The 57671-nt window shown below is 72.5% G+C and carries 48 protein-coding genes (2 of these 48 only partly in view); 10 read left to right on the top strand and 38 right to left on the bottom strand.

The window, feature by feature from the left end:
• Positions 1-609: the final stretch of a serine/threonine-protein kinase gene (locus J3P36_RS13375; protein ID WP_210508702.1), read on the top strand. It extends 1113 nt beyond the left edge of the window; the window shows 609 of its 1722 coding nt (coding positions 1114-1722); its start codon lies beyond the left edge, outside the window; the stop codon is at positions 607-609.
• Positions 610-636: 27 nt separating this feature from the next.
• Here J3P36_RS13375 and dxr read toward each other — a convergent pair whose 3' ends face one another.
• Positions 637-1725, bottom strand: coding sequence for a 1-deoxy-D-xylulose-5-phosphate reductoisomerase (dxr, locus tag J3P36_RS13370; protein ID WP_210508701.1), 1089 nt, complete (start codon positions 1723-1725; stop codon positions 637-639).
• A gap of 53 nt (positions 1726-1778) precedes the next feature.
• Here dxr and J3P36_RS13365 point away from each other — a divergent pair, with 53 nt between their 5' ends.
• Positions 1779-2675: a hypothetical protein gene (locus J3P36_RS13365; protein WP_307807100.1), complete on the top strand. Its 897-nt coding sequence runs from the start codon at positions 1779-1781 to the stop codon at positions 2673-2675.
• Here the strand turns inward: J3P36_RS13365 and J3P36_RS13360 are convergent.
• Positions 2648-3154 carry an OsmC family protein gene (locus J3P36_RS13360; protein ID WP_210508700.1) on the bottom strand — a complete coding sequence of 169 codons (507 nt, stop codon included), beginning with the start codon at positions 3152-3154 and terminating at the stop codon, positions 2648-2650. The two genes, J3P36_RS13365 and J3P36_RS13360, sit on opposite strands and share 28 nt — an antisense overlap.
• Positions 3155-3228: 74 nt before the next feature.
• Between J3P36_RS13360 and gabT the strand changes: the two genes are divergently transcribed.
• Both gabT and J3P36_RS13350 read left to right on the top strand, forming a co-directional pair.
• On the top strand, positions 3229-4599 hold the full coding sequence (gabT, locus tag J3P36_RS13355) for a 4-aminobutyrate--2-oxoglutarate transaminase (protein WP_210508699.1): 1371 nt from the start codon (positions 3229-3231) through the stop codon (positions 4597-4599).
• Positions 4600-4604: 5 nt separating this feature from the next.
• A complete protein-coding gene (locus tag J3P36_RS13350) occupies positions 4605-5633 on the top strand; it encodes an asparaginase (protein ID WP_307807099.1) in 1029 nt (342 codons plus the stop codon).
• 380 nt (positions 5634-6013) lie between these two features.
• Here J3P36_RS13350 and J3P36_RS13345 read toward each other — a convergent pair whose 3' ends face one another.
• From J3P36_RS13345 to J3P36_RS13330, 4 genes are read right to left on the bottom strand one after another with little or no spacing between them, the layout of a single operon-like run.
• The gene (locus J3P36_RS13345) at positions 6014-6853 is read right to left on the bottom strand and encodes an ABC transporter permease (RefSeq protein WP_307807111.1); all 840 of its coding nucleotides are present in this window, start codon (positions 6851-6853) and stop codon (positions 6014-6016) included.
• Positions 6854-6891: 38 nt separating this feature from the next.
• Positions 6892-7806 carry an ABC transporter permease gene (locus J3P36_RS16840; protein ID WP_210508698.1) on the bottom strand — a complete coding sequence of 305 codons (915 nt, stop codon included), beginning with the start codon at positions 7804-7806 and terminating at the stop codon, positions 6892-6894.
• Positions 7807-7810: 4 nt separating this feature from the next.
• Positions 7811-8974 carry an ABC transporter ATP-binding protein gene (locus J3P36_RS13335; protein WP_210508697.1) on the bottom strand — a complete coding sequence of 388 codons (1164 nt, stop codon included), beginning with the start codon at positions 8972-8974 and terminating at the stop codon, positions 7811-7813.
• Positions 8974-10200 (bottom strand): PotD/PotF family extracellular solute-binding protein, encoded by a 1227-nt coding sequence (locus tag J3P36_RS13330; protein WP_210508696.1) that lies wholly within the window; start codon positions 10198-10200, stop codon positions 8974-8976. Before J3P36_RS13330 ends, J3P36_RS13335 begins: the two co-directional genes overlap by 1 nt.
• Positions 10201-10518: 318 nt before the next feature.
• On the opposite strand from J3P36_RS13330, the gene ald reads away from it, so the two are divergent.
• Positions 10519-11637 carry an alanine dehydrogenase gene (ald, locus tag J3P36_RS13325; protein ID WP_210508695.1) on the top strand — a complete coding sequence of 373 codons (1119 nt, stop codon included), beginning with the start codon at positions 10519-10521 and terminating at the stop codon, positions 11635-11637.
• A gap of 39 nt (positions 11638-11676) precedes the next feature.
• On the opposite strand, the gene J3P36_RS13320 is transcribed toward ald, so the two are convergent.
• From J3P36_RS13320 to J3P36_RS13270, 11 genes are all read right to left on the bottom strand, one after another.
• On the bottom strand, positions 11677-12579 hold the full coding sequence (locus J3P36_RS13320) for a TerC family protein (RefSeq protein ID WP_210508694.1): 903 nt from the start codon (positions 12577-12579) through the stop codon (positions 11677-11679).
• A 39-nt stretch (positions 12580-12618) separates the two neighbouring features.
• A complete protein-coding gene (locus tag J3P36_RS13315) occupies positions 12619-15033 on the bottom strand; it encodes an FtsK/SpoIIIE domain-containing protein (protein ID WP_210508693.1) in 2415 nt (804 codons plus the stop codon).
• Between the two features lie 87 nt (positions 15034-15120).
• Positions 15121-15780 carry a zinc-ribbon domain-containing protein gene (locus tag J3P36_RS13310; RefSeq protein ID WP_210508692.1) on the bottom strand — a complete coding sequence of 220 codons (660 nt, stop codon included), beginning with the start codon at positions 15778-15780 and terminating at the stop codon, positions 15121-15123.
• Positions 15777-18110 carry a transglutaminase-like domain-containing protein gene (locus J3P36_RS13305; protein WP_210508691.1) on the bottom strand — a complete coding sequence of 778 codons (2334 nt, stop codon included), beginning with the start codon at positions 18108-18110 and terminating at the stop codon, positions 15777-15779. Before J3P36_RS13305 ends, J3P36_RS13310 begins: the two co-directional genes overlap by 4 nt.
• Positions 18107-19516 (bottom strand): DUF58 domain-containing protein, encoded by a 1410-nt coding sequence (locus J3P36_RS13300; RefSeq protein WP_307807098.1) that lies wholly within the window; start codon positions 19514-19516, stop codon positions 18107-18109. The genes J3P36_RS13305 and J3P36_RS13300 overlap by 4 nt, the downstream gene beginning before the upstream one ends.
• Positions 19513-20484: a MoxR family ATPase gene (locus J3P36_RS13295; protein WP_210508690.1), complete on the bottom strand. Its 972-nt coding sequence runs from the start codon at positions 20482-20484 to the stop codon at positions 19513-19515. Before J3P36_RS13295 ends, J3P36_RS13300 begins: the two co-directional genes overlap by 4 nt.
• A 46-nt stretch (positions 20485-20530) precedes the next feature.
• On the bottom strand, positions 20531-26524 hold the full coding sequence (locus J3P36_RS13290; RefSeq protein ID WP_307807097.1) for an Ig-like domain-containing protein: 5994 nt from the start codon (positions 26522-26524) through the stop codon (positions 20531-20533).
• Complete coding sequence (locus J3P36_RS13285; RefSeq protein ID WP_210508689.1) at positions 26525-27946, bottom strand: serine/threonine-protein kinase; 1422 nt, start codon at positions 27944-27946, stop codon at positions 26525-26527. It lies immediately after the preceding gene.
• Between the two features lie 323 nt (positions 27947-28269).
• A complete protein-coding gene (locus tag J3P36_RS13280; RefSeq protein WP_210508688.1) occupies positions 28270-29109 on the bottom strand; it encodes a PP2C family serine/threonine-protein phosphatase in 840 nt (279 codons plus the stop codon).
• A 64-nt stretch (positions 29110-29173) separates the two neighbouring features.
• Complete coding sequence (locus tag J3P36_RS16835) at positions 29174-30481, bottom strand: FHA domain-containing protein (RefSeq protein ID WP_307807096.1); 1308 nt, start codon at positions 30479-30481, stop codon at positions 29174-29176.
• Positions 30482-30570: 89 nt separating this feature from the next.
• On the bottom strand, positions 30571-31941 hold the full coding sequence (locus J3P36_RS13270; protein ID WP_210508687.1) for an NAD-dependent succinate-semialdehyde dehydrogenase: 1371 nt from the start codon (positions 31939-31941) through the stop codon (positions 30571-30573).
• A 154-nt stretch (positions 31942-32095) separates the two neighbouring features.
• Between J3P36_RS13270 and J3P36_RS13265 the strand changes: the two genes are divergently transcribed.
• From J3P36_RS13265 to J3P36_RS13245, 5 genes are all read left to right on the top strand, one after another.
• Complete coding sequence (locus J3P36_RS13265; RefSeq protein WP_374100726.1) at positions 32096-32578, top strand: Lrp/AsnC family transcriptional regulator; 483 nt, start codon at positions 32096-32098, stop codon at positions 32576-32578.
• Entirely contained in the window at positions 32575-34011 is a 1437-nt protein-coding gene (locus J3P36_RS13260) for an aspartate aminotransferase family protein (protein WP_210508686.1), read from the top strand. Before J3P36_RS13265 ends, J3P36_RS13260 begins: the two co-directional genes overlap by 4 nt.
• Before the next feature lie 103 nt (positions 34012-34114).
• A complete protein-coding gene (locus J3P36_RS13255; RefSeq protein WP_307807095.1) occupies positions 34115-35467 on the top strand; it encodes an FAD-binding oxidoreductase in 1353 nt (450 codons plus the stop codon).
• A 97-nt stretch (positions 35468-35564) separates the two neighbouring features.
• Positions 35565-36116, top strand: a complete 552-nt coding sequence (locus J3P36_RS13250) for a TspO/MBR family protein (protein ID WP_210508685.1) — start codon at positions 35565-35567, stop codon at positions 36114-36116.
• A 115-nt stretch (positions 36117-36231) separates the two neighbouring features.
• Positions 36232-36819 (top strand): DNA-3-methyladenine glycosylase I, encoded by a 588-nt coding sequence (locus J3P36_RS13245; RefSeq protein WP_210508684.1) that lies wholly within the window; start codon positions 36232-36234, stop codon positions 36817-36819.
• A gap of 1 nt (position 36820) precedes the next feature.
• On the opposite strand, the gene J3P36_RS13240 is transcribed toward J3P36_RS13245, so the two are convergent.
• The 21 genes from J3P36_RS13240 to lysA all read right to left on the bottom strand — a co-directional run.
• Complete coding sequence (locus J3P36_RS13240) at positions 36821-37774, bottom strand: aldo/keto reductase (RefSeq protein WP_210508683.1); 954 nt, start codon at positions 37772-37774, stop codon at positions 36821-36823.
• A 10-nt stretch (positions 37775-37784) separates the two neighbouring features.
• A complete protein-coding gene (locus J3P36_RS13235; protein ID WP_210508682.1) occupies positions 37785-38552 on the bottom strand; it encodes a YaaA family protein in 768 nt (255 codons plus the stop codon).
• A 108-nt stretch (positions 38553-38660) separates the two neighbouring features.
• On the bottom strand, positions 38661-38921 hold the full coding sequence (locus J3P36_RS13230; RefSeq protein WP_210508681.1) for a F0F1 ATP synthase subunit epsilon: 261 nt from the start codon (positions 38919-38921) through the stop codon (positions 38661-38663).
• 2 nt (positions 38922-38923) lie between these two features.
• Positions 38924-40387, bottom strand: a complete 1464-nt coding sequence (gene atpD, locus J3P36_RS13225; protein WP_210508680.1) for a F0F1 ATP synthase subunit beta — start codon at positions 40385-40387, stop codon at positions 38924-38926.
• Between the two features lie 21 nt (positions 40388-40408).
• Positions 40409-41308: a F0F1 ATP synthase subunit gamma gene (locus J3P36_RS13220; protein WP_210508679.1), complete on the bottom strand. Its 900-nt coding sequence runs from the start codon at positions 41306-41308 to the stop codon at positions 40409-40411.
• Positions 41308-42945, bottom strand: a complete 1638-nt coding sequence (gene atpA, locus J3P36_RS13215) for a F0F1 ATP synthase subunit alpha (RefSeq protein ID WP_210508678.1) — start codon at positions 42943-42945, stop codon at positions 41308-41310. Before atpA ends, J3P36_RS13220 begins: the two co-directional genes overlap by 1 nt.
• A 26-nt stretch (positions 42946-42971) precedes the next feature.
• Positions 42972-43760, bottom strand: a complete 789-nt coding sequence (locus J3P36_RS13210; protein ID WP_210508677.1) for a F0F1 ATP synthase subunit delta — start codon at positions 43758-43760, stop codon at positions 42972-42974.
• Complete coding sequence (locus J3P36_RS13205; RefSeq protein ID WP_210508676.1) at positions 43760-44308, bottom strand: F0F1 ATP synthase subunit B; 549 nt, start codon at positions 44306-44308, stop codon at positions 43760-43762. The genes J3P36_RS13210 and J3P36_RS13205 overlap by 1 nt, the downstream gene beginning before the upstream one ends.
• A 5-nt stretch (positions 44309-44313) precedes the next feature.
• Positions 44314-44547 carry an ATP synthase F0 subunit C gene (gene atpE / locus J3P36_RS13200; RefSeq protein ID WP_210508675.1) on the bottom strand — a complete coding sequence of 78 codons (234 nt, stop codon included), beginning with the start codon at positions 44545-44547 and terminating at the stop codon, positions 44314-44316.
• Positions 44548-44609: 62 nt separating this feature from the next.
• Positions 44610-45425 carry a F0F1 ATP synthase subunit A gene (atpB, locus tag J3P36_RS13195; protein WP_246854777.1) on the bottom strand — a complete coding sequence of 272 codons (816 nt, stop codon included), beginning with the start codon at positions 45423-45425 and terminating at the stop codon, positions 44610-44612.
• Positions 45426-45515: 90 nt separating this feature from the next.
• On the bottom strand, positions 45516-45971 hold the full coding sequence (locus J3P36_RS13190; RefSeq protein WP_210508674.1) for a hypothetical protein: 456 nt from the start codon (positions 45969-45971) through the stop codon (positions 45516-45518).
• Positions 45968-47209: an MraY family glycosyltransferase gene (locus J3P36_RS13185; protein ID WP_210508673.1), complete on the bottom strand. Its 1242-nt coding sequence runs from the start codon at positions 47207-47209 to the stop codon at positions 45968-45970. Before J3P36_RS13185 ends, J3P36_RS13190 begins: the two co-directional genes overlap by 4 nt.
• On the bottom strand, positions 47206-47871 hold the full coding sequence (locus J3P36_RS13180) for an L-threonylcarbamoyladenylate synthase (protein WP_210508672.1): 666 nt from the start codon (positions 47869-47871) through the stop codon (positions 47206-47208). Before J3P36_RS13180 ends, J3P36_RS13185 begins: the two co-directional genes overlap by 4 nt.
• Positions 47872-47988: 117 nt before the next feature.
• Positions 47989-49170 carry an MFS transporter gene (locus J3P36_RS13175; protein WP_210508671.1) on the bottom strand — a complete coding sequence of 394 codons (1182 nt, stop codon included), beginning with the start codon at positions 49168-49170 and terminating at the stop codon, positions 47989-47991.
• 135 nt (positions 49171-49305) lie between these two features.
• A complete protein-coding gene (gene prmC / locus J3P36_RS13170; protein ID WP_210508670.1) occupies positions 49306-50229 on the bottom strand; it encodes a peptide chain release factor N(5)-glutamine methyltransferase in 924 nt (307 codons plus the stop codon).
• Positions 50222-51304, bottom strand: a complete 1083-nt coding sequence (gene prfA, locus J3P36_RS13165) for a peptide chain release factor 1 (RefSeq protein WP_210508669.1) — start codon at positions 51302-51304, stop codon at positions 50222-50224. The genes prmC and prfA overlap by 8 nt, the downstream gene beginning before the upstream one ends.
• A 3-nt stretch (positions 51305-51307) precedes the next feature.
• On the bottom strand, positions 51308-53680 hold the full coding sequence (rho, locus tag J3P36_RS13160; protein WP_210508668.1) for a transcription termination factor Rho: 2373 nt from the start codon (positions 53678-53680) through the stop codon (positions 51308-51310).
• 126 nt (positions 53681-53806) lie between these two features.
• Positions 53807-54751 (bottom strand): homoserine kinase, encoded by a 945-nt coding sequence (gene thrB, locus J3P36_RS13155; protein ID WP_210508667.1) that lies wholly within the window; start codon positions 54749-54751, stop codon positions 53807-53809.
• Positions 54748-55833 (bottom strand): threonine synthase, encoded by a 1086-nt coding sequence (gene thrC, locus J3P36_RS13150; protein ID WP_210508666.1) that lies wholly within the window; start codon positions 55831-55833, stop codon positions 54748-54750. Before thrC ends, thrB begins: the two co-directional genes overlap by 4 nt.
• 2 nt (positions 55834-55835) lie before the next feature.
• The gene (locus J3P36_RS13145) at positions 55836-57143 is read right to left on the bottom strand and encodes a homoserine dehydrogenase (protein ID WP_210508665.1); all 1308 of its coding nucleotides are present in this window, start codon (positions 57141-57143) and stop codon (positions 55836-55838) included.
• Positions 57140-57671, bottom strand: partial view of a diaminopimelate decarboxylase gene (lysA, locus tag J3P36_RS13140; RefSeq protein WP_210508664.1) — the 3' portion only. It continues 890 nt past the right edge of the window; 532 of the gene's 1422 nt are visible here — the last part of the coding sequence; its start codon lies beyond the right edge, outside the window; its stop codon occupies positions 57140-57142. The genes J3P36_RS13145 and lysA overlap by 4 nt, the downstream gene beginning before the upstream one ends.

Genomic DNA, 57671 nt, shown 5'->3' with positions numbered 1-57671 from the left:
CCCGAGCCCGAGCGGGGCCACCGGCGGCGGCACGTCGCCTGGGGCATCCTGCTGGTGCTGCTGCTCGGGGGGAGCGCAGCGGGCGTAGTCGCGGCGTGGCCCGCCATCACCGCCTGGGTGCAGCCGGGACCGGCCGAACCGCCGCCCGCGTATCCGGCCGTCGAGGGGCAGCTCGGCACCGACCTCAAGGCGCTCGGCGCGAGCATCGAGGGCGAGGGCATGACCGACGAGCTCACCCTCCAGCTCCGCGAGGACGTGCTCGCCGTCTCGGCGGCCGCGGCCGTCACCGATTACTCCTCAGCGGTCACGTCGCTCGAGACGCTCGCGGCGCATGTCGACCAGGCGGCCGTCGCGGACGCGATCAGCTCCGCGCGCTACCGGCAGATCCTCGGCTCGGTCGAGGCGGTGCGCGCCGGTCTCGAGGAGGCGGTCGCGGCCGAGCAGGCGGAGCTGCAGCGCATCCAGGAGGAGCAGGAGCGCATCCAGGAGCAGGAGGCCGCAGAGAACGGCGGCCTGTTCGACGGCCTGCAGGATCGCCTCGACCAGCTGCGCGAAGACCTGCAGCGCCAGGTCGAGCGCTGGACCGGCGAGACCCAGCCCACGCCGTAGCGCGCCCCGACGGCGGGCGTCGCGACGCTAGGCGGACGTGGCGAGCAGGCGGTCCGCCTCCGCGCGAGCCCAGCGCTCCGTCTCGAGGAGGCCCTCGAGCGTGAGCTCCGCGGACTCCGGCGTGTGCCGGTCGACGACGGCGCGGACGGTGTCGAGGATGCCGAGGAACGGGATGCGGCCCGCGTGGAACGCCTCGACCGCCTGCTCGTTGGCGGCGTTGAAGACGGCGGGCGCGCTGCCGCCGGCGCGGCCGACCGCCTTCGCGAGCCGCACCGCGGGGAACGCGTCGTCGTCGAGCGGCTCGAACGTCCATGCGCTCGCCGTCGTCCAGTCGAGCGGCACTCCGACGCCGGGCACCCGGTGCGGCCAGTCGAGGCCGAGGGAGATGGGCAGCCGCATGTCGGGCGGCGACGCCTGAGCGATCGTCGAGCCGTCCGTGAACTCCACCATCGAGTGCACGATCGACTGCGGGTGCACCGTCACCTCGATGCGGTCGTAGGGCACGCCGAACAGCAGCGACGCCTCGATCACCTCGAGGCCCTTGTTGACGAGGGTGGCGGAGTTCGTGGTCACGACGAGGCCCATGTCCCAGGTGGGATGCGCGAGCGCCTGCTGCGGGGTCACCTCGGTCAGCTCCTCCCGCCGGCGACCGCGGAAGGGCCCGCCGGACGCGGTCAGCACGAGCCGGCGCACCTCCTCGGGGGCGCCGGCGCGCAGGGCCTGGGCGATCGCGGAGTGCTCCGAGTCCACCGGCACGATCTGGCCAGGCCGCGCGATCCGGGTGACGAGGTCGCCGCCGACGATGAGCGACTCCTTGTTGGCGAGCGCGAGGGTCCGCCCCGCCTCCAGCGCCGCGAGGGTCGGGCCGAGGCCGACGGACCCGGTGATGCCGTTGAGCACGACGTCGCACTCGACGTCCCGCACGAGCTGGGCCGCCTCCTCCGCCCCGAGAGCGGTCGCCGACACCTCGAACTCGGCGGCCTGCGCCGCGAGCTCGTCCCGGCTTCGGCCGGCCGCGAGGCCGACCACCTCGAACCGGTCGCGGTTCGCCCGCACCACGTCGAGGGCCTGGGTGCCGATGGAGCCGGTGGAGCCGAGCAGGATCAGGCGACGCATCCGCCCATCCTGGCACTGCACGAGTGCACCGCCGCTGTCCCTAGGCTGGAGGGGTGTTGCGCGCGATGGGGGCCGCCGTGCTCGCGCTGGCAGGGTCGCTCGTCCCCGCGCCGCCGGCGGCCGCGGTCCCGGTGTCAGCCGAGCGGACGAGCATCTCGTGGCGGATCGCGGACGCCGACGACTTCCGGCCCGGACTGCTGATCAGCGACGACACGTTCTACAGCGCGGATGCGATGGATGCGGCGGCGATCCAGCGCTTCCTCGAGCGCCGCGTGTGCGAGCCCGAGGACGGCGTTCCCTGCCTCGAGGACTACACCGAGACGACGCCGGACGTGCCCGACGCCGGAGCCCAGCACTGCGCCGCCTACCGAGGCGGAAGCCGGCAGAGCGCGGCCGAGATCATCGCCCGAGTCGCGACGGCGTGCGGGATCAACCCGCAGGTCCTGATCGTGCTCCTGCAGAAGGAGCAGTCGCTGCTCACCCGGCCGACCGCCGCCGGCTACGAGCGCGCCACCGGCTACGCCTGCCCGGACGACGCGGACTGCGACGCCGACTACTTCGGCTTCTTCAACCAGGTCTACAGCGCCGCCTGGCAGTTCCGGCAGTACACCCTCTTCCCGGACGGGCGGGCGCACGTCGTCGGCACCGTCGACGTCGCCTACTCCCCCGACCCGGCCTGCGGGTCGGCCCCGGTCGAGATCCGCAACCAGGCGACCGCGAACCTGTACAACTACACGCCATACCAGCCGAACGAGGCGGCGCTCGACTCGCTCTACGGCGACGGGGACGCCTGCTCCGCGTACGGCAACCGCAACTTCTGGCGGATCTTCACCGACTGGTTCGGCGACCCCACCGAGGTGCGGTTCCCCGAGTGGCTCGGGCCCTGCGTCGTGCACGAGGCGGGCCGCCCGTGCGTGGACGACTACTGGGTGGAGCCGCCCGAGCGCTGAGCGAGGACCGGCGCCACCGTGGTCGTGGGCTTGTGCTCCACCGGGAAGTTCACCGAGGCGGCGATGAAGCACTTCGCGCTCGCCTCCGCGTGCAGGGTCTGCGCGAGCTCGGCGTGCGCCGGATCGGCGACCTCGACGACCGGGTGCAGCGTGACGGACCGGAAATGCCCGCCGCCGTCCGGAGTCTGCACCATCACCCCGGTCGCCTCGTCCCGGTACCCGGTGACGACCACGCCGTGCAGCACCGCGACGTGCAGGTAGGAGAGCATGTGGCACTGGCTGAGAGCCGCGACGAGCAGGTCCTCGGGGTTCCACCGGTCCGCGTTCCCCCGGAACGGACGGTCGGCCGAGGCCTCGAGCGGCGGCTTGCCCTCGGCGGTGATCACGCTCTCCCGGCCGTACGCCCGGTACCCGGAGGTGCCCTCGCCGCGGTTCCCGGTCCATTCGACGCCGATGCGGTACTCGTGATCGATCCTCATCGGGCCGATGCTAGCCGGGCGAGCCCCGCGATACGCCCGGTCTTGTCAGGGGCCGGGCGTAAGCTCGGAGGATCATGACTGACACGCTGCTCGAGAACCTTTCCGCGTCCTCCTCCGAGCCGGTCACCCCGCGACGCGAGGTGGTCACGGCGATCCCCGGTCCGAAGTCCCAGGCCCTCCACGAGCGGCGCGCCAAGGTCGTCCCGCCGGGCGTGCACTCGACGCTGCCGGTCTACATCGAGCGCGCGAACGGCGCGATCCTGCGCGACGTCGACGGCAACCAGTTCATCGATCTCGGCGCCGGCATCGGCGTGACGACGATCGGCCACACGCGTGAGAACGTGGTGGAGGCCGCCAAGGCGCAGCTGGACTCGTTCCTGCACACGCTCTTCACGATCACGCCCTACGAGTCCTACGTGCGCGTGGCCGAGCTGCTCGCCGAGCACACCCCCGGCGACCACGAGAAGCGCACGGTGCTCGTCAACTCGGGTGCTGAGGCCGTCGAGAACGGCGTCAAGATCGCCCGCAAGTACACCGGCCGCCGGGCCGTCGCCGTGCTCGAGCACGCGTACCACGGCCGCACCAGCCTCACGATGGCCATGAACTTCAAGGCGATGCCGTACGCGACCGGCTTCGGCCCGTTCCCCGGCGACATCTACCACGCGCCGAGCTCCTACCCCTACCGCGACGGCCTGACCGGCGCGGAGGCGGCGGCCCGCACGATCTCCTACCTGGAGAAGCACGTCGGCGCCTCCGACCTGGCCGCGCTCGTCGTCGAGCCCATTCAGGGCGAGGGCGGCTTCCAGACCCCCGCCGAGGGCTACCTGCCCGCGCTGCAGGAGTGGGCCACCGCCAACGGCGTCGTCTTCATCGCCGACGAGATCCAGAGCGGCATGGCCCGCACCGGCAAGTACTTCGCGAGCGAGCACTTCGGCCTGGTGCCGGACCTCGTGCTCTCCGCCAAGGGCATCGCGGGCGGCCTGCCGCTCGCCGCGGTCACCGGCCGGGCCGAGATCATGGACGCCGCGCACCCGGGCGGCCTCGGGGGCACCTTCGGCGGCAACCCGGTCGCCGCCGCGGCCTCGGTCGCGGTCTTCGACCTGATCGAGCAGGACAACCTGCTCGCCGAGGCGGAGCGCATCGAGGGCACCCTCCGTCGCGGCCTCGGCGCTCTGCAGGAGAGGTTCGACATCATCGGCGACATCCGCGGCCGCGGTGCCATGATCGCGATCGAGCTCGTCCAGCCGGGCACCGCGCAGACCACGAAGACCCCGTACCCGGAGGCGGTGACGAAGCTGGCGGCGCACGCCGCGCAGAACGGCGTCCTCGTCCTCACCGCGGGCACCTACGGCAACGTGCTGCGCTTCCTGCCGAGCCTCGCGATCAGCGATGAGCTGCTCGAGGACGCGCTCAGCGTCCTCGCCGACGGCCTCGCGTCGCTCTGATCCGAGTGACCACGGGCTCCATCCCCACGGCCACGAACGCCCCGAAGGGGACCGCTGCGCTAGGCGCCTCGGCCGAGCTCGCCGTCGTCGAGCGCAGCGGTTTCGTCGAGTCGCGGCACGCCGGCTCCGCCGTCGTGCTCGCACCCGACGGCTCGGTGCTGCGCTCGATCGGCGACCCCTCGGCGCCCGTCTTCCCGCGGTCGGCGCTCAAGCCGTTCCAGGCGCTCGCGTCGCTCGCGAGCGGAGCCGAGCTCGACCCCGAGGAGCTCGTGCTCGCCACGGCGAGCCACACGGGCACCGAGGAGCAGGCGAAGATCGTCCGCCGCGTGCTCAAGAAGGGGCGGCTCGGCATCTCCGCGCTGCAGTGCCCCGCGGACTGGCCCGAGGACAGCGCCTCCCGCGACCAGCTGGTGGCGGGAGGCCACGGGCCGCTCTCGATCTTCCACAACTGCTCCGGCAAGCACGCGGCCATGCTCCTCGCCTCCGTGGCGAGCGGCTGGGACCCGCGCTCCTACCTCTCCCCGGAGCATCCCCTCCAGGAGCGGGTCCGCGAGGTGGTCTCACGCATGACCGGCGAGCAGATCCTGCGCACCGGCGTCGACGGCTGCGGCGCCCCGGTGCACGCGATCACCCTCACCGGCCTCGCCGCCGGCTACTCGCGCGTCCGGACGACCCGCTCCGACTCCCCCTTCCCGCTCTACCGCAACGCGGCCGCCCTCACCGCGGCCGTGCTCGCCCGCCCCGACCTCATCTCGGGCGTCGGTCACCCGGACGCGATCCTCATCGAGGAGCTCGGCGCGCTCGCGAAGCGCGGCGCGGAGGGCGTGCTCGCGGTCGCGCTCGAGGACGGCACCTCGGTCGCGGTGAAGGTGCTCGACGGCAGCCTCCGCCCCGCCGCGGCGGTCGCGGTGTCGCTGCTCGCGGCGGTCGGCGCGATCGACTCCCCCGCCCTCACCCGCGTCCGCGCCCGCCTCGACACCGCGGTGCAGGGCGGCGGCGTCCCGGTGGGTGAGCTGCGGGTCACCTGCGCCTAGCGGGCGATCCCACTCCGTGTTCAGCAGGCTCGCCGCGGTGTTCAGCAGGCACGGACGCGGTTCAGCAGGCAGAACTGGTTCCAATCTGCCTGCTGAGGCGCTTCGGCTCCTGCTGAACCCGGTGCTGTGCGACCTTCCCCGGCACGGAGGCGACTTCGCAGGCACGGCTCGTCCTCGGCAGGGACTGACTCGTGCTCAGCAGGCACAGACATGGCTCAGCAGGCATGACAGGACCGGATCTGCCTGTCGAGCCATGTCCGTTCCTGCTGAACCGGTCGGCGCTCCTGCTGAGCGGACCGGCGCGTTCCTGCTGAGGAAGGTGAGCCGGCGTCCCGGCGGAAACGGATTCGCAGGTCTTCGGACCCGAGCACGTCGTGCGCTCAGCGGATGGCCGCGCGCTTGCGGCGGGCGTTCGCGCTCAGCTGGCCGATCAGCACGACCGCGATCGCGAGCAGGAACACGGCCGACGCGATGACGTTCGCCTCCGCCGGGATCCCGCGCGTCGCCGCGGTGTAGATGAACGTCGGGAACGTGTTGACGGCTCCCGAGTTGAAGTACGTGATGATGAAGTCGTCGAAGCTCAGCGAGAACGACAGCAGCGCCGCGGCGAGGATGCCGGGGACGAGCAGCGGGAACGTGATCCGCCAGAACACCTGCGACGGCGAGCCGTAGAGGTCGCGCCCCGCGTCCTCGAGCGCAGGGTCGAGGCTCGCCACGCGCGCCTTCACCGTCACGACCACGAAGCTGAGGCAGAACATGGCGTGCGCGACGATGATCGTGCCGATGCCCTTCGGGACGCCCGCGGTGAGGAACTGGGCGGCGAGGCCGGCGCCCATCACGACCTCCGGGGTCGCCATCGGCAGGAACAGCAGCAGGTTCGTCGCCGCCCGGAACTTGAAGCGGTAGCGGACGAGCGCGATCGCGATCATCGTGCCGAGCACCGTCGCGATCACGGTCGCGCTGACCCCGATGAGGATGCTGTTGCCGAACGCCTCGCAGACGCCCGGCTCGTTGCAAACGCCCAGCCAGTTGTCGAGCGTGAATCCGCGCCACGAGATGTTGGTGCGCACCGAGTCGTTGAACGAGAACACGATCGTGTAGACGATCGGGATCAGCAGGAAGATCAGCGCGAGCGTGCAGTAGACGGGCAGCAGCCACTTGCCCACCCCGATGCCGACGCGGCCGGGACGGCGCGCGGGCGCCTGCTCCTCCGCGCCGATCTCCTGGCCGAGGACGAGCCCTGCCTGGTTCTGCCCGCTCACAGGAGGTCCTCCGTTCCGGACCGGCGCACGTAGAACCCGACGAGCACCAGGATCGTCGCCATCAGCAGGATCGAGAGCGCAGCGGCGGCCGGGTAGTTCAGCTGGACGAGGAAGTTGCTCTGGATGACGTTGCCGATCATCGTCGAGCTGGTGCCGCCGAGGAACTGGCTCGACGCGTTGACGTAGTCGCCCGCCGCGGGGATGAAGGTCAGCAGCGTGCCCGACACGATGCCCGGCATCGACAGCGGCAGGATCACCGTCCGGAACGTCGTGAACGGCGTCGCGTACAGGTCCCGGCTCGCCTCCACCACGCGCAGGTCGAGCCGCTCGAGGGTCGTGTAGAGCGGCAGGCACATGAACGGGATGAAGTTGTAGGTGAGGCCGAAGACGACCGCGATCCCGGTGCCGGTGATGTGGTCCTGCGGTCCGAGCAGCGACAGCGCCTTGAGCGTCGTCACCACGAAGCCCTCGTCGGAGAGGATCTGCTTCCAGGCGAGCGTGCGCAGCAGGAAGCTGATGAACAGCGGCGCGACGACGAGGATCAGCAGCAGGCTCTGCACGAGAGGCCAGCGGCGCATCGTGACGCCGATGAAGTAGGCGAGCGGATAGCTGAAGAGCAGCGCGAAGACCGTCGCCAGAACCGCGTAGAGGAACGAGCGGAGGATCTGCTCGCTGTACTGGCCGACCACCTGCAGGTAGTTCGCCCAGTTGAACGTGAAGTCGTACTGACCGAACACCGTCTCGGACGGCGACTGCAGCGACGTCATGACGAGCGAGATCAGGGGCGCGAGGAAGAACAGGAGCAGGTACGCGATGCCGGGGATGAGCAGCAGCAGGGCGATGCGGCCGCCCCGGCGGACACCCGACGAGCCGGTCGCCGCGGGCGAGCCCGCGAACGCGGTGAGCGCCACGCCCCTAGCCCTCCACGCCGCTGACGAGCGCCTCGTGCGCCTGCTCGAGGGCCGAAGCGGCCGGGGCGTCGGCGAGGCCGAAGCCGTGCTCGACCCGCCAGGTCACCCACACCTCCGCTCCCGGCTCGACGACGGGACCGAACACGAGGTTCTGCGCGAAGACGATCACGGTGCCGACGTGCGGGACGTCGATGAGGTACTGCGTGCTGACGCCGCTGAAGGAGACGTCGGTGACCCGTCCCGGCCCCAGCACGTTGACGCCGGCCATCGGCGCGGGCTCCTCGGTGACGAGCAGCAGCTTCTCGGGGCGGACGCCGACGGTCACCGCGCCCGTGGTCCGCTGAGCGCGGTCGATGGGCACGAGGATGCGGCGCCCCGCCACGTCGACCCCGAACGCGCCCGATCCGGACTCGGCGACCGTGCCGCCGAACAGGTTGGACTGGCCGAGGAAGTTCGCGACGAACGCGGTGCGCGGCAGCTCGTAGATCTCCTCGGGTGCGCCGATCTGCTCGATGCGGCCCCTGTTCATCACCGCGACCGTGTCGGCCATCGTCATGGCCTCCTCCTGGTCGTGGGTGACGTGCACGAAGGTGAGGCCGACCTCGCTCTGGATGTTCTTGAGCTCCAGCTGCATCTGCCGGCGCAGCTTCAGGTCGAGCGCGCCGAGCGGCTCGTCGAGCAGCAGGAGTGCCGGCCGGTTGACGACGGCACGCGCCAGCGCCACGCGCTGCTGCTGGCCGCCGGAGAGCTGGGCCGGCTTGCGGTCGGCGAGGTGGTCGAGCTCGACGAGGCGGAGTGCGGCGTGCGCCTTCTCGACCGGGTCGCCGATGCCGCGGCGGCGCAGGCCGAACGCGACGTTCTCGAGCACCGTCATGTGCGGGAAGAGCGCGTAGCTCTGGAACACGGTGTTGACCGGCCGCCGATAGGGCTTTGTGTCGGTCACATCGGTGCCGCCGATGAGGATCCTGCCGGCGGTCGGCTCCTCCAGCCCGGCGACGAGGCGGAGCGTCGTCGTCTTGCCGCAGCCGGACGGGCCGAGCAGCGCGAAGAAGGTGCCGGCCGGCACCGTGAGGTCGAGCTCCTCGACCGCCGTGTAGCCCGGGAACTGCTTGCGGACGCCGACGAGCTTGAGGTCGGCGCCCGACTCGGCGAAGAGGCCGCGCGCCATCAGGCTCCCAGACCCACCGACTCGAAGTCCGCCTGGTACCGCGTCTGCTCCGCGTTGGTGAGGGTGCGGAAGATGTGCGCCTTCGCGAGGGTCTCCTCGTTGGGGAAGATCAGCTGGTTCTCGACGAGCTCCGGGGCGATGTCGGCCATGGCCTCCTTGGCGCCCTCGACCGGCGTGATGTAGTTCACGTACGCCGCCACCTCGGCGGCGATCTCCGGCCGGTAGTAGAAGTCGATGAGCTTCTCGGCGTTCGTCTTGCGCGGCGACCCGATCGGCACCATGAAGTTGTCGCTCCACAGGGTGCCGCCGGTGTCCGGCAGCGCGAAGCCGAACTTCTCCTCGCCGAGCTCGCCGTTGATGGTCGTGATGTCACCCGACCACACGATCGCGGCGAGGGTGTCCTCGTTCTTCAGGTCGTCGGCGTAGGAGTTGCCCTTGATGTTGCGGATCTGACCGGACGACACCTGCTGCTGGAACACCTCGATCGCGGCCGCGAACTCCTCGTCGCCCCAGTCCGAGCTGGAGATGTCGATGCCCTGCGCGAGCATGAGGAGGCCCATGGTGTCGCGCATCTCGGAGAGCACGCCGACGCGGCCCTTGAGGGCCGGGTCCCACAGCTCCTCGACGGAGGTGAGGCCGTTCGGAAGCTTCTCCTTGTTCCAGGCGAGGCCGGCGAAGCCGCTCTGCCACGGCACCGAGTACTCGCGGCCCTCGTCGAAGTCCGGGTTCTGCAGGCTCGGGGTGAGGTTCGAGAGGTTCGGGATGTTCGCGTGGTCGAGCTTCTGCACGTAGCCCTGGCCGATGAGGCGGCTGATCATCCAGTCGGTGAGGCAGACGACGTCGGCGCCGATGTCCTGCCCGAGCGCGAGCTGGTCCTTGACCTTCGCGTAGTAGGTGTTGTTGTCGTCGACGGCCACGTCGTAGGTGACGGTGAGCCCGCTCTCCTCCTGGAAGGCCTGGAGCGTCGGGTAGTTCCCCTCGTCGTCCTCGTCGATGTAGAACGACCAGTTGGCCCAGGTGAGCGTCTTGTCGCTGTCGGACTTGTCCGCGGCGGCGGAGGGCTTGGCGGCGCCGCCGCCACCGCCCGTGGAGCAGGCCGCCAGCGCGAGGGCTGCGGCGGAGACGCCGGCGCCCTGCAGCACGGTGCGGCGGCCGACCCGCCAGGCGCCCGCCTGGGCGATCAGCGCTCGAATGCCAGCGTCGGTGGGCAGTTCGCGGGGGGACATCGCCGCTCCTTCCGATCCGTTCGGGCACCGCCATCGGTGCGTGGTCCGATCCTGGCACAGGGACGTGAGGATCGTTGCGCCGTCGGCGCATATCGACCACTTCGAAACACAATCTTCACGAATTCCGTGCCGGAAGCGCCGGTCCTCCTCCGTATTCGGAGGTTTTCGTCATTCCGGCGCGGCCGGGTGCCCGCACGGAGTCCGCTTCCGGCGCCGGTGTGCGGATCGCGTCTCCTTCTCCTGCTTGCGCTTCGGATTCCGTCGCGCAAGGTGCAGTCGGGCGGATGAAATCGGCGGTTTTCTCGCTATCGTGGGCTCATGCGCATCGGTGTCCCGCGGGAGATCAAGAACAACGAGTTCCGGGTGGCCGTCACGCCTGCGGGCGTGCACGACCTGACGGCCGGCGGCCACGACGTCGTTGTCGAGGCCGGGGCAGGTGAGGGGTCCGGCATCCGGGACGCGGACTACGCCGCGGCCGGCGCCCGGCTGGCCGGCACCGCCGACGAGGTGTGGTCGACGGCCGAGCTCCTCCTCAAGGTGAAGGAGCCGATCGCGAGCGAGTACCGGCACTTCCGCGACGACCTCGTGCTGTTCACCTACCTCCACCTCGCCGCGGAGCGCGAGCTCACGACCGCCCTCCTCGACTCCGGCACGACCGCGATCGCCTACGAGACCGTCCAGCTCCCGAACCGGTCGCTGCCGCTCCTCGCGCCGATGAGCGAGGTCGCGGGCCGACTCGCGCCGCTCGTCGGACAGTCGACGATGCTGAGCCCGAACGGCGGACCGGGTCTCCTGGTTCCGGGCGTCCCGGGCACGCGCCCCGCGAAGGTCGTGGTGCTCGGCGGCGGCGTGGCCGGCACCAACTCGGTGCAGATGGCGGTCGGCCTCGGCGCAGACGTGACCGTGCTCGACACCAACCTGTTCCGCCTCCGCGAGATCGACGCCCTCTATGCGGGCCGCGTGAAGACGACCGCCTCCAACGCCTACGAGATCGAGCGGGCCCTCCTCGACGCCGACCTGGTCGTCGGCTCCGTCCTCATCGCCGGCGCCCGCACGCCGAAGCTCGTGAGCAACGACCTCGTCTCCCGGATGAAGCCGGGGAGCGTGCTCGTCGACATCTCGGTGGACCAGGGCGGCTGCTTCGAGGACTCGCACCCGACCACCCATGCGGAGCCGACGTTCCCAGTGCACGGCTCGCTGTTCTACTGCGTCGCCAACATGCCGGGCGCCGTGCCCCACACCTCGACGTACGCGCTCACCAACGCGACCCTTCCCTACGTCCGGGCGATCGCCCGGCTCGGCTGGCGCGAGGCGCTCCGGGCGGATCCGGCGCTCGGGCTCGGCCTCAACGTGCATGCGGGAGCGCTGGCGAACCAGCCGGTCGCGGCCGCGCACGGCCTCGGTCACATCGCGCTCGAGACCGCGCTCGCGGCGTAGCGGCCGGACGCGTCAGCCCGGAGCGGGGATCACCCCGGCTCAGCCGAGGCCGGCGGGCTCCTGGTGGCCGTCGTCCGGTCGCACCGTTCCCTTCACCGGCTTGCGGGACAGGTTGACCGCGCCCGCCTCCGGACCCCGCGCGGTCGCCGCAGCGATCGCGTCGTGGTCGTCGGCCTTCGAGTAGGCGTGGCGGAGGTGCACCGGCTCGGGCGGCCGGCCGGCGGCCTTCGCCTGGCGCCGCTTGTAGATCAGGTTGAGGGTCTCGACAGCGACCGCGAACGCCATCGGGCCGTAGATGAGCGCCTTGTCGACATGCACGTCGAAGCCGTCCGCGATGAGGAACGCGCCGATGAGCACGAGGAACGCGAGGGCGAGCATCTTGACGGTCGGGTGCCGGTTCACGAACGCGAAGATGTACTTCGATGAGAACAGCATGAGCCCGAACGACAGCACGACGGCGGCGATGATCACGATCAGGTTGTCCACCATGCCGACCGCGGTGATGACCGAGTCGAACGAGAAGACGATGTCGAGCAGGAGGATCTGGACGAGCACGGCGCCGAAGGTGGCGCTCGCGACCCGGCCTGTGCCGTGCGACTCGGCGCCCTCGAGCTTCTCGTGGATCTCGGTGACCGCCTTGTAGACGAGGAACAGCCCGCCCAGGATCAGCACGAGGTCGCGCCCCGAGAAGCCCATCCCGAAGAGCTCGAAGAGGTCCGCCGTGAGGCCGATGATCCAGGACGCCGCGAAGAGCAGGGCGATGCGGATGAGCATCGCGAGCGACAGGCCGAGATTTCGCGCCTTCGCCTGCTGCTCGACCGGCAGCTTGCTCGCGAGGATCGAGATGAAGATCACGTTGTCGACGCCGAGCACCACCTCGAGGACGAAGAGCGTGAGGAACGCGATGACGAGGTCAGGGGTCAGCTCGAGGGAGAAATCCACACTCGGACCATATTGGGCATTTCCTGAGAGATTCTCGCGCTAGCTCGGCGGGGCGGAAGACGCGTCGCTCGGAAGCACCGACACCCGGCTCGTCGGGTGCCCCGGCGCCACCAGCCAGGCCCGCCCGTCGATCGGGGCGAGCGCGGGCGGCAGCTCCCGTCGACGCGTGACCGCCCGGTGCTCCGCCGCCGAGCAGCCGATGAGCAGCATCGGAGTCGTCGCCACCGACGGCCACAGCGCGGGCGACGACTGCCACTCCTCCGGCGTCACCGCGACCACGCCCTCCCCGGCCGCGTCCTGCCGACGGGCGGGAGTCCGAGTGACGACGATCGCCGGGGATGCGACCGGCACCGCCTGCACCGAGGACGCCGCGAGACGGGGCGGTCGACTGCCGACCGCGACCTGCACCCGTTCCCCACGCCACCAGCCGGCCCCCGGCGGCAGGCTCGCCGCGCCGCGCCTGCCGATGCCGGCGAGCTCGTCGCGGGCGTCGCCGAGCGCGAGCACCCGCCCCGCGGCGGCGGCGAGCGGGCGGATCGCCGGCGCGAGAGGCACGTGCGCCGTCGCGGCGAGGGAAGCACGGCCGCCGCGGACCAGGCGGGCGAGCCGCTCCCCCAGCTCGGCCGCATGCTCGTCGCTGAGATCGGCGAGGGCGAGGTCGAGGTCGTCCACGAGGATGAGCTCCGGCCCGGCGGCGGCGACCGCGTCCCACAGCGTCTCCCCGCCCGCAGGCGCCCCGCCGGCGATGACCGGAGCGCCGCTCTGCTCGGCGAGCGTCGCCAGCAGCGTGCTGCGACCGGACCGGCGGCCGCCGACCCCGAGCAGCGCTCCCTCGACGCCGGGCCGCCATTCCGCGACGTCTCGCCGCTGCTCGGCGGGCAGGTCGAGGACCCCGACGACGAGCGCGTCCGCCCCGCGCGGGGACAGCTCGGCGAGCCCCACGAGCGGCGGCAGCGGCGGCAGCCAGACCGGCGCCACGGCCCTCCCGCGATGCGCGGCCGGGGCAGCGGAGGACGATGCGATCCGCGCCCGCACGGGAGGCTCACCGGACCGGGACACCAGGCACGCTCCGGGCTCGCCCGCCGGCAGGAGGGCCGCCCCGGGATCGCCGAGCAGCGCGCGGCTGTCCTCCGCGGCGAGCATCCGGAGAGCGATCCGGAGGCCGCAGTTCGCCAGCAGCGCCTCGCGCATCACGCCGGTGGGCCGCTGGGTGCCGAGGACGAGGTGGACGCCGAGTGCGCGCCCGCGTGCAGCCAGGTCGGTGACGACGTCGGACAGCGCCGGCTCTGCCGCGAGCAGGGCCGCGAACTCGTCGATGACCACCACCAGCCGGCCGAGCGCGGGCACCGCCTCGACACTGCGGGCGGCGTGGTCGCGCAGGACCCGCTCGCGGCGCAGCAGCTCCGCGCGGAGTCCGGTGGCCAGCCGGGCGAGGGAGTCCGGGTCGAGGTCGGTGACGAGGCCCGCGACGTGCGGGAGCCCGGCGAGCGGGTCGAAGGCGGTGCCGCCCTTGAAGTCGACGAGGAGCACCGCGAGCCGCTCGGGCGGATGCGCCGCCGCGAGCGCGAGCACCCAGGAGACCAGCAGCTCGCTCTTGCCCGACCCGGTCGTGCCGCCGACGATCGCGTGCGTGCCGTCGCGCACCAGATCGAGCTCGAGCGGGCCGTCCGACGTGACGGCGAAGCGCGCGGCGAGCCCGGCAGCGGCACCGGGCGGGCCGAGATCGACCAGGGTGACCGCGGCCGGCCGCTCGTCCCGCCTCCCGGCGCTCGCCGCCGAGACCAGCTCCGGACGAAGCCGGCCGAGCGAGGCGGCGTCGGGGTGGCGCATCACCTCGCCGAGGCGGACCCCGGAGAGGAGGACCACCACCGGGCAGGAGGCCGCCAGCTCCTCCACCCGGCGTGCGCGGGTCGCGACGCAGCCCTGCACGGCCAGGGATCGGGCGACCGCCGCGGTGAGCACGGGCGGGCCCGCGAGACCGACGAGGTCCCCGCGCTCGGCGGTGACGGGTGCCGCCGGGAGGACCGCCGCCTCGCGGACGAGGTCCTCGTCCTCCGGCTCCTGGGGCGCGAGCGCGATGCCGCTCGGCACCCCTCCCGCGCCCAGCACGACGCGACTCCCGGGGCGGGAGTGGCCCGCCACCACGTCGGCGGCGAACGGGGCAGCCGCACGGAGGGCCGCGATGCGGCGGGCGTGCTCCGCCGCGACCTCGACGCGCAGCCGGTCGAGCGCGACCGCCCGCCGGGCTCTCGCCCGCCGGCGCGCGCGGCGGCGCTGGCGGCGCGCATCGAGCAGAGCGGCGAGCGCGAGCACGGGGGCGAGACCGGCCAGGGCGAGGGAGAGCGGCGAGCGGGTGATCGCGAACAGCACCGCGCCCGCGAGCACGGGCGCCACCGTCGCGGCGAGCGGGAACGGGACCGGCTCCGGATCCGGCAGAGGCGGCGGGAGGTGCACTCCAGCAGGGTGCCGCCTCGGCCACCTCCCGGTCGGCGGCAGCCGGAGGACGGTGGGCGGAGGCCCGCCGCGGGAGGATGGGGAGGGTCAGCTCACGACGAAGAACTGCTCGCCGATCTCGACTCTGGAGCCGCGCGGGACGCGGCTGCGCATGCCGGGCGCGCTGAGCCGCGCGGGCCGCTCCGGCTCCCGCACCACGGTGCCGTTCGCCGAGAACCTGTCGCTGACCCAGAAGACGCCGCCCTCCTGGCCGAACTCGAGGTGCGTCTTCGACACCGAGCGGCCGGGGTCGTCGATGGCGACGAGCGAGTCGAACGCCTCCCCCGGCTGCGGCTCAGGACGGCGCCCGACGAGCCCCGTGCCGGTGACGGTGACCGACTCTCCTGTGCTGAATTGCAGCACGAACCGCGCGGCGGGCGCGGCGGCCCTGAACGTCGGCAGGCGGGTGTGCTCGTCGGGGACGGGAACGAAGATCGCGCCGGAGTTCACCTTGTCGGTGGCGTCGGCGGACGGCATCGGCGGGAGCGGCACGGGTGCGGACTGCGGGGTCCGAGCGGGCGCGGCCGGCGGGACCGGGGCAGCCGAGGACGGGGCGGACGCGGGATCGGCGCCGACCGGCTCCTCGAGCGCCGGCCCACCGACCGGGACGACGGAGATCGCGCCGGTGGCGGATCGGGTGGCCGTGCCGCACTCGCCGCAGAACATCGCGCCCTCGGGCAGCGTCGCACCGCAGGTCGGGCAGGTCATCGGGTCTCCTTCTCCGAGGTGGGCAGGCCGCGAGGGCGCGGCGCCCGGGCGCCGCGCCGCAACGAGCGGAGCGACACGAGCGCCTTCAGCCGCTCCCACCGGGTGCGGTCCCGGCCGAGATCGGCGCGGAGGTCGGCGACCGAGGTCCAGACCCGGTCCGCGTCGACCTCCTGCGGGTCGGTGGGCGCGAATGTCGCCCGGTCCACGGCGGAGGCAAGGACGAGCGGCTTGCGGCCGCCCACCGCGATCGCGAGCTCGTTGCGGGTGGCCGTCGGCGGCGCATCCACACCGTAGTCCACCGCGGCGTCCGCGAACTCGTCCCAGCCGCCGACGATCCGCTCGAGGGGCGCCGCCGCATGCCGGCGGCGGCGCCGGCGCCGCCACTTGAGGCCGAGGATCGCGAGGAACGGGGACAGCAGGATCGCCGCTCCGAGCAGCACCCAGCCGAGGACGCGGAGCACCGCGAGCAGCACGCCGAGCCACAGCGGAGCCTCCGGCTCCTGGTCCTGCTCGGCGACGTCGGGCGGCACCACATCGTCCGGGTCGACGGCGTCGTCGGGCGGCGGCTGCACGACCGACTGGGGCCGGGACACGCTCGCGGTGTCGTCGGGCTCCTGCTCGGGCACGTCGCGGACGGCGGGGTTCGGGTCGATCGGCACCCAGCCGACGCCGGCCGCGTTGACCTCGATCCAGGCGCTCTGGTCGGCGCCGCGCAGGTTCCCGGGATCGTCCTCGGGGGCGACGAAGCCCACGACGACCCGCGCGGGGAAGCCGAGCCGGCGAGCCAGGAGAGCCGCGGTGACCGCGTACTGCTCGCCGTCGCCGAGCATCGGCTGCGCGGTGAGCAGCTCGGTGATGCGGTCCGCCGAGTGACCGGAGCGGCTGAACGGCTCGCCTTCCCGGCCGTGGCTGACGTAGCCGTCCTGCCGAAGGCCGTCGAGCGCGGCGACGAGGCGCTCCCCCGGGGCGTCCGCTCCGGCCGCCCAGCGCTCCAGGGCCGCGTCGAGCTCGTCCGGCACGAGCGGCAGCTCGGGGACCGGCGCGGTGCCGGGCTGCAGGGTCGCCAGTGCGTTCGCCCCCACGGTGTCGGGCAGCACCGCGTCGATGGCGTAGCTGTCACCCGCCTCGAGCCCCGTGATGACCGCGCCCGTCCCGCTCGTGCGGTTGTAGTAGAAGGAGTCCTGCAGCCGCGAGGCGCGGTCGCCGCCGAAGCGGACGGTCTCGAGGGCGCCGATGTCGGGCAGCCAGATGCCGCGGTAGCCCTCCACCGTCACCTCGATGCGCACGCGCCGGCCGTTCACGTCGGAGGTGTCGACGGACGAGGGCACGCGCGTGAAGGAGGCGGACGCGCTGCTCACCTGGTCGCTGCCGACCGTGTAGACGACGCCGTCGTAGGTGTCGAGCGTGGCGATGCGGATGCGGTCCCCCGGCTCGAGGCCCTCGACCGCGAGCATGGTCGCGTCGGCGCGGTCGTCCTGGAAGTAGCGCCGGAACGCCGCGAGCGGGCTGGGGTGGTCGCGCGGGTCGAAGGGCACCTCGATGGCGGCCCGCAGCACCTGCCGCGGTCCGGCGGCGGGCGCGATCGCGGCCGCACCGACTCCCCCGGCGACCGCGACGGCGAGGATGACGGCCGCGCCGACGGTGCGGCGGAATTCGGCGCGCCGGCGGTCGACCCGGGACTCGCCGACCGCGCGCGCGGAGCGGCGGCGCGACCGGCGCCACAGCAGGAACGCGAGCGCGGCGACGAGGAGGGCCAGGCCGACCGGGAGGGAGGACGCCCGGGTGGGGCCGAGGAGGACGCCGGCCACGAACAGCACGACGGGCGCGAGGATGCCGAGCACGCCCCACCGGGCGCGGAGGGCGGTGGACAGCCCGGCGACCGTGAGCACGAGCACGAGGAGGAAGACGGGGACGAGCAGGGTCTGGTAGCCGCCGACCGGGAGCGAGATGGTCAGCAGCTCCTTCCAGCTGAGGGCGGCGCCGGCGACGAGCTCGGTGAGGCCCGGCACGGTCGGCACGACCCCCGCGTAGGCGAGGGACGGGACTGCGGCCGGGACGCCGAGGAGGAGGTAGGCGGCGATCGTCGCCGCACCGACGGCCCACCCGGGCCAGCGCCGGGCGGCGCCGAGGACGGCGATCGCGACGCCCGCGACGAGCGCGACGGCGACCGCGACGACGAGCGACTCGCTCTGGTGGATCGGCCAGAAGGACGCGCTCGCGATCGCCATCGCGAGCGCGAGGAACGCGGTGTTGCCGAGCACGAAGCCGCCGCGCCGCGACAGGCGCGAGAGGCGCGAGGACGGCCGCGCCGGCGGGACGGGCGCGCTCATGCCGCCCTGCTCCGGGCGAGGGCCTTCTGGAGGTCCTCGAGGTAGCCGATGGTCAGCACGGTGAGGCCGCCGACGCGGCGGAGGGCGGGCACGTAGCCGGGATCGCACACGACGGCGACCACCTCGACCCCGGCGGGGAAGGAGGCGGACGCCGCCCGCAGCTGAGCGGGCGTCGGCTTCGAGCCGAGGACGAGGAACGCGACGCTCGTGCCGGCGCCCTGCTCGGAGGCGACGCGGGCGAGGTCGACGACACCGAGCGCCGAGTCGGCCCGCTCGACGCGGGCGAGGTCGTCGAGCAGGCGCACCGGCGTGAGCGTGCTGAGCGACCGGACGGTGAACACCTTGCGCTTCGCGAACTCGGGCGTCGTGCCGCTCACGACGACGGAGACGGTGCGGGCGTCGCGGATGGCACGCACGCCGAGGGAGCCGGCGACGCTGACGGCCAGCTCGAACTGCTCCGCGTTCGCATAATCGGCGCCCGCGAGGCTCAGCGCGACGAGCAGGTGGCTGCGCCGGGTCTGCTCGAACTCGCGGACCATGTGCACGCCCTGCTTCGCGGTGGACTTCCAGTGGATGTAGCGGCGGTCGTCGCCCGGCTGGTACTCGCGGAGGGCGTGGAAGGCGACGTCGCTCGCCGTGAGGTCGCGCGTCGCCTGGCCCTCGAGGTCGCGGACGAAGCCCGTGCTCGTCGCCGGGATGGCGACCGTCCTCGGGTGCACGAAGAGCTCGACGGAGGTGTCCCAGACGTGCTCGCGGCGCACGAGGCCGAGCGGGTCGGCCCGCACGGAGCGGACGGGCCCGATGGGGAGCACGCCCCGGCGGCGCGTCGGCACGGTGAACGGCACGTCCTCGGTCGCACCGGCGGGCAGGGACGGGATCGGCAGGTCCTGCAGCCCGTCGCCGATCGGAAGCTCGACCGCGGTGGCGAGCAGGCGGTGCCCGGTCGGGTTCCGGGCGACGAGCGCGCCCGACGCCTCGGAGCCGACGACCACGCGGTTGTGGGGCATGGCGAGCCTCAGGTCCTGCCCGTGCCCGCCCAGCAGGAACAGGCCGGCGACGAGGATGATCACGGTGCCCGCCCAGGCGACCGGCACGAGCTCGGCCCAGCCGGCCGCATAGCCGACGGCGAAAGCGGTGGCGGTGACGCCGACCATGGTCCAGCCGAGCGCCGTGACCACCGAGGCGACGGTGCGGGCTGCCGTCCGCACGTGCCCCGTCGCGATGCGCCAGGCGCGCACGACCAGGACGACGACGTCGGCGACGAACCCGGTGCGCTCGCCGACGATCCTCGTCCGGGCGTTGGTCAGCGGCGTGGCGGCGGCCGTCTCGCCGCGCACCGTCGTGGAGTGCGGGACGCCCGTCAGGCTGCCGCGCGTCCCGCTGCGATGGCGGGAGGTGGTGTTCACACGGCCTGCCGCTCGCTCGGCGGCGGGACCTCGAGCAGGAGCTGCGCCATCACGTTCGACGCCGTGACGCCGTCGAACTCGGCCTCCGGGTCGAGCACGAGGCGGTGCGCGAGCACCGGCTCCCCCAGCGCCTTGACGTCGTCCGGGATCACGTAGTGGCGGCCGTTGGAGGCGGCGAGGGTCTTCGCGGTGCGCAGGAGCGCGATGGCGGCGCGCACGCTGGCGCCGAGGCGGACCTCGTCCGCGTTCCGGGTCGCCTCGATGATCCGCGAGACGTAGTCGCTCACCGACGGGTCGACGTGCACCGTCCGCGCGAGCTGGGTCATGTCGACGATGACGTCGGCGGGGACGATCGCCGGGATGACCACTTCGTGCGAGCGCACCGTCGAGCCCTCGAGGATGCGCAGGGTCGCCGCGTGGTCGGGGTAGCCGATCGAGGTCTTGAGGATGAAGCGGTCGAGCTGGGCCTCGGGCAGGCGGTAGGTGCCCGCCTGCTCGATCGGGTTCTGCGTCGCGATCACCATGAAGGGCGCGCCCACCGGGTGCCGGATGCCGTCGACCGTGACGGCGCCCTCCTCCATCACCTCGAGCAGAGCCGACTGCGTCTTCGGGCTGGCGCGGTTGATCTCGTCGGCGAGCACGATGTTCGCGAAGACGGGACCGTTGTGGAACTCGAACTCGCCCGTGCGCTGGTCGTAGATGCTGACCCCGGTGATGTCGCCCGGCAGCAGGTCCGGCGTGAACTGGACCCGGCTGGCGCTGCCGGCGACGCTCTGCGCGATGGCGCGGGCGAGCGAGGTCTTGCCGGTGCCGGGGAAGTCCTCGAGCAGCAGGTGCCCCTCGCTCAGCATCGCCGTCAGCGACAGCCGGATCACGTGGCTCTTGCCGAGCAGCACCTGCTCGACGTTCGCCGCGAGCCGTCCGAAGATGTCGCTGAACCAGGCCGCCTGCTCCGGGGTCATCGTCATGCTCCTGGTGTCTCCTGTCGTGTGGGTCGAGGTCCGCGCAGCGGGCTCAGTCGAAGTCCGCGGAGCGGTAGACCGGGCTCGAGTACGTGCCGGATCCCGTGATCACCCGCACCTGGAAGGTCGAGTCCGCTCCCGCGGCGCAGCTGCCGCTCTGCGGCATGCTCGGCGACCAGACGTTCCCCCCGTCGCACGAGTACTGCACGGCAGAGTAGCCCGAACCGGAGGGCGCACCCGTCCACGACCACGCCCCCACGCCGTTTCCGGGGGCGTAGCGGAGGCCGGTCGGCCGGGTGTCGGCGGGCGTGAAGGTCTGCGACGGCGCCGACCAGTCGGAGCAGAGCGTCTTCTCCGGGTAGGCCTCGCAGACCTGCACCTGAATCTGCACCGCCTGCCCGTACAGGCTGCCGTCGGCCACCAGCGTGCCGCCGAGGCGGGTGGTCCACGTCGCCGAGCCGCCCGCGAGACGGTAGACGTAGGACACCTCGGGGCTCCCGCCGCCGCTCGCGTACGCGACCGAGTCGAGGCGGTAGTCGTACCGGCCGTCGCCGCTGTCCGCCGGGCCGCCGACGCCGACCGAGGTGGGCGTTCCCGGCGCCTTGCGGGTGACGGCCCGCACCTCGCCGCTCGCCGTGCAGCCCTGACCGTTGTAGGCGAAGACCATGAAGCTGTAGGACGTGTTCGCGGGCACCTCGAACACCGTCGAGGTGGCCGACCCCATGTGCCGGAACTCATTGGTGGCGGGCGGCACCGAGAGGTCGGTGCCGCGGCCGCCGTCGTCGCTGGCGGAGCAGCCGGGCGGCGTGCCCTGGTACATCGCGGCGTAGTACTGGCCGACCCCGGAGCCGTTGCCGTCGAAGACGCCCGCCCAGTCGAGCGTCACGGTGCCGCGGCCGCCGGACCCGGCGTCGCCGACGCCCGCGGACGGGGTGCCGGTGACGACGGGCGCGCCCGCCGGCGTGCCGGACCCGCTCACCGAGTTCCAGTTGGTGAGGCGGCCGTACGCCTCGTTCCGGGCGGACACCGAGACGGCGACGGGGGCCCCGTTCGCGATGGAGCCGCTGGTGACGTCGAGGGAGTACTCGGTGCCCACGGGGTCGTCCGCGGGAACCGAGAGGGTGTCCGTGCGGCCCGCGACGCTCACCACGTAGTAATTGATCGGGCTGCCGCCCGTCTCGTTCGGCTTGCGCCAGAACACGCGGAGGCCGTGGTCGAGCGCGCGGGTCTCGAGCGACGCCGGGGCGGCGGGGACGATGTCGGACCAGACGGGCTCGCCGAGCGACGTCGGCGCCGACTCGCCGATCGCGTTCACCGCGATGACCGCGATGCGGACCGAGTTCGCGGGGCCGTTGCCGGGCGTGCGCACCGTGCACGTCGTCGAGGCGCAGTCGGTCGTCGCGATCGGGTCCCCGGCCGCGCTCGTCGTCGCCACCCGGAAGCCGGTGATCTCCGCGTTGTTGAAGGCGCCCGGATCGAAGGCGATGGTGACGGCGCGGTCGCCGAACGCGGTGGCCCGGACGTTCGTCACCGGCTGCGGCTTGTCCTGCACCGACACCGTGACCGTGCCCCACGCTGCCCGGTCCTCGTCGCCCGTGGCGTCGAGCACCTGGTACTGCAGGGTGACGTCCTCGGGCAGGGCGTCGTTCGCGACGTCGATCGACAGCCGCGACTTGTCGGCGCTCGGCGTGATGCGGACGCCCGCCGGGAGGGAGGCGGAGTCGAGGCCCCGCACGGCGACGACCTGGAGCGGGGTCGCCGGGAACGGGTTCGCCGCCTGGTCGTTCGCGAGCACGTCGACGCTCGTGGTGCGGCCGCGCGGGGCGACCGCGGTGTCGGCGGCGGGGCTCGCGAGCGGCCGCGTGGACGCGACCACCCGCAGCTCGAGGCGGCCGGACTCGCCGTCGGTGGTGCCGTCCCGCACGCCGATGCGGAGGGAGGATGCAGCGCCGGTGCGCACCGACTCCGCCGCGCGGATGGTGAGCGCCTGCCCGTCGAGGGAGACGGAGTAGCCGGACGGAACGCTGCCGAGCACCGAGTAGTCGAGCCCCGCGAGGTCGTCCGCGTAGGGGTAGGTGGTGAGGCGGGGCAGCTGGACGGTGCGCTCGGCGCCCGGTTCGAACTCGAGCACTCCCCCGTCGAACACCGGCGGCTGGTTCTCGCGCGGCGTCACCGAGATGGGCAGCACCAGTGTCGCGATGCGGCCGTCCGGGTCGTCGGCCGACTCGCCGTCGGTCACCTGGAAGGCGATGGAGGCGGGGCCGAAGTAGCCCTCCGCGCTTCGGAAGCGCAGGGTGTTCGCGTCGACCACCGCATCCGCGCCGTCGGAGTGGGTGGCCCGCACGGTGCTCGAGTCGGTGAGCCGGACGGCGCCGTCGCCGACCGCGACGACGTAGTCCCGCAGCTCGATCGTGATCGCCTCGCCGCTTCTCACCGTCAGCCGCGGCGCGCCCTTGCGCAGCTGCGGCAGGGCGTCGTCGAAGCCGGGTACGCGGATGAACGCGATGGCGGAGACGGCCGGGTCATCCGGGTGCCGCACGCTGAACGGGATGATCTGGCTGCTCGCGCCGAGCTCCACCCGGATGCGCTTGTCGTCGACGACGCGGGCGGTGCCGCCGTAGCCGGGGAGGACGCTGACGTCGAGGTCCTGGGGGTCGCCCTCGGCGAAGAAGACGCCGGAGAGCACGTTCACGTCGACGCTCTCGCGCCCGAGGATGTCGCTCAGGCCGAGCACGGTGTCCTCGGCGATCGGACGGGCGAGCGGCGCGTCGGGGTCGACGATCACGGTCAGGAAGTTCGAGCTCGTGCCGCCCCGCTCGTTCTCGATCGAGTAGACGAAGCCGTAGCGGCCGGCCCGCTCGGGCGCGACGACACGCAGGACACTGCCGTCGACCCGGGCGGTCCCGCCGCCGGTCGTCGCCTCGACGTCGGTGATGGAGAGCGTCTCGCCGTCGGGGTCGGAGTCGTTCGCGAGGACCTGCACCGCGATCGTCCGGCCCGGCCGCACCGTCACCTCGTCCTCGACGGCCACCGGGTTGCGGGCGCCCTCCAGGCGCGGGCTGATGCCGACGCGGACGGTGCCGGTCGCCTGCGCGCCGAGCCCGTCGACGACGCGGTAGGTGAACGTGTCGGTGCCCGCCGAGTAGTCGCCCGCCTCGAACTCGATCCAGTCGCTGCCCACCTCGGTGACGGCGCCCTTCTCGGGGTTCGACTCCTGGCCGAGGAGCTGCACGGAGTCGCCGTCCGGATCGATGCCGGTCAGCGGGACGGGGATGCGCACGCTCTCGCCGGCGAGCACGCGCGCCTCGACGGTGCGCGGCACGGGCGGATTGTTCGACGCCGGATCCGCCTCGCGCACGGAGATGCTGACCTCGGCGGTCGCCCACTGGCCGTCGGGGCCGTTCACCCGGTAGACGGCGGTGAAGTTGCCCGTGGTGTCCGGCGCGAGGTAGCGCAGCCGGCTCTGTGCCGGGAACAGCAGGCCCGAGCCGCCCGGCAGCGGCGTCACGAGCTCGGGGTCGAGCGTCAGCTGCTCGCCGTCCGGGTGCTCGTCGTTCGCGAGGACGGGGATGTCGATGGCGTCCCCGACCCGCACCGAGACCTGGTCGGCGCGCGCGAGCGGCGGCTGGCTGCGGGCCGGCTCGGGGATCTCGACGACCGCGACGGTGCCCTGGGCGTCGGCGAGGCCGTTGCTCACCGTGTAGGTGAAGTCGACGGGCCCGTCGAGGGGCGCGGTGAGCGTGATCCGCAGAAGGCGCTGCTCGAGGATCTCGACGCGGACGCCGGAGTCGACCGGCACCTCGCCGACGCCGGTCACGAGGAGGACGCCGCCGGCGGGATCGATGTCGGTCGCGAGCACGTCGAGGTTCTGGCTGCCGCCCTGCCGGACGAAGGCGGTGTGCGGCACCGTGATGGGCGTGCTGTTGGCGTCGGGCGGCGTCTCGACGTCGACGCGCACCGTGCCGGTCGCCGTGCCGGCGCCGTCGCTCACGGTGTAGTCGAGGTACCGGGTGCCCGCCTCCTCGGCGACGAGGCGGAAGGTGCCGCCCTCGTAGTCGGCCTGCACGGTCACCCCCGACTTCGGCGGGACGTTCGTGAGGCGGAGCATGCCGCTGCCGCCGCGCACGTGCGCAAGCGGCGCGACGGTCAGCTCCTCGCCGACGTAGGCGCGCACCGCGAAGGGCTCGGCGACGATCGGCACCTCGCCCGCCGGGCGGACCGTCACGGCGAGGGTCCCCGCGCCGTCGGCGCGGCCGTCGGAGACTGCGAGCGCCACATCCTTCCGGTCGCCGCCCTGGCCCGAGTCGATGAACACGATCTCGCCGCCCGGCTTCCAGGTGCTCGTGTCCGGCGCGCCCACCGACGCGCTCGTCAGGTAGAAGGCGTCGCCGTCCGGGTCGACCCAGTCGCCGAGGGTGTCGACCGCCACGCGGCCGCCGGCGGCGACGGTCGCCTTGGTCGTGCGCAGCTGCTGCGGAGGCGAGTTCTCGTCCGGCGAGCGGACGTCCACGGTCACCGTCGCGCTCGCGGTCCCGCCGCGGCCGTCGGAGATGGTGTACCCGAACGAGACCGCGCCGGTCGCGGTGTCGGGCAGGGTGAGCAGCACCTGCTGCCCGCCGCTCACGAGCTCGAGGCTCCCCACGTCGGCCGCGAGGGTCGTCAGCTCGTCGATCACGAGGACGTCGCCGTTCGGGTCGTAGTCGTTCAGGAGGACCGGCAGCACGGTGGCGCGGCCGGGCCGTGCGCCCAGGTCGTCGTCCTGGGCGATCGGCGGCGCCTGCAGCGTCTCGTACTCGGGCGGGGTGTCCTCGTCGTTCTCGGGCGCCGCGTCGCTGTCCTCGTTGCGGGCGAGCAGCTCGTCCCAGTTGTCGATCGCGGCGTTGCCGTCCTGCACCGCCCACGTGCCGCCGCCGAGGGAGTCGTTGAGGACGACCCGGCTGCCGCTGGTGCGGAACGCGAGCTGGGCGGACGACGGCATCCCGTCGATGGACTCGAGCTCGGGGTCCTCGCCGTCGATGCCGGTACCGCCGCTGCCCGCAGCGCAGTCGCGCCACACGTCGCCGCTCGACCAGGCCGCGTACGCGCAGCCGGCGCGCACCACGGGGGCGGCGGGGGTGCCGGAGCGGCCCTCGGCGGTGAGCCCCGCCACCTCCTCGGGCTCGCCGCCGCCGAGCGGCACCCGGACGAGCCCGCCCGCGTGCGCGACGTAGAGCCGGTCGCCGCCGTCCCGGCCGGCGGCCTCCGCGGTCACCGCCTGCTGGAGCACGGGCGAGGCGCCCGCCGCGATGAGGTCCGTCAGGTCGACGGTCGCGCCGTCGAGGGTGAGGGTGCGCGTCGTCGCGTCGAGCACCGCCCAGCGGCCGCCGACGGAGGTGATCGAGAACTCGTCGTCGGTCGTGCCGGCGTCGACGGCGGAGGTGCGGGCGACGACGTCGCTCCTCCCCGCGTCGACGCGGTACACCTCCCCCGCCTCCGGGGAGTGGACGAAGAGGGTGCCGTCCGACTCCATCGACGAGACGGAGCCGGCGCCGAGGCTGAGGTCGGGCGGGATCGACGAGTCGAACGAGCCGAGCGCCGGAAGCGGCACGATCCAGATGCGGCCGGTGGCGGTCGAGTGCAGGACCGCACGGCCGTCGGCCACCTCGGTGCCGGTCGTGTGCAGCACCGTGTCGTCCGGGGGCACCGGCACCGACTCCTGCACGCTGGAGGTGGCGGGGTCGACGACGTCGAGGGTCGAGTTCCCGCGGTCGTAGAGATAGACGTCCTGGCCGCGCTGGTGCACCTCGACCGTGCTGGTGGTGCTCGCGACGACCGTGTCGAGCTGCAGCACCTGGGTGTTGGCGCGGCCGATCACCTGCTTGGAGCCGTTGGCGACCCAGACGGACCCGTCGTCGAGGTCCATCCGCTGCGCCGTGTACCCGTTCGAGACGACGGCGACCGTCGCGACCACGGCGACCACCGCGCCGCCGCCCACGAGGGAGACGAGCTTCGAGCGGTGCCGCGCGAGAGCTGCTGCGGCGCGCCGCAGCGGGGAGGGCGCCACCACCTAGGCGCCCACGCACTTCTCGTTGCTCGGCTCGCCCACCTTGCCGCTGCGGTTCACGGTGACGCTGATGCACACGCGGCTGCCGGTCGGGGCGTCGGCGAGGAACGTGGTGCCCTTCTGCAGGCTGGTGCGCCCGTCGTGGGTGGTGATCTCGTAGCTGTCGCCGTCGTCGAGGCCCGGGTCCGCCCAGGAGAAGCGCACCGTGCCGTCGTCGACCTCCGCCGCGATGTCGCTCACCCGGGGGATGTCGCTCGAGGAGCCGCGGATGAGCACCACCATGGCGGTGGCGCCGAGGGCGATGACGAGGGCCGAGACGGCGACGAGCACCCAGGAGAGCCACTGGACGCCCTTCGGCTGGGGTCCGCGCAGCCCGGAGCCCGCGTCCACCGACCCGCTGCCCGCTTCGACCAGGACGCCGACCCCGCCGCGGGACGCGCTCGAGTCCATGGTCCGCGAGCGCCGCCGGCGCCGCTCGCTCGACTGCTTGAGTGCCGGGACGCCGCGGATGCGCGTCCGGTCCTCCAGGTCGGCGACCGTCGCGAGCGCCCAGTCGTCCATCGCCACCTCGAGCGGCGTCTGCGGCAGGCCCAGCTCTGTCTCGACCGCCTGCAGCTCGCGGATCAGCTCGAGGACGCTGCCCGGCCGCTGCTCCGGCTTCTTCGACATGGCCCGCTGCAGCACGAGCTCGAGCCGCGCGGGCACGTCGGAGCGGTCGATCGGCTCCGGCTTCGCCCGGTTGATGCGATTGATGAGCTCCGTCGACTTGTTGTCGGTGCCCGGCACCTCGAACGGCGACCGGCCGGCGAGGAGGCTGTAGACCGTGGCCGCCGTCGACCACACCTCGCTCGCGATGGTGCCGGACGTCTCGTCCATCAGCACCTCGGGCGCCGACCAGGGGATGGAGAGGCCGACCGACTCGGTGCGCTCGGACTCGGCGAGCGTGGCGGCGATGCCGAAGTCCGACAGCACGGGGTGGCCGTACGCGGTCATCAGGATGTTGGTCGGCTTGATGTCGCGGTGCAGCACGCCGGCGCGGTGGGCGGTCTCGATGGCGCTCGCGACCTTGATCGCGATCCGCAGCACCTCGGGAACCGGGATCTTCTCGCGCCGGTACCGCTCGCCGAGCGCCGCGGAGCAGAGCTCCATCACCAGATAGGGCCGGCCGTCGGACGACACGCTCGCCTGGTACACGGTGAGGATCGACGGATGGGTGCTCAGCTGGGCCATGAGGTTGGCCTCGGCCTGGAACATCTGCCGCACCTGGTCGTTGACGACGTCGGCGAGCATCACCTTGACGGCCACCTGACGGCGCGGCATGTTCTGCTCGTAGAGGAAGACGTCCGCGAAGCCGCCGGACCCGAGCGCCCGCACGTAGGTGAAGCCGGGAAGGGTCGGCGGGGTGGACGGCAGACGTCGCGTCATGTCATCCCCTAGACCGTTGGCGGACGAGCACCGGCGTCGGCCGCGCCCGGCGGAACCGCCACGTGTGCCCGGAAGGCATTGTAGACAGGGCTTTTCCCCGATCGGGCGCCGCGCACGTGGCGGTTCCGATCCCGGCCCGCCCCCAGTGCGAGGGCAGACCGCCCGTTCGAGCCCTGTACCCCGTCCGTCGGGGAAGCCCCGGTGGTTGAGGAGCCGCCGCAGGCGGCGTCTCGGAACCGCCAGCCCGACGATCCCCGTGGTGGTGGTTTCGAGGCTCGCTGCGCTCGCACCTCGACCACCGGAGACTGCGTGAGACGTGCCCCTCAGGAGTGGCGGCCGGTGCCGCGGCGCGGGACCGTCTGGTGGATGTCGAAGTCCCCGGTGGTCGCGAGCACGTCGATGATGACGACGGTGATGTTGTCGCGTCCGCCCCGGACGAGCGCCGCCTCCACCAGGTCGTGCGCGGTGTCGCGGGCCGTGCGGCCGGCCACGAGGTGGGAGCGGAGGTCCTCGTCCGTCAGCTCCTTGGTGAGGCCGTCGGAGCAGAGCAGCAGGCGCAGACCCTCGGTGACCGGGATCATCCAGTAGTCGGGGGCCGGCATCTCGTTGAAGCCGATGGCCCGCGTGATGACGTTGCTGTCCGGGTGGTTCTCCGCCTGCTCCTTGCTGATCACCCCCGAGTCGACGAGCTCCTGCACCACGGAGTGGTCGACCGTGACCTGCTCGAAGAGGCGGCCGCGCAGCTGGTAGACCCGCGAGTCGCCGATGTTGAACACGGCCCAGTACGGATCCGTGCCGACGAGCGTGAGGGCCGCGCCGGTCACCGTGGTGCCGGTGCCGAGCGCGTGGGTGCCGGAGACGCGGGCGATGTCCTGGGCGGCCGTGCCGAGCGCGTGCTCGACGACGTCGGGGTCGATGAAGTCGGTCTCGATGACCTCGGCGAGCCGGGTCACGACCGCCGCGCTCGCGACGTCGCCGGCGGAGTGCCCGCCCATGCCGTCGGCCACCGCGAAGACGGGGCTCTGCGCGAGGAAGCTGTCCTCGTTCACGGAGCGCTTGCGACCCACGTTGGTGACGGCGGCCCAGCTGAGGGTCACCTGGAGGTCGGGGCGACGGGGCACCGTCACGGTGTGACCCGAGTTGCTGCGGCCGATCTGCGTCACGGGTCCTGCCTGAGAAGAATGGAGGAGCCCGGCGGGATGCCGGACTGCGGAGGTGGCCGTTCCCCTACCGGATCGGCAGGATCTCGATGACGTTGCCGTCGCCGATGTCCACAAGGGTGCCCGGCGTCACCACCATCGATTCACCCTGGCGCAATTTTATGGGAGTCGATCCCGGCTGCGAAACGAAGGTGCCGTTCGTCGACCTCATGTCGGTGACGACGACCGAGCTCCCCTCCTGCCGGAGCTCGACGTGGGTGCTCGACACCTCCATGGACGGGGAGGCGATGCGCAGCAGCCGCGGCAGGGTGCCCGTCACGATGCGCGGGCTGCTCGGCTTGCGGCCGATGTAGACGGGCGTGTCCAGGCGGTACACCTGCCCGTTGCCGATGCGGAAGCAGTAGTAGCCCGTCGTGCGCTCCTGCCCCGGCGCGAACCGCGGGTCGAACTCCATGCGGGCGGGCGACCACGTGGTGAGCGGCGGGCTGTCGGCGCGGTGCCGGCGGCGGGAGGTGACGATCGTGTCGCCGATGTCACCCGCCTCCTCGCCGGCGCGGGCGACCTCGGCGACGCGATCGCTGCCGCGGAAGCGGCCGGTGCCGAGCCCGCGGATGGTGTCGTCGAGGTCCATCGTGTCGCCCGTGTTGCCGAGCGCGGTGCGCGACGGCGGCATCGCGGGCACCTCGGCGGCGGGCGCGGAGGGCGCGGCGGGGATGACCGGGATGGGTGTCGTGATCGGCGCGCGGTACGGGCCGGGCGCTGCCGCGAGGTTCTGCACGGGGATCGACCCGGAGACGGGCGCCGAGGCGTGCGAGGGCGCGATGGTCGCGGCGGCACGACGCGGACGCTGCCGCCGCTCCGGCGGAGCGACCGGGGCCGGCACGACGCCGGGCTCGCCGGGCGTCCAGGCGAGCCAGGGCGCGCGGATGATCCCGCTCATCAGGGGCAGGTCTGTGGCGGCCGGCCCCGTCTCGACCCCGACGGGCCGCTCGACGGAGCCGAGCGCGAGCGCCTGCACCCCGTCGAACTCGGCGAGGTACCAGGGCTGCATGTTGCGCGAGTCGATGCGGCGCTGGCCCGCGACCGTCTGCACGTCGACGCTCCCCCGGCCGCGCAGCACGATCGTGGTGCGGACGCCGGTGACGACGACCGCGAAGGATCCGACCGCGGACGGGCCGCGCGTGGGCACGGCGGCGACCACCGACTCGATGGAGGCGTCCGGCGCGGTTGCGGTGCGCCACAGCGCCATGACCACCTCCGGGGAGGCGGAGGGCTCGAAGCCCGCGAGCACGTGTCCTGCCGCGAAGAACGTCCAGTTCAGCGTCCCGCCGACGCCGGCGGCGAGGGGCGAGTAGAAGGCGTGGCCGGAGGTCACGACTGGGCGACCTCCCCCTGGCCTCCGGTCACTGGCCGATGTAGCTCATGACGTGCTTGACGCGAGTGTAGTCCCCGAAGCCGCGCTTATCAGGCGCCGATGCGAATCAGCTTCTTGTTGACGAACTCGTCGGCACCGAAGCGGCCGAGCTCGCGGCCCGAGCCGGAGCGCTTGACGCCGCCGAACGGCAGCTCCGCGGCGTCGCCCAGCACGACGTTGATCCACACCATGCCGGCGTCGATCCGGTCGGCGAGGCGCAGTGCCTGCTCGCGGTCGGTCGTGAAGACGTAGGACCCGAGACCGAACGGCGTGTCGTTCGCGATCCGGACCGCCTCGTCCTCGTCGGCGACCCGGTAGAGCTGCCCGACCGGTCCGAAGAACTCCTCGCGGTAGGCGTCCATCTCGGGCTTGACATCGGCGAGCACGGCCGGCGGGAAGTAGGTCCCGCGGCGCTCGCCCTTCAGCAGCACCTTCGCCCCCTGCGCCTCGGCGCGGGAGAGCTGCTCCTCGAGTCGCTCGGCGGCGGCAGCCGAGGAGAGGGGGCCGAGGACGGTGCCCTCCGCGTTCGGGTCGGCGGGCTGCACGGCGGCGAGCGCGGCGACGAACTTCTCCGCGAAGGCCTCGTAGAGGTCGTCCTTCACGATGAAGCGCTTCGCGGCGTTGCAGGACTGCCCGTTGTTGTCGAGCCGCGCGTTCACCGCGGCCTCGACGGCGGAGTCGAGGTCGTCGGTCGACAGCAGGATGAACGGGTCCGATCCGCCGAGCTCGAGCACGACCTTCTTCAGGTGCCGGCCCGCGACCTCCGCCACGGCCGAGCCCGCGCGCTCGGATCCGGTCAGGGACACGCCCTGCACGCGGGGGTCCGCGATCACGGTCGCGCACTGCTCATTGGTGGCGTAGATGTTGATGTATGCGCCCTTCGGCGCTCCCGCGTCGTGGTAGATCCGCTCGATCGCGGCGGCGGACTCGGGGCACTGCGGGGCGTGCTTCAGCAGGACCGTGTTGCCGATGATGAGGTTCGGGCCGGCGAACCGGGCGACCTGGTAGTAGGGGAAGTTCCAGGGCATGATGCCGAGGATCACGCCGAGCGACGAGCGGCGCACGAGCGCCTCGCCGCCGCCGTCGCGGAGCTCGATGACCTCGTCCTCGAGGAAGGCCGGGCCGTTGTCGGCGTAGTACCGGTAGATGTCGGCGGCGAAGTCGACCTCGGCGAGAGCTTGGTCGAGCGGCTTCCCCATCTCGCGGACGATGATCGCGGCGAGCTCGTCACGCCGCTCGACGTGCAGGTCGGCCACCCGGCGGATGATCTCGGCGCGCTCGCGGCGATCCGTCGTGCGCGACCATTCCTCGTGTGTGGCGTGGGCCGAGGCGATCGCCTCGGAAAGCGCCTCGTCGGTGATGGTGTCGTACTCCTTGACGGTCTCGCCCGTCGCCGCGTCGACCACCGCGTAGTAGCTCATTGCTCGTCCCCTTCGTCGTCCGCTTGGAAGAATAGGCCAACCGGCCCGCGTCGCGCACGAGCGGAACGGGAATTCCCCACGGATTCCGTCGCCGAACCGCCCCTGGGCGACTGATCCGCTTGCCTGCGCTCCTTCCCGCTGACAGAATCGAGGGGTGATCGACCAGCGCCGGGGCGCCCCGGCCAAGCCCCTCCAGCTCGACTCCGTGTCGAAGGCCATCATCGAGCAGCTGCAGCTCGACGGCCGGCGCTCGTACGCGGAGATCGGCAAGGCGGTCGGGCTCAGCGAGGCGGCCGTCCGCCAGCGCGTGCAGAAGCTGACCGACTCCGGCGTGATGCAGATCGTCGCCGTGACCGATCCGATGCAGCTGGGCTTCTACCGCCAGGCGATGATCGGCGTCCGCGTGTCGGGCGACACCCGGGTGATCGCCGACAAGCTCGCCGCGATGCCCTCCGTCGACTACGTGGTGCTCACCGCGGGCAACTTCGACATCCTCGCCGAGGTGGTCTGCGAGAACGACGACGAGCTGATCGACCTGCTCAATTCCGAGATCCGAACACTGGAGGGCGTCTCCTCGACCGAGACGTTCGTCTACCTCCGGCTGCACAAGCAGCTCTACGACTGGGGAACACGATGACCATCACCGAACAGGCAGTGCCCGCCGAAGCCGGGGCGAACTCCGGCGAGCAGGACCTCCAGGGCAAGGCCCGCGACCACCTGTGGATGCACTTCTCGCGCCAGTCGGTGCTCGAGGAGCACGGCGTCCCCGTCATCGTGCGCGGCGAGGGCCACACCATCTGGGACTCGAAGGGCAGGAGCTACCTCGACGGCCTCTCCGGCCTGTTCGTCGTGAACGCCGGCCACGGCCGCCGCCGCCTCGCCGAGACGGCCGCGCGCCAGGCCGAGCAGCTCGCCTTCTTCCCCATCTGGTCCTACGCGCACCCGTCCGCGATCGAGCTCGCCGACCGGCTCGCCGACATGGCGCCCGGCGACCTCAACCGCGTCTTCTTCTCCACCGGCGGCGGCGAGGCGGTCGAGACCGCGTTCAAGCTCGCCAAGTACTACTGGAAGCTGCAGGGCCGGCCCACCAAGCACAAGGTCATCTCGCGTGCCGTCGCCTACCACGGCACGCCGCAGGGCGCCCTCGCCATCACCGGCATCCCGGCCATGAAGGAGATGTTCGAGCCGGTCACCCCCGGCGGCTTCCGCGTGCCGAACACGAACTACTACCGGTCCGCCGAGATGGGCTTCGTGTCGAACACGCCGGAGGGGCCCGAGCGCGAGGCCGAGTTCGGGCTGTGGGCCGCGAACCGCATCGAGGAGATGATCCTCTTCGAGGGGCCGGAGACGGTCGCCGCGGTGTTCCTCGAGCCGGTGCAGAACTCCGGCGGCTGCTTCCCGCCGCCCACGGGCTACTTCCAGCGGGTCCGGGAGATCTGCGACAAGTACGACGTGCTGCTCGTCTCCGACGAGGTGATCTGCGCGTTCGGCCGGATCGGCAACTGGTTCGCCTGCGACACCTACGGCTACGTGCCCGACATGATCACCTGCGCGAAGGCGATGACGAGCGGCTACTCTCCGATCGGCGCCACCATCGTCAGCGACCGGATCTACGAGCCGTTCCGCCACGGGTCGACGTCGTTCTACCACGGCTACACGTTCGGCGGTCACCCGGTGTCCGCCGCGGTCGCGCTCGAGAACCTCCGCATCTTCGAGGAGGAGGGCCTCAACGAGCGCGTGCGCGAGAAGAGCCCGCTGTTCCGCGCCTCCCTCGAGAAGCTGAAGGATCTGCCGATCGTCGGCGACGTGCGCGGGGACGGCTACTTCTTCGGCATCGAGCTCGTGAAGGACAAGGCGACGAAGGAGACCTTCGACGACGCCGAGTCCGAGCGCCTGCTGCGCGGCTTCCTGTCCAAGGCGCTGTTCGACGCCGGCCTCTACTGCCGGGCCGACGACCGGGGCGACCCGGTCATCCAGCTGGCCCCGCCGCTCACGATCGGCGAGCCCGAGTTCGACCAAATCGAGCAGATCCTCCGCGGCGTGCTCAGCGAGGCGTGGACGCACCTGTGAGGCGGGCGCCCGGAAGGGACGCTGCTGTGCCCGGGAGGGCCGCTGTGCCCGGAAGGGACCCTGTGCTGTGAGGGACGCAGTGCCCCGCAAGGACTATGGCGGGGTGAGCTTCTGGATGGACTCCCTCGCGGCGTCGGGCGAGGATCCCCTCGTCCCCCGCCCCGCTCTGGAGGGCGACCTCGCCGCCGACGTCTGCATCGTGGGCGGCGGACTCACCGGGCTCTGGACGGCGCACTACCTCCTGACCGCGCGGCCCGACCTGCGGATCGCGATCGTCGAGAAGGAGATCGCCGGCTTCGGCGCGTCCGGCCGCAACGGCGGATGGTGCTCCGCGCTCTTCCCGCGGAGCACCGCGTCCCTCGAGCGCCTTCACGGCCGCACCGCGGCGCTCGCGATGCGCCGGGCCATGATCGACACGGTCGACGAGGTGGGCCGCGTGGCCGCCCAGCTCGGCATCGACTGCTCGTACCGGAAGGGCGGGACGCTCGCCTACATCCGCTCCCCCGCCCAGCGGGAGTCGGCCGAGGCCGAGGTCGCCGAGGTGCGCCGCTTCGGCGTCGACCCGCTCGAGCTGCTCGGCCCCGAGGCCGTCGGCGCCGCGGGGGCGGACGGAGCCGTGTTCGACCCGAACTGCGCGCGCATCCAGCCGGCCCGGCTCGTCCGCGGCCTGGCCGCATCCCTCGTCGCCCGGGGTGTCCGGCTGTTCGAGCGCACCCCCGCGCTGCAGGTGCTCCCCTCCCAGGTGGTCACCCCGGGGGGCACGGTGCGGGCCGACACCGTCGTGCTCGCGCTCGAGGGCTACACGCCGACGCTCGCGCCCTACCGGCGCCGCCTGCTGCCGCTCTACTCGCTGATGATCGCGACGGAACCGCTGCCCGACGAGGTGTGGGACGCGATCGGACTCTCGCACGGGCAGACGTTCACCGACTACCGGCACCTGCTCGTCTACGGGCAGCGCACCGCCGACAACCGGTTCGCCTTCGGCGGCCGCGGCGCCCGCTACCACTGGGGCAGCCGGATCCGCGACGAGTACGACCGGGTGCCCCGGGTGTTCGAGCACCTGCGCCGCACGCTCGCCGACCTCTTCCCGGTCACCGCGGACGTCGCGGTCACACACCGCTGGGGCGGACCGCTCGCGGTGCCCCGGGACTGGCACGCCTCGGTCTGGCACGACCCGCGCACCGGCATCGCCTCAGCGGGCGGATACGTCGGCGACGGCCTCTCCACCACGAACCTCGCGGGGCGCACCCTCGCCGAGCTCATCACCGGCGATCGCACCGAGCTCTCGGCACTCCCCTGGGTGGGTCACGTCTCGCCGCGCTGGGAGCCCGAGCCCCTCCGCTTCGCCGGGGCGAACGCGGGCCTCCTCGCGATGGGCGCCGCCGACGTGGAGGAGCGGCTGACCCGGCGCTCGTCGATCGCGGCGCGGCTGATGGCTCCCCTGGTCGGAGGCTGATCCCGGCCGCTGTAACGGCCTCGGGCCCCGGGCGCAACGGCCATCGGAAAGTCAGCCGTGCCGCCTATGATCTTCCGCGAGAGCGAGCGGAGCCCCGATGTCCTACAGCACGACTGCGCCCACCCCGGGCCTCGTCGCGCCGCCGCGCCGTCGGCTCGACAGGCGGTCCATCGTCGCGCTCGTCCTGTTCCTCGCCCTCTCCGCCGCGGTGGCCGCGTTCGGCAGCCTGACCACCATCTCGGCCGTCGACGGCTGGTACGCCGCCGCCGAGAAGGTGCCCTGGACGCCGCCGAACTGGCTGTTCGGGCCGGTGTGGACGGTGCTCTACGCGGCGATGGCGGTCGCCGCCTGGCTGGTGTGGCTCCGGCGCTTCTTCGACTACGTGACGCCCGCGCTGACCCTCTACGTGGCGCAGCTGTTCCTCAACTCGGTCTGGACGCCGATCTTCTTCGCCGGCTACACGGTGATCGGCGGCCCCGCCCTCTGGATCGCCCTCGCCGTCATCCTGCTGCTCGACATCTGCGTGATCGGCACGATCCTCGTGTTCTGGCCGACGAGCCGCGCCGCGGCGCTGCTGATGGTCCCGTACCTGGCCTGGATCCTCTACGCCACGACGCTCAACTGGGGGATCGCGGGCCTCAACGCCTGACCCTCCCCAGGCGGACCCGACCCCGCGACTCCCCGGAAGCGGCCCGGCAGTCGGGCCGCGGCCCCGCTCGTCCTAGCGTCCCGGCATGATCCTTCCTGCCCCTACGCTGGCCGAGATGACCACGACGATCGGCGCCGACGGGCGTCCCCGCTGCGGCTGGGCGACCAGCGACCCCGAGTACGTCCGCTACCACGACGAGGAGTGGGGCACGCCGCTGCACGGCGACCGGCCCCTGTTCGAGAAGCTCTGCCTCGAGGGCTTCCAGGCGGGCCTGTCCTGGATCACGATCCTCCGCCGGCGGCCCGGCTTCCGAGAGGCGTTCGCCGGCTTCGATCCCGCGGTGCTCGCCGACTGGGGCGACGCCGAGGCGGAGGCGCTGCTGCAGGACAGCCGCATCATCCGCAACCGGGCGAAGATCGAGGCGACCCTCGGCAACGCGCGGACGCTGCAGGCGCTCGTGGCCGAGGAGGGCGACGGCGCGCTCGACCGGCTCATCTGGAGCTACGCGCCGCCGCCCAGGGAGACACGGCCCGAGTCCCTCGCCGACCTGCCCGCGGTGACGCCGGAGTCGACCGCCCTCAGCAAGGAGCTGCGCCGACGCGGGTTCCGCTTCGTGGGCCCGACGACGCTCTACGCCCTGATGCAGTCGGCCGGCCTCGTCGACGACCACGTCGCCGGCTGCTGGCGCGCGGCCTCGACCTGATTCAGCGGAAGATGCCGGCGACCTCGGCCATCTCGTCGGGGGTCGGCCGCCAGACGTCCGCGGCCGCCGCGTTCTGGCGCACCTGTTCCGCTGTCGTGGCACCCGCGATCACGCTCGTGAGCCCGCGCACCGCGAGCAGCCAGCCGATCGTCGCCTCGAGCATGGTCAGGCCGCGGGCGCTCGCGAACTCCGCGAAGCGGTCGACCGCGTCCCACGGCACTGTCTCGAGCAGCCCGCGCTTCTGGCGCATGATCCGGCTGTCCTTCGGTCCGCCCGCGCTCGTGTACTTGCCCGTGAAGATGCCGTTGTAGAGGGGGAAGTAGGGCAGGAAGCCGATGCCGTAGCGGCGGGCGACCGGGAGGAGCTCCTTCTCCGCGTCCCGCGCCAGCAGGCTGTACTCGTTCTGCGCTGACACGAAGCGGGAGCCGCCCGCCTCCCGGGCGAGGAACTCCGCCTCGACGACCTGCCAGGCGGCGAGGTTCGACGAGCCGAGGTAGCGCACCTTCCCCTCGCGCACGAGCTCGTCGAGGGCGGCGAGCGTCTCCTCGATGGGCGTGTGCGGGTCGGGGGTGTGCAGCTGGTAGAGGTCGATGTGGTCCGTCCGGAGGCGTCGCAGCGAGTCCTCGACGGCCAGCCGGATGTAGCGGCGGGAGCCCTTGTCCTGCCAGGAGGGGCGGTCGCCCGCGACGCCGGTGTGGCCGAACTTCGTGGCGATGATCGCCTCGTCGCGCCGGCCCTGCAGGGCCGAGCCGAGCAGCTCCTCGCTGAGGCCGAAGCGGGCGCCGTAGATGTCGGCGGTGTCGAACAGGGTGACACCCGAGTCCAGCGCGGCGCCGACGAGCGCGGCCGCACCCTCGGCGCTCTCGCTCGCGGTGCCCGGCCTGCCGAGGTTGTTGCAGCCCAGGCCGACGGCGGAGACTCGGAGGCCGGACCGGCCGAGGTTGCGGTACTCCATGACCCCCAACCTAGCGCGGGGCCGCGGCGGGCTCCCCGACGGTGAGGGCGAGCTCGCCGGGTGCGCCCGGGGCGAGCCGGAACCCGGCGGACGGCGCCCAGTCGAGCAGGTCCTCGACGGACGCGGGCAGCTCCGGGGCGGTGAGGAGCGCCCGCGTCAGCTCACCCTTGGCGCGCTTGTTGAAGTGGTTGAGGGCCCGGACGGCGCCGCCCGGCCCCTCCCCCAGCACGCGGAGGTAGACGGAGCCGGGGCGCCGCGGCGCGGGTCCGAGCGCCGCGTAGCTCTCGGAGCGCAGGTCGAGGACGAGTCCCGGGACCGCCGCCAGCTCCCTGCCGACGCGGTCGGACCAGTGCGCCCGCAGCGCGACTCCCGGCAGGCGCGAGTCGGCCGAGAGCCGGTAGGCCGGGATGCGGTCCAGGCCGCCGACGAGGCCGAACAGAGCAGACGCGACGACGACCGACTCCCCCGCCCGCTCGCGCGCCGCGGGCGGCAGGCTGGGCGCGTCGAGGGTGTCGTAGAGGACGCCGGTGAAGCGGTCGAGCGCCGGGAGCGTGGGCGACGCCGTGAGCGTGCGGTTGCGCTCGACCTCGCCACGCTGCTTGGGCCCGAGCTTGAGGGCCGCCGCCATGGCGTCCGCGTCCTTCGCCAGCGTGCGCACGGCCCGGATCAGCTCGCGGCGACGCGGGCTCAGCCGCGGGAAGGCCAGGGATGCGAGGTCGAGGGCTGCGCCGTCGCCCCCGTCCCGCTTGGTCTCGGACGGAGGAAGGAGCAGAAGCACCGCAACAGCCTAGGCGGCCCGGTCCACTCCGCCGGACGGGCGGCACGCCCCGGGGAACGCGGAAGGGCCCGGACCTTCGCGGTCCGGGCCCTTCCTGCGGGACTGGAGTCAGCTCACGAGCTCTGCGGCGCGAGCGACGACGGTCACCGTGTCGTTCTGGACGGAGATGAAGCCCTCCTCCGCGTTGGCGGTGAAGCGGCGCCCACCCGTCTGGGTGATGCGCACCTCACCGCCGGCGAGGATCGCGAGCAGCGGCTCGTGGCCCGGCAGGATGCCGATCTCGCCCTCGGTCGTCCGGGCGATCACCGTGGTGGCCTCGCCGGACCAGACCTGCTGGTCCGCCGAGACGACGTTGACGGTGAGTGCCATGGTCAGCCGTTCTCCTTCTGGATCTTGGCCCACTTCTCCTCGACGTCGGTGATCGGGCCGACGTTGAAGAACGCCTGCTCGGCCACGTGGTCGAAGTCGCCGCGGACGATCGCGTCGAACGACTCGATCGTCTCCTTGAGCGGCACCGTGGAGCCCTCGACACCGGTGAACTTCTTCGCCATGTAGGTGTTCTGCGAGAGGAACTGCTGGATGCGGCGGGCGCGCGCGACGGTGACCTTGTCCTCCTCGGACAGCTCGTCGACACCGAGGATCGCGATGATCTCCTGCAGCTCCTTGTTCTTCTGCAGGATCGCCTTGACGCTCGTCGCGACGCGGTAGTGGTCCTCGCCCAGGTAGCGGGGGTCCATGATGCGGCTCGTCGAGGCCAGCGGGTCCACGGCCGGGTAGAGGCCGCGCGACGCGATCTCGCGCGAGAGCTCCGTCGTCGCGTCGAGGTGCGCGAACGTGGTGGCCGGGGCCGGGTCGGTGTAGTCGTCGGCCGGGACGTAGATCGCCTGCAGCGAGGTGATCGAGTGGCCGCGCGTCGAGGTGATGCGCTCCTGGAGGACGCCCATCTCATCGGCGAGGTTCGGCTGGTAGCCCACCGCGGACGGCATGCGGCCGAGCAGCGTCGACACCTCGGAGCCCGCCTGCGTGAAGCGGAAGATGTTGTCGATGAACAGCAGCACGTCCTGCTTCTGGACGTCGCGGAAGTACTCCGCCATCGTCAGCGCGGACAGCGCGACGCGGAGACGGGTTCCCGGCGGCTCGTCCATCTGGCCGAACACGAGGGCGGTCTTGTCGAAGACGCCGGCCTCGTCCATCTCGTGGATGAGGTCGTTGCCCTCACGCGTGCGCTCGCCGACACCGGCGAACACCGACACACCACCGTGGTCCTGCGCGACGCGCTGGATCATCTCCTGGATGAGGACGGTCTTGCCGACGCCCGCACCGCCGAACAGGCCGATCTTGCCGCCCTGCACGTACGGGGTGAGGAGGTCGATGACCTTGATGCCGGTCTCGAACAGCTGCGTCTTGCTCTCCAGCTGGTCGAAGGCGGGGGCGGCGCGGTGGATGGACCAGCGCTCGTTGACCTCGATGGCCTCGCCATCGGGGAGGTTGAGGACGTCGCCCGTGACGTTGAAGACCTTGCCCTTGGTGACGTCGCCGACGGGGACCGTGATGGGGCCGCCGGTGTCGCGCACCTCCTGGCCGCGGACGAGGCCGTCGGTCGGCTTGAGGGCGATGGCGCGGACGAGGTCGTCGCCGAGGTGCTGCGCGACCTCGAGCGTGATCTCCTGGCTGTTCTCGCCGATGGTGATCGTCGTCTTGAGGGCGTTGTAGATCTCGGGGATCGCGTCGTTCGGGAACTCGATGTCGACGACGGGGCCCGTGACGCGGGCGACGCGGCCGACGGCGGGACCGGCGGCGGCAGCCCCGGCCCGCTCGGGAGCGGTGATGGTCATGGCTTTGCTTCCTTCTGGGTGCTACTTCGCCAAGGCGAGGGCGTCGGCGCCGCCCACGATCTCGGAGATCTGCTGGGTGATCTCGGACTGGCGCGCGTTGTTCGCCAGCCGGGTGTAGTCGCGGATGAGGGTGTCGGCGTTGTCGCTGGCCGACTTCATCGCCTTCTGCCGGGCCGCGTGCTCGGACGCGGCGGACTGCAGCATGGCGTTGTAGATGCGGCTCTCGATGTACACCGGGAGGAGCGCGTCGAGCACGGCGTCGGGGTCGGGCTCGAACTCGTACAGCGGCAGCACCTCGTGCTCACCGGGCGGCTCGACGCCCTCGACGACCTCGAGGGGCAGCAGGCGCACGACCTCGGGGGTCTGCGTGACCATGCTCACGAAGCGGTTGTAGACGATGTGGATCTCGTCGACGCCGCCCTCGGCCGCCTCCCGCTCGAAGGCGGAGACGAGCTCGTCGCCGATCTCCTTCGCGGTCGCGAAGACGGGCTGGTCGGTGCTGCCGGTCCAGCTGCGGGCGTAGTCGCGCTTGCGGAACGAGAAGTAGCCGACGGCCTTGCGCCCGACGAGGTAGTGCACGACCTGCTTGCCCTGGCCGCGCAGCAGGGTCGTGAGCTCCTCGGCCTCCTTGATCGCGCTGGCGCTGAAGGCGCCGGCGAGACCGCGGTCGGAGGCGAAGATCACGACGGCCGCGCGCTCGACCTTGGCCTTCTCGGTCGTGAGCGGGTGCTCGACGTTCGAGTAGGCGGCCACGGCGGAGACGGCCTGGGTCACCGCGCGGGCGTACGGCGTCGACGCCGCGACCCGCTGCTGCGCCTTCTGGATCCGCGAGGCGGAGATGAGCTCCATCGCGCGGGTGATCTTCTTCGTCGTCTGGGCCGAGCGGATCTTCTGCCGGTAGACGCGGAGCTGAGCTCCCACTAGCGACGGCTCCGCACGATCTTCTCCTGGTTCACGTCCTCGGCCGGGATGGCCGCGAACTCCTCGTGCCCAGCCGACGCGAGCGGCTTGCCCTCGCCGGTCTGGAACTCGAGCTTGAACCGGTCGACGGCGCTCTCGAGCTCGGCGACGGTCTGGTCGTCGAGGACGTTCGTCTCGCGGAGGCGGTTCAGCACCTGGGTGTTGCGGCCCAGGTAGTCGAGCAGCTCGCGCTCGAAGCGGAGCACGTCCTGCACGGCGACCTCGTCGAACTTGCCGTTGGTGCCGGCCCAGATCGAGACGACCTGCTCCTCCACCGGGTACGGCGAGTACTGCGGCTGCTTGAGCAGCTCGGTGAGGCGGGCGCCACGGGCGAGCTGACGGCGGCTGGCCGCGTCGAGGTCGGACGCGAACATCGCGAAGGCCTCGAGCGAACGGTACTGGGCGAGCTCGAGCTTCAGCGTGCCGGAGACCTTCTTGATGCTCTTCACCTGGGCGTCACCGCCGACGCGGGACACCGAGATGCCGACGTCGACCGCGGGGCGCTGGTTCGAGTTGAAGAGGTCCGACTGCAGGAAGATCTGGCCGTCGGTGATCGAGATCACGTTGGTCGGGATGTACGCGGAGACGTCGTTCGCCTTCGTCTCGATGATCGGCAGGCCGGTCATCGAGCCGGCGCCCAGCTCGTCCGAGAGCTTGGCGCAGCGCTCCAGCAGGCGGGAGTGCAGGTAGAACACGTCACCGGGGTACGCCTCGCGTCCCGGCGGGCGGCGCAGGAGCAGCGACACGGCGCGGTAGGCCTCGGCCTGCTTCGACAGGTCGTCGAAGATGATCAGGACGTGCTTGCCGGCGTACATCCAGTGCTGGCCGATGGCCGAGCCGGTGTACGGGGCGAGGTACTTGAAGCCGGCGGCGTCGGACGCGGGGGCGGCCACGATGGTCGTGTACTGCATCGCGCCGGCCTCCTCGAGGGCGCCGCGGACACCCGCGATGGTGGAGCCCTTCTGGCCGATGGCGACGTAGATGCAGCGCACCTGCTTCGTCGGGTCGCCCGACTCCCAGTTCGCGCGCTGGTTGATGATCGTGTCGATCGCGATCGCGGTCTTGCCGGTCTGGCGGTCGCCGATGATGAGCTGACGCTGGCCGCGGCCGATCGGGATCATCGCGTCGATCGCCTTGATGCCGGTCTGCATGGGCTCGTGCACGCTCTTGCGGGCCATCACGCCCGGGGCCTGAAGCTCGAGGGCGCGGCGGCCGTCGGTCGCGATCTCGCCGAGACCGTCGAGGGGCTCACCGAGCGGGTTGACCACGCGGCCGAGGTAGCCGTCGCCGACCGGCACGGAGAGGACCTCGCCGGTGCGGTGGACCTCCATGCCCTCCTCGATGCCCTGGAAGTCGCCGAGGACGATGACGCCGATCTCGGTCTCGTCCAGGTTCTGAGCGAGGCCGAGGGTTCCGTCCGCGAAGCGGAGGAGCTCGTTCGCCATGACGCCGGGCAGGCCCTCGACGTGGGCGATGCCGTCGCCGGCATCGAGCACGTAGCCGACCTCGGTGGTCTGGGCGCCGTTCGCCTCGTACGACGAGACGAAGTCCTTCAGGGCACTGCGGATCTCGTCCGGACTGATCGTCAGGTCTGCCATTGTTTTCCTCTTTCGAAAGCGCCGGTCTAGCCGACGAGTTGAAGTCTGAGATCGGAGAGTCGAGTGGCGACGCTGCCGTCGATCACGTCGTCGCCGATCGAGATGCGCACCCCACCGATAAGGGTCCCATCGATCACCTGGTTGATGCTGAGCTTTCGCCCGTAGCGAGCGCTCAGCGTCGCCTCCAGGCGCGTCAGCTGGGCCGTGGTCAACGGGGTCGCCGTGCGCACCGTCGCGATGCCGAGTCCGGCCTGGTCCGCGGCGATGGCCGCCGCGTTCCGGAGGGCCTCGCCGATGCGACGGCCGCGGGGCTGGCGCACCAGGTGGGCGACGAGGATGCGGGTCGGAGCCGACGCCCCGACGAGGAGGCGCTCGACGAGCGCCGCCTTCGCGTCCGGGCTGCCGAGCTTGCTGCTGACGGCCAGCTCGAGCTGCGAGTCCGACCGAAGAGCCGTCTGGAACGCGAAGATCTCGCGGTCGATGCTCGTGCCGGCCGGGGCCGCGACGACGAGGGCGCGGACGCCGATCTCCTCGACGCCCGCCACGAACTCGTCGGGCGTCGACCAGCGCTCCGCCGACATCGCGGCGAGGAGCGACACGGCCGACGCGTCGAGGCGCGCGAAGACGCGTCCGACGAGACGTCCCTTGTCCTCGGGCGAGATGCCCGGGTCGGCGAGGAGCGAGCGCAGCTGCGCCGACCCCTGGATGCTGCGCGAAGCCGCGAGCACCTCGTCGCCGACCCGCTCGCTGCGGATCGGGAGCGTCGCGAGGACCGTCTTCGCGGCCTCGAGCGCGGTACGACTGGCGGATCCCATCAGACTCTCGTCTTCTGCTTGTCGCCCTCGGACTCGAGCTCCGCGAGGAACCGGTCGACCAGGGCCTGCGCCTTGCGGTCGTCGCTGAGGCTCTCACCGACGACGCCCGAGGCGAGGTCGATCGCGAGCGTGCCGACCTCGGCGCGCAGCGACGTGACCGCCGCCTGGCGCTCCGCCTCGATCTGCGCCTGGGCCTGCGCGGTCACCCGCGCGGCCTCGGCCTGCGCCTGCTCGCGCATCTCGGCGATGATCTTCCGCCCGTCCTCGCGAGCCTGCTCGCGGATCCGGCCGGCCTCGGCGCGCGCCTCGGCCAGCTGGGCGTTGTACTTGTCGAGCGCCGCAGCGGCCTCCCGCTGCGCCTGCTCGGCCCGCTCGATGCCGCCCTCGATCTTCGCGGCGCGCTCGTCCAGCAGCTTCTTGACCGCCGGGAGCACCTTCCACCAGAAGAGCGCCAGGATGATGACGAAGCAGATGAACCCCCAGAGGAGGTCCGCCGGAGCGGGGATGAGCGGGTTGTGCGCCGCCTCTTCCGCGTGTGCTCGAAGCATGAGGACTAGCCCTGGAAGATGTAGTACGTGGCGATGCCGATGAGGGCGAGCGCCTCGGTGAAGGCGATGCCGATGTACATCAGGGTCTGCAGCCGGCCGCCGAGCTCGGGCTGGCGCGCCGTGCCCTCGATGGTCTTGCCGACCACGATGCCCACGCCGATGGCGGGGCCGATGGCGGCGAGGCCATAGCCGACGGTCGCGATGTTGCCGGTGAGCTCGGCGACAACGGAAGTGTCCACGTTGGGTTTTTCCTTTCGTTGTGGCCCGGACCGTGCGCCCGGGCCATGAGGGGTCTTGAGGCTCAGTGCTCTTCGGCGAGCGAGAGCTGGATGTAGACCGTGGTCAGCAGGGCGAAGACATACGCCTGCAGGAATGCGACCAGGATCTCGAACAGCGTGAACGCGAAGCCGAAGGCGAAGGTGCCGACGCTGAGCAGCCGGAACAGGCCCGCTTCCTGCCACTCGTAGAGGAAGAAGCTGGTGGCGGAGAAGAAGAGGACCAGCAGGAGGTGGCCGACGATCATGTTCATCGTCAGTCGGAGGGTCAGCGTGACGGGCCGCAGGATGAAGGTCGAGACGAACTCGATCGGCGTCACGATGATGTAGAAGTACCACGGCACGCCGGGCGGGAAGAGCGAGTTGCGCAGGAACTTGCCCGGGCTCTTCCGGAGGCCCGCGTAGATGAACGTGAACCACACGATCACCGCGAGCAGCAGCGGGATGCCGATGAGCGAGGTGCCCGCGACGTTGAACGGCGGGACGACGCCCGTGATGTTCATGCCGAGCACGAGGAAGAAGATCGTCGTGATCAGCGGCAGGAAGCGGGTGCCGTCCTTCTTGCCGAGCAGATCCTCGGCGATGTTGACGCGGACGAAGTCCAGGCCCATCTCGACGATGCTCTGGAAGCGGCCCGGCACGAGCGTCATGCGGCGGGTGCCGAAGTAGAAGAACAGCACGATCGCGAGAGTCACGATCAGCCGGATGATCATGATCCGGTTCAGCTCGAACGGGGTGCCCTCGAACAGCACGACCGGCGGGAAGAACTCCTCGATCGACGGCGCGTGGAACTCAGCTCCGCCGGCAGCGAGGGGGGCAGTGGGAAAGAGGGCTTTTAGCAGGTCATGCTCCAAGTTCGGGGCGCGCAGAGGCGCGCGGCGACTGGGTCTTCCTCACCCTATCAGAGGGGGAGTTCGACCCGGGACGGGGGGTCAGTCGATGCGGCGGTCCGGGGGCAGGTCGCTCACGATGGGGACCCGGGTGCGGGACACGACGAGCACGTCGACGACGAGCGAGCCGATGATCCCGATGACGAGGGTGAGGAAGAGCACGCGCGCGTCGAGCCAGGTCTGGTCGCGGAGCACCACGGCGAGCACGAGGAAGACGACGAGCTTCAGCACGAAGCTGCCCATCACGACGCCGAAAAAGATCGCGGGATAGGCGTCGGAGCCGGCGAAGCGGTTGGCGAGCAGGATGCTGCCCGCGGTCGCGCCGAGGAAGACGAAGGCCATGGCGGCGCCGAGGAGCGCTCCGACGAGGCCGGGGCCGCCGGAGACGGCGTAGCCGATCGGTGCGCCGACCACGGCGACGGCCACCGCGAGGATGCCGCCGCCCACGAGGGCGCGCCGCATCACGGCGTTGGAGCTCGGGCGGGAGGGCGCGGTCATGAGCCGCCTCTCTTCTTCGGCGGAGCGAAGCGCTCCGGCGCGGGGATGATGTCGATGGGCGCGGTCGACGCCTTGTCGAGCGGGTCGAGCTGCGCGGGCGCCTCGCCCGGCGGGGCCGACTGCACGGCCGCCTCCACCGCCTTGCGGCGGGACAGCGGCGCGAGCGTGAGGGCGGTGCACAGCACGAGCCCCACCACGAGGAACGCGACCGCCCAGCCCCAGGGCCGGACCACCCAGAAGAGCAGCAGTCCGACGGCCACGACGGCGGTCCAGGAGTAGAAGATCAGCACGGCGTGCACGACGCTGTGCCCCATGTCGAGGAGCCGGTGGTGCAGATGCTGCCGGTCCGCGCTGAACGGCGACTTCCCGGCCCGCAGCCGGCGGGTGACGGCGAGCGCGAAGTCGAGGAACGGCACGACGAGGATCGCGATCGGCAGCAGGATCGGCAGGAACGCGGGCAGCAGCGACGCGCGGCCGAACCCCGAGAAGGTGGCCGGGTCGATCTGGCCGGTGACCGCGATCGCGGAGGTCGCCATCAGGAGGCCGACGAGGTACGCGCCCGCGTCGCCCATGAAGAGCTTCGCCGGGTGCCAGTTGAGCGGCAGGAAGCCGACGCAGGCGCCGATCACGACGGCCGAGATCAGCGATGCGAGGTTGAAGTAGTTGGTGGGGCTCGTGATGACGACGAGCAGGTAGCTGTAGAGGTAGAAGACGCCGTTCGCGATGATCGCGACGCCGGCGACGAGCCCGTCGAGGCCGTCGATGAAGTTCACCGCGTTCATCACGAACACGACCGTGAAGACGGTCAGGATGAGCGACATCCAGGACGAGCCGACCGTGAGCTGACCGAGCGGGAGCGTCGTGATGGCGACGCCCTGCCACGCGAGAACCCCGCCCGCGAGGATCTGGCCCGCGAGCTTGATCATCCAGTCGAGGTCGAAGAGGTCGTCGATCACGCCGATCGCGACGATGATCGCCGCCGCGCCGATGATGGCCCAGATCTTGCCGGGCTCCGCGAACACGAGGCGGAAGAACGGGATCTGCGAGGCGACCGCGAGGGCGATCGCGACGCCGCCGAACATGGCGACGCCGCCGAGCCGCGGGGTGGGGCGGGTGTGCACGTCGCGGTCGCGGATCTGCGGGTGCAGGCGGTACCTGAGGCCCACGCGGAGGACCACGTGCGAGAGGACGAACGTGACGACCGCGGCGAGCAGGCCCATCAGGGCGTAGGTGGTCACTCGGGGCCGCCGAGGGCGTCGCCGGCGACGGCGCGGAGCTGGTCCTCGCTCAGGGCGCCGGAGCGCACGATGCGGAGCGGTCCGGTGCCCGCGGCGAGGGCCGTCGCATCGACGATCGTCGAGGGCACGCTGCCGGGGGTCGCTCCCCCGTCGAGGTAGACGGCGATGGAGTCGCCCAGCTGCTCGACGGCCTCGGCCGCGGTCGTCGCCGCGGGCTCGCCGGTGCGGTTGGCACTCGACACCGCGAGCGGACCGGTCTCGCTGAGCAGCTCGAGGGCGATCCGGTTGTCGGGCATCCGGAGCGCGACCGTGCCGCGGGTCTCCCCCAGATCCCAGACGAGAGACGAGCGCGCGGGCAGGATCACGGTGAGCGGTCCCGGCCAGAAGGCCGTCACGAGCTCGCGGACGACGGGCGGCACGGTCTCGGCGAGGGCGTCGAGGGTCGGCACGCCGGGCACGAGCACGGGCGGCGGGGACTGGCGGCCGCGGCCCTTCGCATCGAGCAGACGCTGCACGGCGTCGGGTGAGAACGCGTCCGCCGCGACACCGTAGACGGTGTCGGTGGGGAGGACGACGAGTTCGCCGCGACCGATGGCGCCCCGCGCGAGACGCATGCCGGGCAGGAGTTCGGACTCGGCGGAGCAGTCGAAGATGCGCGCCATGACGCATCGATTCTAGGGCGTGGGATGTCGGCCCCTCCGCGGCCCGCGCGGCGTCTCCGCTCCCGGCGGCAGAAACGTCCTCCCCGCGGGGAGAACGACACCCGCGGCGAGGACGTCTCACCCGCGGTGAGAAGCGGGCCCGGGCGCGCGGAACGCCGGAAGGGCGAAGGCCGCGAGGGCCAGCACAGCGAAGGCCCCGGCGCAGGCGGCGATCGCGATCGGGGCACTGGACGCGGCGATCGCGGCGCCGATCGCGACCGGCGCGAGGGGGGCCGGAGCGCCCACCACGAGGCTCAGCGTCGACTGTGCCCGGCCCACGAGGTGGTCCGGGCAGCGCTCGGAGAGGGCGCCGAACAGGCTCGCACTCACGGCGGGCGCGAGAAGGAAGGCGACCGCCCCGGCAACGCCGATCGCGTAGGGCGACACCAGGGGCAGCAGGGCGAGCGTCGCCGCCGTGTCGAGGACCGCGGCCGCGCGGAAGACGGTGCCGGGCCGCCACCGGCGCTGGATCGCCGGGGTCAGCAGGGCTCCGACGAGGCCGCCGAGCGTGCTGATCGCGAACAGCACGCCGAGCTCCGCCGGTGTCGCTCCGCGCTCGCGGGCGAGGACGAGGATCGCGAGCCCGACCGCGCCGAACACGGCGGTGAGGCCCGCGACCCAGAGCCCGGCGGGCAGGAGAAGGGGATCCGAGCGCAGCCAGCGCCAGCCGCCGGCGAGCCGCTCCCCCGCAGCCGGCGCGGTCCGAAGGGGCGGCTGCACGCCGAGGACCAGCGCGAGCGAGACGAGGTAGCTGAGGGCGTCCGCCGCGAACGGGAGGGCCGGCGAGAGGCCGTAGAGGGCGCCGCCGACGACCGGGCCGAGCAGCCCGGCCAGCTGAGTTCGGGACTGCATCCGGCCGACGGCGAGGGCCCGCTCCCCCGCCGGGACCACGGAGCGGACCAGCGAGAACTCCGCGGGCCCGAATACCGTGCCGAACGCGACCTCGAGCGCGACCGCGGCGAGGATCAGCGGCAGGGTGGCCGCGCCGGTCAGCACCAGCACCGCCAGCGCGCCGACGACGGCGGCGCGGACGGCATCCGCGGCGATCATCAGGGCGCGGGGCGGCCGCCGATCGGCGAGGATCCCGCCCGGCACCTTCAGCAGCAGCGCTGCGGCGGCCTGCACTCCCCCGACGAGCCCCGCCTGCACCGGGGACCCGGTGAGGTCGAGCACGAGCAGCGGGTACGCGAGCGACGAGATGCTCGTTCCCAGCGCCGACGCCGCCTGGGAGACCCACAGCAGGGCGAATGATCGGCGCACGGTCCGGAGTCTAGGAAGCGGCGCGACATCTCCGTCAGCGCCGGCTCCCTGCCGCGACATCCGCTCGCCGCGGCGGAAACGTCCTCGCCGCGGCGGAAACAACACCCGCGGGGACGACGTTCCTACCGCGCAGAGCTACGGGCGGATCGCGGTGGTGGTGCGGTCGCGGCCGGTCAGGTCGGGCAGGGTCGCCGCGTCGCGCCAGCCGTCGGCGGTGAGGAGCGCGCGGACGTCCTCGCCCTGCAGCTCGCCGTGCTCGAGCACGAGCGTGCCGCCCGGGCGGAGCAGCCGGAGGCCGGTGCGGGAGACGATGCGGATGACGTCGAGGCCGTCCTCGCCGCCGTAGAGCGCCGCCTCCGGGTCGTGCAGCCGCACCTCCGGGTCGCGCGGGACGGCGCCGCGCGGGATGTACGGCGGGTTCGAGACGACGACGGAGACGCGGCCGTCGAGCTCGGGAAGGGCGTCGGCGAGGTCCGTGAAGACGAGCCGTGCGTTGCCGAGGCCGGTGCGGCGCAGGTTCTCGCGCGTCCAGAGGAACGCCTGCGGCGAGTTCTCGACGCCGACGACGGACGCGTGCGGCACCTCGGCCGCGAGCGACAGGGCGATCGCGCCGCTGCCGGTGCCGAGGTCGACGGCGATCGGCTCGGGCGACGGGTCCGCGCGGAGGGCGTCGATCGCCACCTGCGCGACCTGCTCGGTCTCCGGACGGGGCACGAACACGCCGGGCCCGACCGAGAGCTCGAGGGTGCGGAAAGCGGCGACGCCGGTCAGGTGCTGCAGCGGCTCGCGCGCGGCGCGGCGGTCGACGAGGCGCGCGAAGGCGTCCGCCGCCTCGGCCGGCACGGTGCCGCCCGTCAGCGCGAGCGCCTGCACCCGCCCGCGCGTGACGCCGAGCACGTGCGCGAGCAGCAGGTCGGCATCCACCTCGGCGGAGGGCACCCGCGCCCGCGTGAGCTGCTCGGCGGCGCTGCGCCGCAGCTCCTCCACCGAGCTGCCCGCTTCTGCGGCAGCTCGACGCTCACTCGCCGCGGAAGCCGGCAGGTCGGCGGTGTCAGGCATCGGTCGTGGCGAGAGCCGCCAGACGGGCTTCCTCGTCGGCCGTGATCGCGGACTGCACGATCGGCTCGAGCGCCCCGTCCATCACCTGGTCGAGGTTGTACGCCTTGTAGCCGGTGCGGTGGTCGGCGATCCGGTTCTCCGGGAAGTTGTAGGTGCGGATGCGCTCGGACCGGTCGACGGTGCGGATCTGGCTCTTCCGCGCCGCGGACGCCTCGGCCTCGGCGGCCTCCTGCTGGGCGGCGAGGATGCGGGCGCGGAGCACGCGCATCGCCGCCTCGCGGTTCTGCAGCTGGCTCTTCTCGTTCTGCATCGACACGACGATGCCGGTCGGCAGGTGGGTGATCCGGACCGCGGAGTCGGTCGTGTTGACCGACTGGCCGCCGGGCCCGGACGAGCGGAAGACGTCGATCTTGAGGTCGTTCTGGTTGATCGCGACCTCCTCGGGCTCGTCGACCTCGGGGAAGACGAGCACTCCGGCGGCGGAGGTGTGGATGCGGCCCTGCGACTCCGTGGCGGGCACGCGCTGGACGCGGTGCACGCCGCCCTCGTACTTGAGGTGCGCCCACACGCCCTGCGCGGGGTCGGAGGAGCCGCCCTTGATGGCGACCTGCACGTCCTTGTAGCCGCCGAGGTCGCTCTCGGTGCGGTCGAGGAGCTCGGTCTTCCAGCCCTTCGACTCGGCGTAGTGCAGGTACATGCGCAGCAGGTCGCCCGCGAAGAGCGCCGACTCGGCGCCGCCCTCGCCCGCCTTGATCTCCATGATCACGTCGCGCCCGTCGTCCGGGTCGCGCGGGATGAGGAGTCGGCGGAGACGCTCCTGCGCCGCCGCCAGCCTCTCCTCGAGCTCCGGGATCTCCTCCGCGAAGGACTCGTCCTCGGCGGCGAGGTCTCGGGCGGCCGCCAGGTCGTCGGTCAGCTCCTGCCACGTCGCGTGGGCGGCGACGATGCGGCTGACCTCCGCGTAGCGGCGGTTGACCCGCTTCGCCCGCGCGGCGTCAGCGTGCAGCGCGGGGTCGCCGAGCTGCTCCTGCAGCTGCTCGTGCTCGGCGAGCAGCGGGGCTACCGACTCGAACACGCGTCAGCTCTCGCGGTGGTGGCCGTTGCCGTTCCCGCCCGCACCCGGCAGCGACTTCTGGATCTGCATGAGGAACTCCACGTTCGAGGAGGTCTCCTTCAGCTTGCCCAGGACGACCTCGAGGGCCTGCTGGGTCTCGAGGCCCGCGAGGGCGCGGCGCAGCTTCCAGGTGACCTTGACCTCGTCCTCGCCCATCAGCATCTCCTCCCGGCGGGTGCCGGAGGCGCTGACGTCGACGGCGGGGAAGATCCGCTTGTCGGCGAGGTGGCGCGAGAGTCGGAGCTCCATGTTGCCGGTGCCCTTGAACTCCTCGAAGATCACCTCGTCCATCTTCGAGCCGGTCTCGACGAGCGCGGTGGCGAGGATGGTGAGCGAGCCGCCGTTCTCGATGTTGCGCGCGGCGCCGAAGAAGCGCTTCGGCGGGTAGAGCGCGGCGGAGTCGACGCCGCCCGAGAGGATGCGGCCCGACGGCGGCGCGGTGATGTTGTACGCGCGGCCGAGGCGGGTGATCGAGTCGAGCAGCACGACGACGTCGTAGCCCAGCTCGACGAGGCGCTTGGCGCGCTCGATCGCGAGCTCCGCGACGGTCGTGTGGTCCTCGGCGGGCCGGTCGAAGGTGGAGGCGATGACCTCGCCCTTCACCGTGCGCTGCATGTCGGTGACCTCCTCGGGGCGCTCGTCGACGAGCACGACCATGAGGTGGACCTCGGGGTTGTTCTTCGCGATCGCGCCGGCGATCGCCTGCAGGATCAGGGTCTTGCCGGCCTTCGGCGGCGAGACGATGAGGCCGCGCTGACCCTTCCCGATCGGGGCGACGAGGTCGATGATGCGGGTGGACAGCTTGGCGGGGTCGACCTCGAGGCGCAGGCGCTCCTGCGGGTAGAGCGGGGTCAGCTTGCCGAACTCGACGCGGTTCGCGGCCTCGTCGACGGGCAGCCCGTTGACGGAGTCGATCTTGACGATCGCGTTGTACTTCTGGCGTCCGGCCTCGCCGTCGCGCGGCTGGCGGATGGCGCCGACGACCGCGTCTCCCTTGCGCAGGTTGTACTTCTTGACCTGGCCGAGGGAGACGTACACGTCGCTCGCACCGGGCAGGTAGCCGGTGGTGCGCACGAAGGCGTAGTTGTCGAGCACGTCGAGGATGCCCGCGACGGGGATGAGGACGTCGTCCTCGCTGATCTCCGGCTCGAACTCGTCGCCGCCCTGGCCGCGGCGCTTGCGGTCGCGGTAGCGGCTGCGGCCGGAGCGCTCCTGGCGGTCGTCCTGCTGGCCGTTCTGGGCCTGCTGGGCGCGGTCGCCCTGCTCCTTCTGCTGCTGGCGGTCGCCCTGGAGGCTCTGGCGGTCGCCCTGGTCCTTCTGCTGGGCGCGATCGCCCTGCTGCTGGGCGCGGTCGCCCTGCTGCTGGCGGTCGCCCTGGTCGCGCTGCTGGCGGTCGCCCTGCTCCCGCTGCTGGCGGTCGCGGTTGCGGCCACGGCGGCCGCGTCCCTCGCCCTGCTGGGCGGGCGCCTCGTCGGCGCTCTCGGGGTGGGTCCCGTCGTGCTGGCCCTCCTGCGGGGCGTCGTCGGTCGACGCCTCCTCGGCGGTGGCCTCGATGTCCTCGGTGATGCCGGTCACGCCGCGGTTGACGTGGTCGGCGGCGCTCTTCGGCGCGGAGGTCTCGGCCTCCTGCGCGGCCTGCGGCGCGGCGGCGACGTCCGCGCTCGTGGCCCGGCGACCGCGACGGCGCGGGGCGGGGGCCTTCTCGGCGGCGGGGGCCTCGTCGGCGGCGGGAGCGCCGGACACGACGGGCTCGGCCTCGGCGACCGGCTGCTCGGCGGTGGTCTGCTCGGTGCCGGTCTGCTCGGTGCCGGTCTGCTCGGTGCCGGTCTGCTCGGTGGCGGTCTGCTCGACCGGGGCCTGCTCGGCGGCCGGCTCCTCCGCGTCGGCGGCGGGCTCGCCCGTGACGACGGCCTCGGCGGGCGCCTCGACGACGGGCTCCTGAGCGGCCGGCTCCTCGGCGGGCGCGGCGAGCTCCTCGGCGACCGGCTCGTCGGCCGGCGCCGCGGGCTCCTCAGCGACGGGCTCCTCGGCGGCGGGCGCCTCGGGCTCCTCGGCGGGCTGCTCGCCCTCGGCGGCCGGCTGCTCCGCCGGCTCGGCCGGGGTCTCGGCCTGCTCGCCGCCCGGCTGCTGCCCGGCGCTGTCCTGCTCTGCGGTGTTCTGATCTTCGGCCTGCACGTCGGTGCCGGCCTGTGCGTCGGAGATGGCTGCCACGAGTTCTCCCTTTCGGAGTCGGGTCGTGTTCCTGATGCCGAGCGCGGCGGCGATGGCCTGCAGTTCCGCGAGGCGCAGGGCCGTCAGCGGGGCCGCAGGCGCGGCGCTGATGTCGACATCAGTCACGAAGAAGGTTTCCTTGGTCCCAAGATCGGGTTGCGCACCGCGTCCCGGATCTATCCAGTCGGGACGCTCGCTGACCCACGGGTTGCGAATCTCATCCGGCGAGCCGCCCTCGGAAGGCGGGCGGCGCTAGGAAGACAGCGTCGATCGCACCGGATGCGGCACAACTGTAGCACCCTTGAAGTCGACGGCCAGCATCAGCGGCTCCCACGCCGTGTCGGCGTTCGCGCGCACGAGCTCTGCGGCTTCGAGCCGCTGGCCGGGGCTGCTGCCGAGCACGAGGAGGGACGGGCCGGCGCCGGAGACGACGGCGGCGTAGCCGTGCGAGCGCAGCATCGTGACGAGCCGGTCGGTCTCGGGCATGGCGGCGGCGCGGTAGCTCTGGTGCAGGCGGTCCTCGGTGGCGGCGAGCAGCAGCTCGGGGCTCTGCACGAGCGCGGCGACGAGGAGGGCCGATCGGGAGACGTTGAAGATCGCGTCAGCGTGCGGCACGGACTCGGGCTGCAGGCCGCGGGCGAGCGCGGTCGACATGGTGGCCTCGGGCACCATCACGAGCGGCGAGACGCCCCGGTGCACGATGAGCTTCTTGTGCTGCGGGCCCTGCTGGCTGACCCAGGCGATCGTCAGGCCGCCGAAGAGGGCGGGCGCGATGTTGTCGGGGTGCCCCTCGAGCTCGGTGGCGAGGGCGAGCAGCTGGTCGGCGTCGAGGTCGACGTCGCCCTCGAGCAGGCCCTTCGCGGCCATGACGCCCGAGACGATGGCGGCGGCGGACGAGCCGAGGCCGCGCCCGTGCGGGATGACGTTGCGCGCCACGAGGCGGAGGCCCGGCAGCTCGCGGCCGACGGCGGCGAACGTGTGCGCGATGGAGCGGGCGACGAGGTTCGTCTCGTCGGTCGGCACCTCGCCCTCGCCGACGCCGTGCACCTCGACCTCGACGCCTGGCTCGTCGACCGCGGTGACGGTCAGCTCGTCGTAGAGGGAGAGGGCGAGACCGAGGGTGTCGAAGCCCGGCCCGAGGTTCGCGGTGGTCGCGGGGACGCGGACGCCGACCGTCTTGCCGTCGTAGCGGCTCATGCGGCGCTTCCCGCGCCGAGGCCGAGGAGGCCGGCGATGGCGGCGGCGTCGACGGGCACGCTCGTCGGGGTCACGTCGGAGCCGTCGGCGGCGCGGAGCGCCCACTGCGGATCCTTGAGGCCGTGCCCGGTGACCGTGAGGACGACGGTGGACCCCTTCGGAACCACACCCGCGTCGGCGCGCTCGAGGAGGCCGGCGACGCTGATCGCGGACGCGGGCTCGACGAAGATGCCGACCTCGGCGGAGAGGATGCGGTGCGCCTCGAGGATCGCGGCGTCCTCGATGGCGCCGAAGTAGCCGTCGCTGTCGTCGCGGGCGGCGAGGGCGAGCTCCCACGAGGCGGGGTTGCCGATGCGGATCGCGCTCGCGATGGTCTCCGGGTGCCGCACCGGCTCGCCGAGGACGATGGGCGCACTGCCGGCGGCCTGGAAGCCGAACATGCGGGGCAGGACCTGCGTCTCGCCGCGGTCGAGCTCCTCGCGGTAGCCGCGGTGGTAGGCGGTGTAGTTGCCCGCGTTGCCGACCGGGATGAAGTGGAAGTCGGGGGCCTTGCCGAGCGCCTCGACGACCTCGAACGCCGCCGTCTTCTGGCCCTCGATGCGGTCCGGGTTCACCGAGTTCACGAGGTGCACCGGGTAGTTGGCGGCGAGGTCGCGGGCGAGGTCGAGGCAGTCGTCGAAGTTGCCCTGCACCTGCAGCAGCTCGGCGTTGTGCGCGATCGCCTGGCTCAGCTTGCCCATCGCGATCTTGCCCTCGGGCACGAGCACGGCGGCGGTGATGCCGGCGTGGGTCGCGTACGCCGCGGCGGAGGCGGAGGTGTTGCCGGTCGAGGCGCAGATCACGGCCTTCGCGCCGTGCTCCAGCGCCTTCGAGATCGCCATCGTCATGCCGCGGTCCTTGAAGGACCCGGTCGGGTTCATGCCCTCGAACTTCACCCAGACGTCGGCGCCGGTGCGCGCGGAGAGCGCGGGCGCGGGCAGCAGCGGGGTGCCGCCCTCCCCGAGCGTGACGATCGGGGTCGCCTCGCTCACATCGAGCCGGTCGGCGTACTCGCGGATGACGCCGCGCCACTGATGCGCCACGCTCACTCCCCTTCGATTCGGAGGACGGATTGGACGGCGACGACGGCGTCGGAGGCACTGAGCCCCGCCACGGTCGCGGAGAGCGCGGCCTCCGTCGCGGTGTGCGTGCCGATGACCAGGGTAGCGGTGCCCTCGACGGCGGGCGCGGCGACGGTCTGCTCGACCGTCTCGACGCTGACCCCGTGCTCGCTGAAGATGCCGGCGATCTCGGCGAGGACGCCGGGACGGTCGGCCACGGCGAGGGTGATGTTGTACTGCGTGCTCACCCGCGAGATGTCGAGGACGGGCAGGTCGGCGCCGACCGACTCGGCGACGCCCGGCCCGCCGACGACGTGCCGGCGGGCGGCCGAGACGAGGTCGCCGAGCACCGCGGACGCGGTCTCCAGTCCCCCGGCGCCGGCGCCGTAGAACATGAGGCTTCCGGCCGCCTCGGCCTGGACGAACACCGCGTTGTTGGCGCCGTGCACCGCGGCGAGCGGATGCGCGGCGGGCACGAGGGCGGGGTAGACGCGCGCGCTGACCCCCTCGCCGTCGCCGTCCGAGAGCCGCTCGCAGATGGCGAGCAGCTTGACGACGTAGCCGGCCTTGCGGGCGCTCTCGACCTGCGCGAGCGTGACGCCCGTGATGCCCTCCCGGTACACCGACTCGACCGGCACCCGGGTGTGGAAGGCGAGCGTCGCGAGGATGGCGGCCTTCTGCGCGGCGTCGTGGCCTTCGACGTCGCCGCTCGGGTCCGCCTCCGCGTAGCCGAGCTGGCGGGCGGCGGCGAGCGCGGTCGCGAAGTCCTCGCCGGAGGTGTCCATCCGGTCGAGGATGAAGTTGGTGGTGCCGTTGACGATGCCGAGGATGCGCTCCACTCGGTCGCCGGCGAGGCTGTCGCGCAGCGGCCGGATGATCGGGATCGCGCCGCCGACCGCGGCCTCGTAGTAGAGCTGCGCGCCCACCTGCTCGGCGAGGTCGAACAGCTCGGCGCCGTGCAGCGCGAGCAGCGCCTTGTTCCCGGTGATGACGTCGGCGCCGGAGGTGAGCGCGTGGATGATGTACTCCCGCGCCGGCTCGATGCCGCCGATCAGCTCGATGACGATGTTCGAGCGGAGGATCAGCTCGCGCGCATCCGTCGTGAAGAGGTGCTTCGGGATGTCGGCGGCCCGCTCCGCGTCGAGGTCGCGGACCGCGATCCCCGCGAGCTCGAGCCGTGCACCGGTGCGCGCGGCGAGCTCGTCGCCGTGCTGGAGGAGCAGCGACGCGACCTGGCCGCCCACCGAGCCGGCCCCGAGCAGGGCGATGGACAGGGTGCGGTACGGGGTCACGGAGCCTCCTGGGCGGCGGGGGTTGCGTCGGCGTCACGGCGGAGCAGATCCGCGATCGTCTCGCCCCGCACGAGGAGGCGGGACGAGCCGTCGCGGACGGCGACGACAGGCGGACGGCCGAGGTGGTTGTAGTTGCTCGCGAGGGACCAGCAGTAGGCGCCGGTCGCCGGCACGGCGAGCAGGTCGCCGGTGCGCACGTCGCCCGGCAGGTAGTCGGCGTTCACGACGATGTCGCCGCTCTCGCAGTGCTTGCCGGCGACGCGGACGAGCGCCGGCTCGGCCGAGGACTCGCGGGAGGCGATGCGGACCGAGTACTCGGCCCCGTACAGCTCGGGCCGGGGGTTGTCGCTCATCCCGCCGTCGACGCTCACGTAGCGCCGCACCGCGGAGCCGCCGTCCGTCTCGACGCGGACGTCCTTGATCGTGCCCGCCTCGTAGAGCGTGACGCCGGCCGGGCCGATGATCGAGCGGCCGGGCTCGATGGCGACCACGGGGACCGGGATGCCGAGGCGGGCGCACTCGGCTCCG

This window comes from Naasia sp. SYSU D00057 (assembly GCF_017916505.1).
Taxonomy (GTDB): Bacteria; Actinomycetota; Actinomycetes; order Actinomycetales; family Microbacteriaceae; genus Naasia.
This window is presented reverse-complemented; position numbering and strand designations above follow the sequence as displayed.

What these genes read in the sequence shown, in the direction of transcription:
- dxr (WP_210508701.1), bottom strand. Translation starts at nt 1,725, where the DNA reads ATGCGTCGCCTGATCCTGCTCGGCTCCACCGGCTCCATCGGCACCCAG.
- J3P36_RS13360 (WP_210508700.1), bottom strand. Translation starts at nt 3,154, where the DNA reads ATGAGGATCGATCACGAGTACCGCATCGGCGTCGAATGGACCGGGAAC.
- gabT (WP_210508699.1), top strand. Translation starts at nt 3,229, where the DNA reads ATGACTGACACGCTGCTCGAGAACCTTTCCGCGTCCTCCTCCGAGCCG.
- J3P36_RS13335 (WP_210508697.1), bottom strand. Translation starts at nt 8,974, where the DNA reads ATGGCGCGCGGCCTCTTCGCCGAGTCGGGCGCCGACCTCAAGCTCGTC.
- J3P36_RS13330 (WP_210508696.1), bottom strand. Translation starts at nt 10,200, where the DNA reads ATGTCCCCCCGCGAACTGCCCACCGACGCTGGCATTCGAGCGCTGATC.
- ald (WP_210508695.1), top strand. Translation starts at nt 10,519, where the DNA reads ATGCGCATCGGTGTCCCGCGGGAGATCAAGAACAACGAGTTCCGGGTG.
- J3P36_RS13310 (WP_210508692.1), bottom strand. Translation starts at nt 15,780, where the DNA reads ATGACCTGCCCGACCTGCGGTGCGACGCTGCCCGAGGGCGCGATGTTC.
- J3P36_RS13305 (WP_210508691.1), bottom strand. Translation starts at nt 18,110, where the DNA reads ATGAGCGCGCCCGTCCCGCCGGCGCGGCCGTCCTCGCGCCTCTCGCGC.
- J3P36_RS13295 (WP_210508690.1), bottom strand. Translation starts at nt 20,484, where the DNA reads ATGACGATGACCCCGGAGCAGGCGGCCTGGTTCAGCGACATCTTCGGA.
- J3P36_RS13285 (WP_210508689.1), bottom strand. Translation starts at nt 27,946, where the DNA reads ATGACGCGACGTCTGCCGTCCACCCCGCCGACCCTTCCCGGCTTCACC.
- J3P36_RS13270 (WP_210508687.1), bottom strand. Translation starts at nt 31,941, where the DNA reads ATGAGCTACTACGCGGTGGTCGACGCGGCGACGGGCGAGACCGTCAAG.
- J3P36_RS13260 (WP_210508686.1), top strand. Translation starts at nt 32,575, where the DNA reads ATGACCATCACCGAACAGGCAGTGCCCGCCGAAGCCGGGGCGAACTCC.
- J3P36_RS13250 (WP_210508685.1), top strand. Translation starts at nt 35,565, where the DNA reads ATGTCCTACAGCACGACTGCGCCCACCCCGGGCCTCGTCGCGCCGCCG.
- J3P36_RS13245 (WP_210508684.1), top strand. Translation starts at nt 36,232, where the DNA reads ATGACCACGACGATCGGCGCCGACGGGCGTCCCCGCTGCGGCTGGGCG.
- J3P36_RS13240 (WP_210508683.1), bottom strand. Translation starts at nt 37,774, where the DNA reads ATGGAGTACCGCAACCTCGGCCGGTCCGGCCTCCGAGTCTCCGCCGTC.
- J3P36_RS13230 (WP_210508681.1), bottom strand. Translation starts at nt 38,921, where the DNA reads ATGGCACTCACCGTCAACGTCGTCTCGGCGGACCAGCAGGTCTGGTCC.
- atpD (WP_210508680.1), bottom strand. Translation starts at nt 40,387, where the DNA reads ATGACCATCACCGCTCCCGAGCGGGCCGGGGCTGCCGCCGCCGGTCCC.
- atpA (WP_210508678.1), bottom strand. Translation starts at nt 42,945, where the DNA reads ATGGCAGACCTGACGATCAGTCCGGACGAGATCCGCAGTGCCCTGAAG.
- J3P36_RS13210 (WP_210508677.1), bottom strand. Translation starts at nt 43,760, where the DNA reads ATGGGATCCGCCAGTCGTACCGCGCTCGAGGCCGCGAAGACGGTCCTC.
- J3P36_RS13205 (WP_210508676.1), bottom strand. Translation starts at nt 44,308, where the DNA reads ATGCTTCGAGCACACGCGGAAGAGGCGGCGCACAACCCGCTCATCCCC.
- J3P36_RS13190 (WP_210508674.1), bottom strand. Translation starts at nt 45,971, where the DNA reads ATGACCGCGCCCTCCCGCCCGAGCTCCAACGCCGTGATGCGGCGCGCC.
- J3P36_RS13180 (WP_210508672.1), bottom strand. Translation starts at nt 47,871, where the DNA reads ATGGCGCGCATCTTCGACTGCTCCGCCGAGTCCGAACTCCTGCCCGGC.
- prmC (WP_210508670.1), bottom strand. Translation starts at nt 50,229, where the DNA reads ATGCCTGACACCGCCGACCTGCCGGCTTCCGCGGCGAGTGAGCGTCGA.
- thrB (WP_210508667.1), bottom strand. Translation starts at nt 54,751, where the DNA reads ATGAGCCGCTACGACGGCAAGACGGTCGGCGTCCGCGTCCCCGCGACC.